The sequence below is a fragment of the Pseudomonas sp. Irchel s3f7 genome (assembly GCF_900187615.1).
Taxonomy (GTDB): domain Bacteria; phylum Pseudomonadota; class Gammaproteobacteria; order Pseudomonadales; family Pseudomonadaceae; genus Aquipseudomonas.
This window is the reverse complement of the sequence record NZ_FYDO01000003.1, coordinates 171,129-228,799: the sequence shown is the minus strand read 5'-3', so window position 1 is coordinate 228,799 and position 57,671 is coordinate 171,129. Positions and strand designations below refer to the sequence as shown.

The following is a 57,671-nucleotide window of genomic DNA, read 5'->3' as shown; positions in this document are numbered from 1 at the left end:
TGACCCCACAATTCGTCCAGGACAATCATTCTCGCTCGCAAAAAGGCGTATTGCGCGGCCTGCACTACCAGCTGGAAAACACTCAAGGCAAATTGGTTCGTGTCACCGTCGGTGAAGTTCTCGACGTTGCCGTTGATATCCGTCGCAGCTCGCCGCATTTCGGCAAATGGGTCGCTGTGCGCCTGTCTGCCGAGAACCATCGTCAGCTATGGGTGCCGGAAGGTTTCGCCCACGGTTTCGTAGTGCTGAGTGATTTTGCCGAATTCCTCTACAAGACCACCGACTACTACACCCCATCCGCCGAACGCAGCATCCGTTGGGATGACCCGGACCTGGCCATCGACTGGCAACTGAGCGAAGCACCGCAACTGTCGGCAAAAGACCTGGCAGCGGCGTACTTCAAAGAGGCAGAGGTTTTTTCCTGACCCCCGACGCCTAAAGCGTTCGAGTGAACCTTGAACAACCGGCATAGAATGGGGTGATAGCGATGGAACTGCGGTGAAACCCCATCACTCAAAACGATATGCACGATCGGTGGGCGAACCCTCGCCCACCTGCCTTCAAGGAGAGTCCTATGCCCTGGTATGCCTGGTTAATTCTGGTCGTTGCCATTGGCTCGATCGTGGGTGGCTTGTTGCTGCTGCGCGACACGGCCAACAAAGTCGAACTGACCGAAGAGCAACGTAAACGCGTCGCCGAACGCAATGCGGAAATGGACGCCAAGGAAGCGCAGGACCGCTGAACGAAAAAAACCCCGTCAACATTGGCGGGGTTTGTTTTTTCACACGTGTGCATGGCCATATCCAATCCTCGGCCCCTGCTACCTTTTATCAGCCGGTTTTCGGGCGGATCGAGCCTTTTATCATCCGGTCGAAATCACCGTTCGTGTCACTCTCATGACCGGTTTGGATCAAGATCGAAGCATCTGCATGCTTTTTAGAAGTAGAAGTACAGTCACCATCCAATTTTCATTGGTTAATATGTTGCGCATTGATGTGGAGATATCAAATGCGTTACTCGCAGGACCATAAAGCCCAGACCCACAAACGCATTATCAAGGAAGCTTCCGCGCGATTTCGACGCGACGGTATCGGTGCAACCGGCCTGCAACCTTTGATGAAAGCACTGGGCTTGACCCACGGTGGTTTTTACTCGCACTTCAAGTCCAAGGACGAACTGGTAGAAAAGGCCCTGCAAGAAGCCGGCGAACAAGTCGACGGCTTGTGCGCGCAAATTTTCTCCAAGGAACATCCCCTCGAAACCTTTATCGACACGTACCTCTCCGAATGGCACCAGACTTCACCCCATGAAGGCTGCCCGCTGCTGACCATTTCTTCGGAGCTGGGGTTGCGCGGTCAACCCAGCCCGACCAGCGATGTGGTGCTCAAGGCCCGCCTTGAGCAGATCGAAAGCACCCTCAAAGGAGACAATGCCGCCGATCGCAGCGTCGTCATCATGTCGACACTGGTCGGCGCTTTACTGCTATCGCGCAGCGTTGCCGACGTCGAGTTTGCCCAACGAATCCTCGACGTCGCCCGCGACCATCTCAAACAACCACAGGATTAACCCTGCCAACGCTTGAATAAAACGCTGGCGTTCACCCCGCCGAATCCGAAGCCATTGGACAGGGCGTACTCGATGGCCATCGGCCGCGGTTTGCCATGAACAATGTCAACACCTTCAGCCGCAGGGTCGGGGTTATCGAGATTGAGCGTGGCCGGAACGATCTGATCGCGAATGGCCAACAGCGTGAAGATCGCCTCAATCCCGCCTGCTGCGCCGAGCAAATGACCAGTCGCCGATTTGGTCGACGTGACCGCAATCTTGTTGTCTGAACCAAACAACGACTTGATGGCCGCCAACTCGCCGAGATCCCCCACCGGTGTCGACGTTGCATGGGCATTGAGATGCTGCACCTGCGCCGGCGTGACTCCGGCCTGAGCCAACGCCAGCGACATCGCCCGGCGAGCACCGCTGCCGTCTTCAGGTCCGGCCGTCAGATGATAGGCGTCGGCACTGGTGCCGTACCCGACCAATTCTGCGAGCGGCAGCGCACCGCGGGCCAGCGCGTGATCCAGAGATTCAATCACCAACAAGCCGGCACCCTCGCCCATCACAAAGCCATCTCGTGCGCTGTCGAAGGGTCGAGAGGCACGCTCCGGGGTTTCGTTGTAGCCGCTCGACAGGGCACGAGCCGCCGCGAACCCGGCCAGGCTGACCCGATCAATCGCTGCTTCCGCACCGCCACACACAGCGATGTCTGCCTCACCGGCACGAATCAAGCGGGCAGCATCGCCAATCGCCTGTACCCCGGCCGCGCACGCCGTGACCGGCGCACCCAAGGGGCCTTTGAAACCGTGCTCGATCGAGACATGGCCAGCGGCCAGATTGACCAGAAATGAAGGAATCGTAAAAGGTGACAAACGTCGCGGCCCACGGCTGTCCGTTGTGCGTACGGCGTCCGCAATCGCGCCGAAACCACCGACACCGGAACCGATAATGGTCGCGGTGCGCTCCTGACCCTCGGCGTCCAGCGCCTTCCAGCCCGCCTGTTCCAGCGCCTGACGCGCCGCTTCCATGGCGAACAGAATGAATCGATCCATTTTTTTCTGCTCTTTGGGCGACGTCGCGAGGTCCGGGTCGAAACCCGCCTCGACATCCTCTGCCAGCGTCGGCACCACGCCGCCGACCTTGGCCGGCAAATCGGCAACCACGTCGTCAGGCAAGTTTCGCAGACCTGAACGTCCCGCCAACAGACGCGCCCAGACGGCTTCAACGCCACTGCCCAAGGGAGAGACCAGACCCATCCCCGTTACAACCACTCGACGATCACTCATACCGCTCACACCTCAAACCCATTGAATGGCGCCTCACTTGTAACGTGGGGCCGCTTTGCTTTTGGAAAGGTTCGGCGCCAAAACATGGCGCGCGGCCACAAAAGCGTCCCAATCGGCCGCATCCGGTAACGAAGGAATCGTGACCAACTCCCCCTGATCCAGGCCCGACAACGCCGCATCGACCATCTCCCCCGCGTCCATGACCATCTCCGCTGGAATCTGTGAAGCATCGATACCAGAGCGTTCCCAGATCTCCGTGCGCGTGACACCTGGCAAAACCGCTTGAACCCTGACACCCGTGCCATCCAGCTCCGCGTTCAACGATTGAGTCAGGCTCAGGACGTACGCCTTGCTCGCGCTGTAAATGGCGTTGAAGCGCTCGGGAAAGAGCGCCACGACTGAAGCGATATTGATAATCGTCCCTCGCCCCGCCTTGGCAAAACTCGCTGCGGCTGCAGAGGCAAGCCGCGTGACAGTTGTGACGTTCAACTGAATCAAGCGTTCCATCTGATCCATATCGGCATTGGCCAGTAACCCGTCCGCCGCGACGCCCGCGTTGTTGAGCAACAGGCTGATACTCGAATCACTGCGTAACCGCTGCTCCAGCTTCAGAACATCCTCGCTTTGCGTCAGATCGGCCCTGAGCACTTCCACCTGAACCCCATGTTCGACGCGCAACTTGCCGGCAGCGGCTTCCAGGCGATCCTGATCGCGAGCGACCAACAACAAATCAAAGCCGCGGGCAGCCAAACGCTCGGCGTAAATCGCCCCGATGCCCGATGAAGCGCCAGTGACGAGGGCGGTACCCTGGGATTGGACAGCGTTCATGACGGTACTCCTGGAATTGACTCATGAATGACCTGCGTCTAAAAAACCCGGCGCAGTGTCGATGGCGGTTTTATTATAGGCATAATCCGACATTAATATGATAGTCGTAATTTTAGTGACGCCGACGAAAGGTGCGTGTTGTTCACACCTGTACATGCCTGGGATTGTGCAAGGAGACTCCACTCGCCAGATGCGAAAAAGGCCGGTCAATGACCGGCCCCTTGGCGCTGAATTACAAGCTTAGTGCACCTCAAGCTTCTCGCGATTTTTATCCAGAATCGCTTTCCCTATCCCCTTCACTTCGAGCAGTTCATCGACAGAGGCAAACGGCCCATTACCCTCACGATAAGCAACAATCGCCTTGGCCTTCGCTTCCCCGACACCGGACAACTCCCGCTGGAGGACCACTGCATCGGCCGTATTGAGATCGATCTTGCCGGACTGCTCCTTCGCAGAAACCTCCAACCCCACCGGCGGAGTGTTCACTTCTGGTTTCACCGAAGGCGCGGCGGCCGCAGCAATTGAGACGCTGGTCAGCAGGGCAAAAAGCAGAGAATTGAAATAGCCAGTACGCATAAATGACGCTCCATGACATCGATTGAGAAAGCAGCTTTTCCAAAGCTGCCTTCCAAACTTAGGCGATGTCTGGAGCCTGTCAAAAATGTGTCCGTTACAGGATGTGAAACAATCAGGGTTCGAGACGGCGTTGCTGGTAGATCCAGTCAACGATCTCGCCATCGGGGGTATAGCCGCTAACGGTGTCGCGAAGGAGTTGGCGGACACGAGAGTAATCGTCCTCCTCTACAGCCGCCAGCAATTCGGTCAAACGCCCCTTGAGAACATCCCAAGGCAAATGATCTTCGCTGGCGCTCATGATCATTGGGTGCTGCGTTGCCGACACGTTGTCACCGATGAGCAACTCCTCATAAAGCTTCTCGCCAGGACGCAGGCCAGTGAATTCGATAGCAATATCGCCCTGCACATTCTTTTCGGAGCGAACGCTCAAGCCTGACAGGTGAATCATCTTCTCCGCCAACTCGACGATCTTTACCGGCTCACCCATGTCGAGCACGAACACGTCACCGCCCTGCCCCATGGAACCGGCCTGGATCACCAACTGTGCGGCTTCGGGGATGGTCATGAAGTAGCGGGTGATTTTGGGGTGAGTCACCGTCAACGGCCCACCGGCCTTGATCTGGCTATGGAACAGCGGAATCACCGAACCGGACGACCCCAGCACATTGCCGAAACGAACCATCGTGAATCGGGTCTTGTTGACCCGGGACACATTGGCCTTGTCGCCGAACAGCACCGGCGCGATCTCGCGACTCAAGGCCTGAAGGGTCAATTCGGCCAAGCGCTTGGTACTGCCCATCACATTCGTGGGACGAACCGCCTTGTCGGTGGAGATGAGTACGAAGTTGGTAACACCCGATTGCAATGCTGCCTGGGCAGTGTTGAGCGTGCCAATGACGTTGTTCAGCACGCCTTCTGCAATGTTGTGCTCGACCATGGGCACGTGTTTATACGCCGCGGCGTGATAGACAGTGTCCACGCCCCAGGTCTTCATGACATCCAACAGCTTGTGCGGGTGGCGGACGGAACCAAGAATCGGCAGTAGCTGCACGGGAACTGCCTCCCGAGAACTGCGTTGCTCCAACTCCGTCAGAATGCTGTAGAGATTGAATTCACTGTGGTCGAACAGCAACAGCGTGGTGGGACCCAAGGCAAAAATCTGCCGGCAAAGCTCAGCACCGATCGAACCACCGGCACCGGTGACCATGACCACCTTGCCTTTGATGCAACGTTCCAGCAGATCCGGCTGCGCCGGTACCGAATCGCGTCCGAGCAAATCGGCGATATCCACTTCCTGGATGTCCTCGACCTTCACCCGACCGCTGGCCAGGTCAGTGAAGTTCGGAACGCTGCGAATATGCAGCGGGAAACGCTCTAGAACAGCCAGGATTTCCCGACGACGGGCGCGGGTCGATGACGGCAGCGCCAGAAGGATTTCCTGCGCCCCGGTTTCTTTGATCATCTGTTGAATATGCTTGGGCTTATAAACCTGCAACCCAGCAATTATCCGATCCGCGATGATCGAATCATCATCGATAAATGCCACTGGGCGCATGACCCGCCCCATGCGAAGCGCAGCGGCCAGCTGATTACCAGCCACACCTGCCCCGTAAATCGCAACCTTGGTCAGACCGTCATCGCGACTGGTAAAGAGAACGTGCTGAGCGCCTGTGAACCAGTCACCCATGAAATATTGGCGCATGCACAGGCGCAGACCGCCGATGATGACGAGGCTCAGCCACCAGTAGTTGAAGATGATTGAACGTGGGACCACGGCTTGATGGTTGCTGTACCAATAAACCACCACCACCAGAATCAGTGATGACAGACTGACAGCTTTGATGATCGCAATAAGCGCATCGTTACCGAAATAGCGCATGACCGCGCGGTACATGCCGAAGCGAATGAACAGAGGAATGGCCACCACCGGAGCGCTGACAAAGAGCCAGAAATGCACACGGAACGGGTTGTACATATCGTCGATGCCCAAACGCACGATGAACGCGAGCCACAGGGCTCCCCAGACCAGGACGATGTCTGTCGTAACTTGAATCAAGCGTTTACGACGCCGGGGAAGCGCTAACAAGCGTGCTCTGACCTTCTCCATAAACTCTTCAAACACCTCAGTTTTCTCCCTCAACTGCCGAATGACCTTGGTGGGGCTTTATAAACACATCTCGTCCAATTTAAAACCGAATGACAGAGTCGTGTCTCAGTTTTTCACCGGTGGACCTTCCAATTCACCTGCGCGGTACTTGATTGCCAACGCAGTCAAAGGAGCATAGGCCAGGATCAGCCCCCAGCCTGGATTCAAGCCGAATTGCACGACGCCTAATGCGATAGGCAACAGCCAAAGCAAATTGATCAACGAAACCACAAAAGTAATCTTCAAATGACTGCCAAACAGACGAGAGGCATATTGATAGGCGTGACTACGGTGCGCTTCGTAGACTTTGTCCCCCCTGAGCAAACGCCGGAACAAAGTGAACGTAGCATCGACAATAAACACGCCAAGCAGGATCAACCACCCCCACAAAAAATCGGCGGAGATCCAAGCGGCTTGAAGTGAAAGTCCACCCAGCACGATCCCGAGAAAACCGCTTCCGGCATCACCCATGAAAATTTTCGCAGGCGGGAAATTCCAGCAAAGGAACCCCGCCACGGCAGCCGCCAGTAACAAAGGAGCCCAAATCAGCGCGAGCTCTCCCGATACCCAGTAAAGAAGACAAGCCCCAAGGCACACGCAGATCGCCTCGACGCTGGCTATACCGTCAATTCCATCCATGAAGTTATACAAGTTAAGCAACCACACTAGGTAAAACGCCGCCAACACATGACCAAACCACCCAAGGTCAAATGTATGCCCAAAGAACTCGATAACGGGTAAGCCACCCATCCAGAACAGCAACCCTGCCGAAGCGGCGAAATGACCTAGCAAACGCCAACGGGCGGGAATGTGTCCGTGGTCATCCATAAATCCGATAATGGCGATCAGTGCGCCGGCCCCGGCAATAGCCAGAAACACCGAAAAAGTAATCAGTCCTGCAAACAGGAGCATGAACAGCGCCAACGTAAAGGCGAGGACAATTGCCACTCCGCCCCCTCTAGGTGTAGGGATCGAGTGAGAGCTACGGGCGTTGGGTATGTCCATCAGGCTCCGCGAAAGCGCATAACGACGCAGAGCCCAGGTCAGTAAAAAAGACACGGCGACAATGACAGGGATAAACCAGCCATAACTCATGATTTACGGGAGTCCAGAAAATGTTGCGCCGTCAGGGCCAACGCTTGATCGAGAGTGACCGGAGGTTTCCAGCCCAGTACTTGTTGGTTCTTGCTGATGTCGACCTGCAAGGACCCGAGAATACGGTCGGCCAGTGCTTGCTGGCCTATTAACGATGCTGCACCCATCATGAGTCCGGCTGGCACAGGCAACAATCTCGCACCTTTCCCCAAGGATGCCGCAAGCTTTCGCAACAATTGAGTGGTCGAAACATCTTCACCATCGCTGGCCAGGAACACTTGATTGGCAGCCGCCGGATGATCGGAGCAGGTCACGATCAAGTCCACCAGATTGTCTATGCCAATGAGGCTACGCTGGTTGTGAATCGCGCCAAAAGGCAGCGGAACGCCACGATTCAGCCAGTGCATCATGCTGAGGAAGTTCGCTTTGACACCAGGGCCATAGACCAGTACCGGCCGGATGATGACCAACTCCAAGCCTGTGGCAGCAGCGAGCGCCTGCAATCCTTGTTCGGCCTCTAGCTTGGTAATCCCGTAAGGGTCAATGGGCTCGGGCACATCATCAGCACGGAATACTGTGCCAGGCTTGGTTTTTTCCCCATTTACCTTGATTGAACTGATAAAAATGAAACGCCGCACGCCGCACGCCGCAGCCTGACGGGCGAGGTTCAATGTCGCCTCGACATTGACTTCACGAAACGCCGTCAACGGGTCGAGAGCCACTTCTTTCATGACATGAACACGGGCAGCCGCATGGATAACCACATCGACGCCAGTCAGGGCTGCCGACCAATCATTTGTGCCATCGAGGTTGCCCATTGGCACTGATCGCACACTCGCGGCGAACGGCACCGACAGAGTCCGCAGTGGTGCAACAACAGAACACCCGGGAAACATCACCAATCGATTGATGAGCGCCCGCCCCAAAAAGCCGCTGCCGCCAGTAACCAGAAATGCCTTAGCTCTCATGAGTGGCCCTTGGAATACAAAAGTACATCAATGCCTGGGCACTGTGCCGCAACCTGTCAAAGCAGAGAGCGATAAATCTCGGCATAGGACTTAGCCATCGAATCGGAGGAGAACACCGCTTCAAAACGCCGTCCGGCTGCTTCTCCCATCGATGCCGCAACCTCCGGTTGATTCCAGAGTTGCGTCATTGCCGCTGCCAGCGCGACGGAATCACGGGGAGGAACAACCAGGCCGGTCTCCCCTGCGATGTTGATGTAAGTGGTGCCAGAGCCTATTTCACAAGAAATCATCGGTTTGCCGTACATCGCCCCTTCAAGCAAGGAAATGCCGAAAGACTCGGATCGCAGGTGTGAAGGAAAAACAAACGCGTAGCACAGCGTCAAAAGAGCGGCCTTGTCCTCGTCGGGTAATCCGCCAAGGAAATGCACATTGGTCACTCCCAATTGATCGGCCTGAGCTTTGAGCTCCGCTTCCAGATGCCCGCCCCCGAGAATGACAACGGGGAGTCGAGTCGTTTTGGCGGCCTCAAGCAGGTAATCCAACCCCTTGTAGTAACGCAATGCGCCGACAAACAGAAAAAAACGTTCACCCAGACGCGATCGCCACAAGGCAAGCTTCTCCGCAGAAGGCGTCGGGTAAGTTTCGCGGTCCAAGCCGTACGGCACAACTCGGACTTTGTCTTTGAAACGCGTTAACACGGGACTGCTTTGAGCATAGTTCGGTGAAGAAGCGACGACACAGTCAACACTGGACAAGAAGCGATTCATCAACGGCTGATAAAGCTTGAGAAGCGTTTTTTGCTTGACGATATCCGAGTGATAACTGACGACGGCTGGCTTTTGGATACGACTGAGAAAATGCACCAGATCCATGTAAGGCCACGGGAAGTGGTAGTGAACTATGTCTGCCTTTTTTGCCAACTCGGCAAAATCTTTGAACGCCGATAGCGAGAAACCGGTGGACGCCACATGCAGATCGAGTTTTGAGCGGTGAGTCAGATGGTGCCCAACCTTCTCATTACGTGCCGCACCTCGTTCGCTGAGATACAGCACTTCAGATTCGAATCCGTGGCGAATCCCGCCCTCGGCAATCTGAAAGATAACTTGTTCAATACCACCCATGGTCTCCGGGTAGTACGTCTTGAAGAAGTGCAGAACCTTGATCATTATCCCCTGACCACCTTCTGGTAAACCTCAAGAGTTTCCATCGCACAACGTTCCCACGAAAACCTGGCTGCATGCAGCAAGCCTTGCTCGATGGCACTGGCACGCCACATATCATCTTCCAGGCCTCGCTGAATAAGCGAGGTCAGCGTTTCCGTATCCTTGGCATCGCACATCAAGGCGGCTTCCCCGGCGACCTCCGGTAACGAAGAACTGTTTGAGCAGACCACCGGTACACCAGAGCTCATCGCTTCAAGTACCGGCAATCCAAACCCTTCATAAAGCGATGGAAAGGTAAAAAGGCGGGCACCCGCAAACAACAACGGAAGATCTTCACTGGGTACAAAACCCAGGTAATAAGCCCAGCCTTCACGTTTAGCACTTTCCAGACGCTGATGAATGGTCTCGTTTCGCCATCCATGATAACCGGTCAACACCAACGGCCAGCGCTTGCGAACTTCGAGCGGAAGCCGGGAGTAGGCATCAAGCAACGTCTCGATGTTCTTGCGAGGCTCTATTGTCCCTACAAACAGACTGTAACCACCCACTTCCAGTCCGTGGCGCAAAAGCGTGCTTTTGAGCTCTTCTACCCTCCGAGGATAAAACTCGGCGGAACTGGCCAGCGGCACCGTATGGATACGCTCGATAGGCCAGGAAAAGTAATCAGCTAATTCTTTACGCGTGTATTCAGAATCAGTGATCAGCGCATCCGCTCTTACCAGAGTGGTTTTAAGCTCTTTCTGCAGATAACGCACAAGCTGCGGCGCATGGCAGTGAGACCAGGTAAAGGGCGACAAATCGTGGAAGGTGGCAACGCTGCGGCCGGCAAAAGGCGGCAGATAGTAATTAGGGCTGTGGTAAAGAAAATCACCATGCCCCTTTAAAGCATGCTTCCTTAGCAATGGCATAAGAAGCCGATAGGCCTCGACAGCCAGGAAGTTTTTTTGCACAGCCCGTTTCAGGCCGTAACCGCTACCCGACGCTTCGGCAGCCGTCGGCAACGCAGGTAAAAATCGTCGACCAGCAAAAAACAGCAGGTCGGCGATTTCCGGATTCTGCTGCAGTCGCAGCGCCAATTCATAGGTGTAGCGACCAATGCCGGTTAGCGGGAAGCGAACCGGCTCAACAGAGAGAATTAACTTCATTTAATCGGCCGTCAGCATCCAGCTCAGGGTTTCACCCAAGGATGGAGTTGCCCAACCAGGTACCAGCGCCCGCAATTTGCTGTTGTCTCCGCAAAGGGTTTTTACCTCATTGGCCCGTACAAAGGCAGGGTTCACCTCAACCTCGATATCGTGCCCGGTAAATCCTTTGCACATTTCGATCACTTCACGCAGGGAATGGGTGTCCCCCGAACTGACATTGATCGTCTGACCTAGCGGCTTCGCCTCGATCAATCCTCGATAGGCAGCAACCAACGCACGAACATCACTGAAGTCGCGCCAGACATCGAGGTTACCCAGCTCGATCCTCTGCGCCTTGCGACGGAAATGAGAAACAATTTTTGGTAACAGGAAGTTCTCAGCCTGGCCAACACCTGTGTAGTTGAAAGGACGAGTGATGACAATCGGCAGACGGTCATGCCAAAGGTTGACCATGTACTCCATGGCCAACTTACTGACCGCATAATCGTTGGCTGGTGCTGGTGAAGTAGTCTCCGCCAGCAGCCCACCTGAAGCATTGCCATAGACATTGGCACTGCTGGCGATCAATACGCAATCCAGCGATTTGCCGCTGGCTGCGACGGCTTCCAGCAAATTGCGCGTGCCAATCAGGTTCACCTGATAGAACGCATCCGCGGCACCATGGCCGACAAACGCCAATGCGGCGAGATGCACCACAACGTCGGGCTGAATCTTTGCCAGCAAGGCGCGTAAGCCCGGGCCATCAGCCAAGTCGACCTGATGATAATTAGGCTCATCGGAAGGCTGACTGCCCAACCCGACAACCTCGTAGCCCTGTGCCCGAAGTTCATCAGCCATGTAACGACCGGTGAAGCCTTGAATACCCGTAATCAGCGCGCGTTTGCCAGCAATGGTCATCAGAACGAGAATCCTTGTTCATTACGACGCAGGTCAGCTTCGACCATCATGCGGCACAGCTCTTCCAGGGAAGTTTTTGGCTCCCAACCAAGAACTTCCTTGGCCTTGGCAGGGTTACCGATCAGCAACTCAACTTCCGTTGGGCGGTAGAATTTCGGATTGATCGTGACCAGCACCTTACCGGTTGCTGCATCAGTGCCCTGCTCGTCTTCTGCCGTGCCCGCCCAGGAAATGGTGATCCCCACCGCCTTGAACGCCATGGAAACGAAATCGCGAACAGTTTCGGTACGATTGGTCGCCAACACGAAAGTATCCGGCTCATCGGCCTGCAGCATGCGCCACATGCCTTCAACGTATTCCTTGGCAAAACCCCAATCGCGCTTGGCGTCGAGGTTGCCCAGTTCCATCTTGTCCAGCAGACCCAGCTTGATCTTGGCGACGGAGTCGGTGATTTTGCGGGTCACAAACTCACGGCCACGCAGTGGAGACTCATGGTTGAACAAGATCCCGCTGGTAGCGAAAATCCCGTACGACTCACGATAGTTGATGGTCATCCAGTGAGCGTAGAGCTTGGCCACACCATAAGGGCTGCGCGGATAGAAAGGTGTGCTTTCGATCTGCGGAATCGCTTGAACCTTGCCGAACATCTCGGAAGTAGATGCCTGATAGAAACGAACCTTCGGGTTAACGATTCGAATCGCTTCAAGCAGGTTTACCGCGCCGAGCCCGGTGATTTCTGCGGTGGTCAGAGGCTGTTCAAACGAAACACCCACGAAGCTCTGCGCAGCAAGGTTGTAGACCTCGGTGGCTTCGGTGGTTTGCAGCAGACGGATGCTGGCCGACAGGTCGGTCAGATCGTATTCGACCAAATGCAGGTTAGGGTTGGACTGGATGCCCAACTCCTCGATACGCCAGAAATTGACAGAACTGGTACGACGGTAGGTACCGTATACGGTGTACCCCTTCTCCAGCAACAGTTCCGCCAGGTAGGCGCCGTCTTGACCAGTGATGCCAGTTACGATTGCTTTCATGCGAATCCTCTAAACTCCATTTTGAGCTTTGGTTGGTTTGCTCACAAAAATAAGATGCACGGCCACAGCCTTCAGCGACCATTCTGGTTCGTGATGATACCCAAATTGCCCGCGCTGAAGAAACTTTAAAAGGGAAAGAACCCCTTGCCTCCTGTCACCTCGAGCGACCCTAGCCTACCCATCCGAAAAAACCGGTTTCCTTATAGCTGTATAAAAATCATGAAATCAATAATAAACCTCGGCACAAAGTGGCGAGGCTTTTGGTTCAGCAAAGGTCAGGCTTAGCGATTTTCAATAGCCAAGTCGTTTTGACACTAACAAGCGAAGATCAACACCGCATCGCTCAAAAAGCAGAGCTTATTCCAACCACTCAAATCGCAGCGAAGCACACCCGATTCCCAATTTACGTGCATCAACACACCTTCACCTAGGGACAGTATGTTGTCATGTATTTCTGGCTGACTTCGGCCTCCGTCGATTTGAAAGGGGCGAATCGATCAAAAACGCCCAATATATTCACTTACTCTTGTCTCTTAGCCGCTACGAGCACCTCGCGGCGGCTATTCCGCACATTACAGGCGCACCTCTACTGCATTACTCAGTACATGTCGGCGGACCTCATATACCCAGCTCCACTTCCGTTTCACCTGCCCAAGCAATGGTAATGCCCACTGCCTTGAATAGCATGGATGCGATATCGCGGAAGGCTTCAGTAATACGGGTAGTCGCCATGACAAAAGTGTCCAACTCAGCGGCTTGCAGCATGCACCATATACCTTAAACGGACTCTCCAGCAAAACCACAATCACGCTTGGCGTCGAGGTTATCCAGCGCCATCTTTTCCCATCAGGCCCAGCTTGATCTTGACCACAGAGTCAGTGACTTACGGATTAAAAACTCACGACCACGCAACGTAGACTCGTGGTCTGAATAGGGTTCGCCCCGGTAGCGTATACCCCTACAACTCTCGATAGTTGATAGTAGTGATTGGGTGGGCCTTCTCCTCCAAGGCGGCCTGGCAGGCCGTTCGCGTAACCAACACACGTGCCCCTGCAACAATTGATGCACACACCCTGCACCTAGGATATCATCCGGCCACTTGAAGGCATGAAGCCAACCCCTCTGGCGGTGTTACTTCATAAGCCGACATCGATATGAGCTTTCAGCATAATAATGGTTTTCATAAGAGTAATTTGGTGACCGCTGGAGGCGCAGTATTGAAGTTCCCTGCTACAAGGGCTTGCCAACACCAGCCCTGCTGACAGAACCGCAGTGCTCACAACTATTACGAGAAGCGCTTTCTAAAGCACGTCCATTTTTCCGTGCCCCCGCTGCCAGTTCACGCGTTGCCTTTTCACCTACACTTAACGCCCGTCAACTTAAGATTTTCATTTGTTCATAGCTATCGAATCTTCGATTCTTGAGCAAGCTGACGGCAGCATGGCCGCTCGCACAGAATTTTCCAACCCGGTATCCAATATGGCTTCAGTAAAACTTCATAATGGGAAAGCATTCAGCTCCGAGGCAGGCACATCAATGCTCGACAGTGCCAGGACTCAAGGCATCACTCTCGAATACAGTTGCAGGACCGGGCGCTGCGGCGTTTGCAAAACCAAAGTTCTCTCCGGTGAAACTGAAGCATTCAAGGACGAGACGTCTCTGACACCCGATGAGAGCTCAGCAGGATTGATCTTGACGTGCTGCCGCCACGCCCTCACCGATGTGGAGATCGATACCGAAGATCTTGGAGCCCTCGGAAACATTGCGGTGAAGACACTCCCCTGCAGAATCGACACGATCAGCAAGCTCGCCGACAATGTTGTCGAAGTCACCCTTAGACTACCGCCCAACAGTAAATTCACTTATTTGCCAGGACAGTATCTCGACATCATCGGTGAAGCTGGCCTGCGCCGCAGCTACTCCATTGCCAACGCCCAGCGCGCTGACGGAAAACTGGAATTACAGATCCGAGAGGTCGAGCAAGGCATGATGTCGGAGTACTGGTTCGCCCGCGCAAAGACCAACGACCTCTTACGACTGGAAGGCCCACTAGGCACCTTCAGCCTGCGTGAAAAGGACGTTAGGAACATCGTTTTCCTGGCCACCGGAACTGGCATTGCTCCCATCAAGGCCATGCTTGAGCAAATGCTTGATACCCCCTCGATGACAGCCGGAAAGAAGATCTTCATCTATTGGGGAGGCCGCACGAGTAGCGACATCTATTGGGACCCACAACTTGAGGGACTGGACGCCACCTTCATACCGGTACTGTCGCGAGCGGATGCTCAGTGGACAGGGCGGACAGGCTATGTACAATCGGCGCTAATCGAGGATGCCATCGATCTCAAACAATCGGTCGTCTATGCCTGCGGCTCGGAAGACATGATCCATTCCGCACGGGATGCACTGACAACTTCGGGACTGCTCGCCAAACACTTTTACTCAGATGCATTTGTAAGCTCAAACTGATAAGGAGCATTCATGAAAGCGGTCATTTTGGCAGGCGGTTTGGGTACACGCCTGAGCGAAGAAACCAGTGTACGTCCAAAGCCCATGGTCGAAATTGGTGGAAAACCAATCCTCTGGCACATCATGAAGATGTATTCCGCGCACGGCATCAATGATTTCATTATCTGTTGTGGATACAAAGGTTATCTGATCAAAGAATACTTCGCCAATTACTTCCTGCACTCGTCGGATGTGACTTTCAACATGCGTGAAAACACCATGAAAGTACACGACAAACGCGCCGAGGACTGGAATGTCACATTGGTTGACACCGGTGATACTTCGATGACTGGCGGGCGCTTGCGCCGTGTGGCAGATTACGTTCGAAATGAAGAAGCGTTCTGCTTCACCTACGGCGATGGCGTCGGAGATATGGACATCAGCGCCACTATTGCCTTCCACAAAAAGCATGGCAAGGCAGCGACTCTCACCGCCACCTACCCCCCAGGTCGCTTTGGCGCGCTCGACATCAAGCAACACCAAGTTCTCAATTTCAAGGAAAAGCCCAAAGGCGACGGCGCCATGATCAATGGCGGCTTTTTTGTATTGTCCCCCCAAGTCCTCGAGTACTTGATCGACGACAGCACTGTCTGGGAGCAAGAGCCGTTGATGGGGCTGGCAGCGGACGGCCAGTTGATGGCACACGAGCACGAGGGCTTCTGGCAGCCAATGGATACCCTGCACGATAAAAATCTGCTGGAAAACCTTTGGCAAAATGGCAAGGCACCTTGGAAATCCTGGGAATAATATGAAAGCTACCGTCACAGCTGCCTTCTGGGAAGGAAAGAAGGTATTCCTCACAGGTCATACCGGATTCAAGGGCAGCTGGCTATCCCTGTGGCTACAAGATATGGGGGCGCACGTCAAAGGTTTCGCGCTGGCACCGCCTACAACTCCGTCGCTCTTTGAACAGGCGCGCGTTGAACAAGGCATGATGGCATCGCAGATTGGCGATATTCGCGACCTGCAAGCCATTACTGAAAGCATGACAGCTTTTGATCCAGATATTCTGATCCACATGGCCGCCCAACCCTTGGTCAGGTTGTCCTACCGAGAGCCGGTCGAGACTTATGCCACCAATGTCATGGGCACTATTCATGTGCTAGAGGCAGCACGCAAATGCCCAAGCCTTCGCGCAATAGTCAATGTCACGACTGACAAGTGCTACGATAACAAGGAATGGGAGTGGGGCTATCGTGAAAGCGAACCCATGGGCGGCCATGACCCTTACAGCAACAGCAAAGGCTGTGTAGAGCTGGTCACCTCCGCCTACCGCAATTCATTCTTTAACGCTGATGGCGCGCCAGCCCTGGCCTCGGCACGTGCCGGCAACGTGATCGGTGGCGGTGACTGGGCAGAAGACCGCCTCATTCCCGATATACTGCACGCTGTCGAAAAAGGCCAGCCAGTGATCGTTCGCAACCCGAAAGCGACGCGCCCGTGGCAACATGCGCTGGAACCGCTGAGTGGTTACCTTGTCCTTGCTCAACACCTGTGGGAGCATGGCCAGGCATTCGCGCAAGGCTGGAACTTCGGCCCCCGGGATGAAGATGCACGTCCTGTCGAATGGATACTCGATCACATGGTGGGAGCATGGGGTGCCGGTGCGAGCTGGCAACTTGACAGTGACCCCCAGCCCCATGAGGCGCGCTACTTGAAGCTGGATATATCCAAAGCCCGAACCCACTTGAAGTGGGAACCTACCTGGAGCTTGGATGCCACCCTAACCCGCATTGTCACCTGGCATCGCGCCTGGTTGCGAGGCGAGGATATGCACGACCATTGCGTCAACGAAATCAACAGTTATATGGCAGCCATGGCCTCTGGCGCCTAACCAACTATAAAGCTTTAAGCAGGAACTATTATGACCCCCGATATGCTCCGTCAGGAAATCAGCCAGCTCGTTGAGCGTTACGCCGAGATTGCCTTGGCTGCCAAACCTTTTGTTGGAGGTGAAACCGTCATCCCTCCTTCCGGGAAGGTGATTGGCGCGCGCGAACTACAACTGATGGTCGAAGCATCCCTTGATGGCTGGCTGACTACCGGTCGCTTCAATGCCGAATTCGAAAAAAAACTGGCCGAATTTCTCGGTGTAAATTACCTCATTACTGTCAACTCGGGCTCCTCGGCCAACCTGGTTGCGTTCAGCACATTGACCTCCCCCAAGCTGGGTGACCGTGCCATCAAGAAAGGTGACGAAGTCATTGGCGTGGCTGCTGGATTCCCCACCACGGTCAACCCCATCGTCCAGTTCGGCGCGATTCCGGTCTTCGTTGACGTCGACATGGCGACCCACAACATTGACCCTGAGCTGATCGAAGCGGCCATCACCCCGAAGACCAAGGCGATCATGCTCGCCCATACCCTGGGTAACCCCTTCAACCTGGGCAAAGTCAAAGCCCTGTGCGAAAAGTACAATCTGTGGCTGATCGAAGATTGCTGCGATGCACTCGGTGCGACCTATGACGGCAAGCTGGTTGGGACCTTTGGCGACATCGCCACTCTGAGTTTCTACCCGGCCCACCACATCACCATGGGCGAAGGTGGAGCGGTATTCACCAATAACGCTCAGCTCAAACTGATTGCCGAATCGTTCCGTGACTGGGGGCGAGACTGCTATTGCGCGCCGGGTTGCGATGATACCTGCGGCAACCGTTTCGGCCAGCAATTCGGCAGCCTGCCACCAGGTTACGATCACAAGTACGTGTATGCCCACCTAGGCTACAACCTGAAGATCACCGACATGCAAGCGGCCTGCGGACTGGCGCAGCTCGATCGCGCTCCCGAGTTCATCGAAACCCGCAAGCGCAACTTCAAGCTGCTCAAGGAACGTCTGGCGTCCCTGAGCGATTTCCTTGAAATCGCCGAACCTACCCCTAATAGCGACCCGTCCTGGTTCGGTTTCCCGGTCACCCTGAAAGAAAGCGCCGGGGTCAAGCGTGTCGACCTGCTCAAGTTCCTGGATCAGAACAAGATCGGTACCCGCCTGCTGTTTGCCGGCAACCTGACCCGCCAGCCGTACTTCCATAACGTCGAGTACCGCGTCGTGGGCGAACTGACCAACACTGACCGGACCATGAACCAGACCTTCTGGCTTGGCGTTCAGCCCTCTCTGGGCCAAGAACATTTCGATTACGTCGGTGAAAAACTGGAAGAGTTCTTCGGGATCGGTTTCTAACTATGAAAGCTTCAGATGCAGTGGCAAAAGTTCTGGCGGACTGTAATGTCCTCTATGGTTTTGAGCTCATTGGTGGAATGATCACTCATCTGGTGGACAGTATTAACTTGCTCGGCAAGACCAAGTTGGTATCCATGCACCATGAGCAAGGCGCGGCCTTTGCTGCATCTGCTGTCGCACGTGCGACAAATCACAAGATCATGGGGGTGGCCCTGGGCACCAGCGGCCCCGGCGCCACCAACCTGATGACCGGCATTGCCGACTGCTGGCTGGATAGTCATCCGTGCCTGTTCCTCACCGGGCAGGTCAACACGCATGAACTTAAGGGCGACCGACCCATTCGCCAGCAGGGCTTCCAGGAGCTCGACAGCGTTGCCCTGGTGAGTAGCATCACCAAGTACGCTCACCAGATCACCCATGTCGATGAGCTGATCCCCTGCCTTCTCAAAGCGATCCGCATCGCTCGGGAAGGCCGTCCTGGGCCTGTCCTGCTGGACATTCCCATGGACATCCAGCGCGCCGAGATCGACGAGGCGATGCTGGACCAATTATTGTACGCTTGGGCCAATGAAACGACGCCTGCTACCGAGCAGCGCACCTCGTTCGGCGACGTCTGGGCTGCACTGGCCAAGGCTCAAAAACCGGTATTCCTGATCGGCGGTGGCGCAGTAAACAGTCCCGCGTTCAGCCAATGGCTGAGCCTGGTGGGCAAATTGGGCATCCCCCATGTCGCCAGCCTGAAAGGCGCTGAAAAAGTCACGACAAGCGAGCACTACCTCGGCATGCTCGGTGCCTATGGCACCCGCGCAGCCAACCATGCCGTCCAGCGCTGCGACCTGTTGGTGGTGTTCGGCAGCCGCATGGACGTGCGCCAGACCGGGGCCAAACCCGAAACGTTCGCTGCGAATGCGCACATCATCCAGTTCGATCTGGATGAGGCCCAGCTGGACAACAGAGTAAAGGCCCGGGAGTCGATCAAAGCCGACCTGAACACGGTATTTGCCGACTTCTTCGCGCACGCAGCCAAGTTGCAACCCGCTCCGGCGGCCTGGCGCACTTACCTGGCGCAGGTCTTCAAGCAATCGTTCGTCGATGAGTACACGGCGTGGAACATCAGCCCGTTCGAGCTGCTGAACCACCTCAACGACCTGACCGCCGACCGTGCACTGGACTATGTTGCCGACGTTGGTAACAACCAGATGTGGGCCGCGCATACCTTGCGTCTGGGCCCCGGCCAATCCATGCACCACTCCGGCGGCCTGGGCACCATGGGCTTTGCCATTCCTGCCGCCGTGGGCGCCAGCATCGCAGGTGACAAACCGGTTATCGTCATCACCGGCGACGGCGGTGCGCAGCTCAATATCCAGGAGCTGGACATCATTGCCCGCGACCAGCTGCCAATCCTGACCATCGTAATGAACAATCACTCGCTGGGAATGGTCCGCGGCTTCCAGGAAATGTACTTCGAGGGGCGTAACTCTTCGACTTACTGGGACGGCTATACCTCACAGTTCCAGGCCCTGGGCGCTGCGTATGGCATACATTCGCTTAGCGTTGTCAATCTGGAGGCATTCAAGGCCGCTGTAGCCGAGTTTCTTGCCAACGGCAAACCCATGCTCATCGAAGTCATGGTGCCAGATGCTCGGGAATGCCGGCCGCGCCTAGAGTTTGGCCGCCCGATCGATGAGCAGTCGCCACTGCTGGATCTGGGTAAATGAAGCTTGCCATCCTTGGGGCAAGCAGTCATATCGCCAAAGACCTGGTAGCCAGCATCGCTGAAAATACTGCTTATGAATGTACCCTGTTCGTGCGTGCACCGGGCTCGCTCGATGCCGAATTGCGGGCCATTGCCGAGCGCAAGGCGTTTGCCGTGCTCGACTACACCGGCTTCGATGACAGTTGCCAGTTCGATGCGATCATCAACTTTGTTGGCGTTGGTGATCCCGCCCGGGCCGTACAGATGGGCAAGGACATCTTCACCGTCACCGAGCAGTATGACAATCTTGCCTTGGAGTACCTGCAAAACCATCCTCACTGCAGATACATCTACCTGAGCAGCGGCGCTGCATACGGCACCAACTTCGAAACACCTGTCACCGAGGCCTCGAAGGCGATATTTGCAATCAATGGGCTAAATCCTCAGGACTGGTACGGCGCGGCCAAACTCCAGGCCGAGTGCCGCCATCGAGCGCTACCTGATGCCGCCATTATCGATGTGAGGGTGTTCAGTTACTTCAGCCATCGCCAGGCGGTCGAGGCTCGCTTCTTCCTCAGTGACATTCTGCGCGCGCTGCAAGCGGGCACAGTGCTGGAGGTGGCACCCGATGACATGCTCCGGGACTACCTCACCCCCGCCGACTTCCTGCAACTGATTGACCGGATCCTGCAATCGCCCGCGTGCAACGATGTGGTCGACTGCTACAGCCAGGCCCCCATTGGCAAGTTCGAACTGCTGAAGGCCTTGAGCGAACAGTTCGGCCTGCAATTCACAGTTGTGGGTGACCGGGCAAGGGTTAATGCCACAGGTCCCAAGGCCCATTACTATTCGCAAAATCGCAAGGCCGGCCAACTGTTTGGCTATGTCCCCAGCGATTCTTCGCTAAGTGGTGTCATGCGTGAAATCAGGCAGCAACTGAATGCAAGAGACTAAAAAGGCACCATCCACGCTACGCAGGCTTTTGCAAGTAAAACTGTTCAGATTCCTGTTGGTCGGGGTAATGAATGCTGCGTTCGGCTATGGCTGTTTTGCCGGTTTTCTCTACCTCGGGCTGCACTACAGTGCGGCGTTGCTGCTCGCCACGATATTAGGCATAGCCTTCAATTTCAAAAGCACCGGCGCCCTTGTATTCGGCTCGAAGAACAACAAGCTGATTTTCAGATTTGTTGCCGGCTATGGCGTCGTCTATGGCGTCAATGTGGCGGGCATTGCGGCGCTCAAATTATTGGGTGTTGACCCTTACTTGGCTGGCATGGCCTTGATCGTGCCAATGGCCTTACTTTCATTCGTCATTAATAACAGGTTCGTTTTCAAATATGCGTAAGCTTATCAGCATAGTGACACCCTGCTACAACGAAGAAGCTAACATTGATGAGCTGTACCAGCGCATTGTCGAGGTGATGTCACGCCTTGACTATGACTACGAACATATTTTTATCGACAACTGCTCCACCGATAACAGCCACGCCAAATTGCGCGCCTTGGCTGCGCAAGACAAGCGGGTCAAGCTGATTTTCAATGCCCGCAACTTCGGCCATATTCGTTCGCCTTACCATGCCCTGCTACAAGCCAATGGCGACGCCGCCGTGCTGATCGCCTCCGACTTGCAAGACCCGCCAGAGATGATCGAAGAGTTCGTCAAGAAGTGGGAAGAAGGCTTCAAGACGGTGATGGCGGTCAAGCCGGAGAGCGAGGAATCGCGCCTGATGTTCCTGATGCGCCGCGCCTACTATCGCTTCGTCACCCGCATCTCCGAAGTACCACTGGTGCAAAACGCCACTGGTGCCGGCCTGTTTGACCGGGCTGTGCTGGATATCCTGAAGAAGATCGACGACCCCTATCCGTATTTCCGCGGCCTGCTGTGTGAAATCGGTTTCCCGATCGCCACGGTGCCGTTCAAGCAACCACGGCGTCAGCGCGGCATCACCAAGAACAACTTCTACACCCTTTATGACATTGCGATGCTGGGGATCACCAACCACTCAAAGGTGCCGCTGCGGCTAATGGTGATGGGTGGGGCACTCCTCGCAGGCCTCAGTCTGCTGGCCGCCTTTTGTTTCCTGATCGCCAAGCTGGTGTTCTGGAACTCGTTCCAGATAGGTATTGCGCCGCTGCTGATCTCGCTGTTCTTCTTCAGTTCTGTACAGATTCTGTTTCTTGGAATGCTGGGGGAATATCTCGGATCGGTTCACACCCAGATGCGCAACATGCCCCTGGTCGTCGAAGCAGAGCGCGTGAATTTTGACTAAGGCAAGTCGAGCAAAAGACAATGAATGCACATAATTTCATGCGCGAGTCACGGCCTGTTGACGCCAACGGCACTCCAACGTTGCGAAGTATTCTCGCTGCCGACTGGAAGTTGATTTTCATAGGTGCACTAGCCTCGTTCTTCCTCGCTAGCATACTGATGAGTGGAATGCGTGAAGGCTTGATTCCAGACCTGTCCACGCCCTACGGTTACGCTGGCGACGGTCTGTTTCACGCGTGGATGGCCCAACGTGTAGCCGAAGGTTGGGTGTTCGATAACACCCGTAGTGGCTATCCGTTCGGCTCGAACTTCCTGGACTTCCCTGGCTCCGACGCTGGCGCCCACTTGGTCATCAAACTTTCCGCCATGCTCGGCGGGGGCTGGGTGGCCGGAGTCAACCTGTTTTTCTTGCTTGGCTTTGCAGTCTGCTTCATCGCCACTTATGTAACGGCCAGGGCATTCGGGCTCAACCGCAGTTTCGCAATGACTGCCAGCGCACTCTATACTTTCGTGCCCTTCCACTTCCTGCGCTTGCACCACCTTTTCTACACTTGGTATTTCGTTGCACCGCTATTCTTCTACTTGGCATTGGATGTTTACCGTACTCGCGAGCCTGCAAAGGCCGGCAGCATTAAGTCCAAGCTGGGCGGTCTATTTGCGATGGCAGTGGGCATGCTGGTACTGTCTTCTTTCGGGGTTTACTACGCTTTGTTCGGGGCAATCATCATTACCCTGGCCGGAATCTTCAGCGCAATCAGGGCGGGTAATCTCCACGGCATCAAGAAAGCTGCATTGCTAAGCGCCGCCATCGTTGCGGGTGTACTCATCAATATCACACCTAACTTGGTTGGCAATTTCAGTGACGGCCGGAATGTCGATGTTGCTCAGCGTTCACCTTTCGAGTCCGAGATCTATGGCTTGAAGATGATGCAGCTAATAATGCCGCGCCCCGAGCACCGGGTATCGTACCTGGCAGAACTCACCCGCCAGTACAACCGCTACACCCCAGTGATAAACGAGAATGCAACCTCGTCGATTGGCGTGATCGGCGCAGCAGGCTTCATGCTGATACTTGTTCTTGTTGCCTTGGCACCCGCACGTAGCGAGGGCGATGACAGGCTCCGGCTGCTAGCCGCCACCACATTTGTCCTGTTCCTGTTCGCAACTATAGGCGGCCTAGGTTCGTTGTTCGCAATGCTTGTTTCGCCCTCGATTAGAGGCTGGAACAGAGCCAGTATCTTTATTGCCTGCGGCTCCATACTCTTTTTCTTCATCTCTCTGCAGATCCTTTTGCAGAGGAAAGCGCCGCGGCTCGCAAATTATCCGATCGCCATCTCGGCGATGCTGCTGCTAGTCGGCCTGTATGATCAAACCGCGCCAGCATGCCAAGCCTGCAATTCCAGCCAGAAAGTTGCATTTGAAAACGACAAGGATTTTATCCATGCCGTCGAAAAAGCGCTTCCCGCGGGTGCTGCTATCTACCAACTGCCTTACATGGGCTTCCCTGAAGTGCCACCACTGCACACATTGGCCAACTATCAGATGACGGCCGGCGTGTTGCATTCGTCGTCGCTGCACTGGAGCTTCGGCGGCATGAAGGGTCGGCCCGGTGACTTGTTCTATCGCTCGCTGGCACAAGAGCCAATGGTCCGTCAGCTCGAGGTAGTTCGCAAACTTGGCTTCGAGGGTATCCAAATCGATCGCCGCGGCTATGCGGACAACGCCGACGCACTGATCACAGAATTGTCTCAGTTGCTGCAGCACCCACCGCTGTTGCAGAGTGACAACAAAGAGCTAGTCTTCTTCAAGCTGGACGGTAGTGCACATCCGCAACTGACAAACTTGTCTGCGAAGCAGATCATGGACCAGGCAGGTTACTTTGCTGACGCTTGGGGCCCACGCATCCCCGGCGATCTGGCGACCGGTATCGACTTTACTCAGAGCCTTCTCCCCGATTTCATTAGCGGCGCCGCAGGCCTTTACGCCAACGAACCTTGGGGGCGCTGGTCTGCTGGGAAGAAAGTAGACTTCGATTTTGCCGACCCACTGCCGCAAAAATTCACACTCGTACTAAAGGCCCAAGCCTTTGCATCCAATGCAAACAAGCCGATTTGCGTCGAAGTGGGCAGCCATGAATACAGTACCCAGTTAACCAACGGGATTACCGAAGTGCGCCTGGATGTTGACCTAAAAGGTACAAGCGCCCATCGCATCTCCTTCTTCCCACCCAACCCTGTATCACCTAAGCGTGTTGCTGGCAGTGATGATGAACGCATACTGGGCATCGGTTTCGTGTCGATGCGCATCCTGCAATAGGAATGGCCAAACTAATGGATACTCTCGTGCCCGACACTACTGTCCTGGTTACTGGTGGCGCCGGTTTCATAGGCTCACACCTTACCGACGCATTACTTGCCAATGGTTATTCGGTGCGGGTTCTTGATGACTTGTCTACCGGCAAGCGCCATAACCTGCCGATGGACAACCCACGAATTGAGTTCATCGAAGGCGACGTCGCTGATGCAGCCTTGGTCGCACGAGCAGCCAAGGGCTGTCAAGCTGTCGTACACCTGGCAGCCGTCGCTTCGGTACAAGCCTCCGTAGATGACCCGGTACGCACACATCAGAGCAACTTCATCGGCACTTTGAATGTCTGCGAAGCTATGCGCCTGACAGGCATCAAGCGGGTTGTGTTCGCTTCCAGTGCAGCGATCTACGGCAACAACGGCGAGGGCGAGTCCATCGGCGAAGACACGCCAAAGGCGCCCTTGACGCCGTATGCGTCGGATAAGCTGGCCAGCGAGTTTTATCTAGACTTCTACCGCCGCCAACACGGGTTGGAGCCCGTAATCTTCCGTTTCTTCAATATCTTTGGGCCACGCCAGGACCCCTCCTCGCCATATTCCGGGGTTATCAGCATTTTTGCCGAGCGCGCGCAAAAAGGGCTGCCCATTTCGGTGTTCGGTGACGGCGAGCAGACCCGTGACTTTTTCTTTGTCAGTGATTTAGTGAAGCTGTTAATGCAGGGACTGGAGTTCCCCACCATCGAAGGAGGTGCATTCAACGTTGGTTTGAATAAAGCGACATCACTAAATAATATTTTGGCAACACTTTCCGAAGTGCTGGGGGGATTGCCGGAAGTCACTTATCAGCCTGCTCGCTCGGGGGATATTCGCCATTCTCGGGCCAATAACAAGCGTCTACTAGGTAGCTTCAAAATGTCGGAGCCTACGCCCCTCGACATTGGTCTTGCACGATTGCTTGGACGATGAACAGGTGCCGCATTGCGGCCCCTCGCGGTATGCCCGCGAAAGGGCCGCAAAGCAACTCGAGTTGCTATCACGTTTGAACAGCAGCAATCCTTGCAGGCGCGCCGGCAACAGCCGTTCCCGGCGAATCTTTGGAGTACGCCAACAGGTGTTTCAGACCCAAGGCGACTTGCCCCCCTCCCCGAACCAACAGGGAGGTCTGTGTATTGCGGGCCACCAACAGGTGGCGTTCATCCAGTACCACCTGTTTACCGAGCTTACGATAGGCCTCGATGTATTTCAGCGCCACTTCCGGGTCACCCTCCACCGGCCCAGCCACCCATAGCACATCCGCCTGCTCCGGATTGATCCAGTTGGCCGGAATGCAACACGGCTGGCTCGCCGGTTGCGGGCGGTTGGCAGGGACCGGGCACAGCTCCTCGAGCACAGTATCGAAGGTACCTTGCAACGGAGCGCCGTGGCAGGCAATCAACTGCGGAGCCTCGCTACGCGCAGCTCCCGGAGAAGCGAGCAAGGCTTCGATACGCTCAATCTGCAGGTCGAAAGCGTACGCCTGGATGCGATCACGGCCGGCCGTTCCGTGAGTCACTATCAGCTCCGGTCGGTCAATGTAATTGCGCAGACGCTCCGCCAGCTCTTCAGCATTGCCATGCTCGAACAAGAAACCGGTATTGCCGTTGTCCACCAGTTCAGAAATACCGCCAATGCGTGAGGCAACCACTGGCAGGCCACACGCCATGGCCTCGGTGATGGTCACAGGTTGGTTTTCCGGGCATACCGACGGGAGAACAAATACGTGAGCCTGGGCATAGCGCTCTGCAATACGCGCGTTGGGTAGGCGCCCCCAGAATTTGGCAGAAACGTTGGGGGCAATATCGCGCAGCTCGGCCCTGTAGCTTTCCATCATATGGCCATCACCGACCATATCCACATGTACCCGCTCGGATGGAAGCAACGCCAAGGCTTTGAGCAGCGTTGGCACGCCTTTGTGCCCACCCATGTAACCGGTGAAGAGCACATTGAGGCGTGGGCCGGGCGCGGAAGGTGTGGTATTGATGAAACGCTCAAGCTCAATGCCGTTCGCTATGACGTTCATGCGCTCGGCAGGAAGGCCGTTCGCGATATATGTGTTAGCCAGGTAGTGGCTGGGCGAAATAAAATAATCGACGGCATCCAGTTGCCAGCGCAGGTAGTCCTGGCGCATGCGTTGGGGCAACATCACTCCTTCATTGTAGATATGGGAATGGCATTTGTGACACTTGGTACTGTCATGGCACAGGACGTTTTGGGTCGTAATCCTCGTGCTGTTCATGCAGAAACCCCAATGGTCGTGAAGGGTTAGTGCGATGCGTATGCCATGTGCCCGAGCCAGTTGCAAGATACCCAGTGAGAGGCCCGCCATGTGATGCGCATGAATGACGTCGGGGCGCCACTGAGCGATCAACTTGAGGAAAATACGCTCCACGCCTGGATGCGCGACATTATTGCCAGTCGGCGCAAAATCCAGATACGTCAGGGATACGCGCGTTACGGGCAAACCATCGAAAACCTCCTTCTCGATTGGGTAGCCCGGTAGGCCGCGACTGTTGTCCCCTGCCAGCACTCGTACCTCATGGCCCCGCGCAGCCAACACGCGGGCCTGATGGTGGGCGATGATTTCTGCACCGCCGATAACATACGGTGGGAAGAAGTTGGAGATTACGAGAATCTTCATTAATTCGACCCTGTCGACACTTGTGGGTATAGATAGCCACTGTAACCTGGCAGCTCGATGGCGACGTCAGCCGACAGGCCCAGCGCCTGCGCAGTAGTGCCAGCAGTACTATATTCTAACAAAATAAGTCCTTCGCCCTGCCCTGTAACCAGCGTCGTCAGTGCCCGACGCACCTCGTCATCAGCGGCTTGCTGAGCACTAAGGATTACCAGGTCGACCGCTATATCGTTGTCGTCCAGCTCATCCAGCAACAGCGGTAAGGCAGCATTAATGGGCGCATCGATACGACTGAGAGAACCTTGGCTCGTGATCTTTCCCGACAAGTTGCCTTGGGCTACTTGCCAGGCGCGCAGTACGTGATGGGCGACCAGTGGTGGCAACCACTCGGGGTGCTCCCCCAAAAGCAGCGCACACCCCGCTGGGCGCTGAACCAGCAAACACGCTAACGCCAGCTGGGCCGGATCATCCACAAGTTCCAATTGCGGTGCGATCAACAAGTTCTTCCATTGACGCGGCAATGGCTTGCTAGTCAAGCGCGGAACATGGCTGGACAATTGCCTTAGCAGCGCGCGCGCGTAACTGCGCCATGTCAGAATCGGTCTCTCCACGGCTTCGCTGGCGAGTTGCAAATACTGCCGCGGCTGGGTTGCCAACGCGTAAATTTGCGCGGCGAGTGCATCGGGGTCTGTCATGTCCACGGTGCGGCAACCACCTTCGGCAGCCAGCTCGGCCATCACGCCGCCGTTGTGACACACGCATGGGCGGGCATGCCAAAGGGATTCGACAATGGGCATGCCATACCCCTCGACCAACGATGCGTACACGCCGATATGCGCCTTGGCGTAGTAGTCGTTGAGGGTTGTGTCGTTGACCACGCCGTGCCAGACGATGCGCGGATCGGCAGCACTCGCAGCACGTACGGCATCGACGATGTAATCGGCTCCCGCATAGCGATTGCCTATCAGGTCCAGCTGCCATTCCAGTTGAGGATAATCGCGTGCCAGACGGGCAACAGCTTCGAGAAGAACCTTGTGGTTCTTGCGCGGCTCCAGGGTCGAGACGCAAAGAATGCGCAACGGCTCACCGGAATGCGGTGCGGCAGCTGGCGTGGTGGCGCGAGGGGAAGCGGTCAGTTCGCCGGGAATCCAGCAGGTCTTGACCATTGCGTGAGGGACTATGCCTTCACGCGCCCAATAGGCCTGCAGTTGCTTGCCGGCATCTGGAGAAATCGGCAGCACACGGTCGGTTTCGGCCAGGCCGCTCATATAGGCCGCATGGTTGTCACGGATGACGGTGTCTGCAACCCACTCGGGATGGGTAACAGGAATCGCATCGTAAAAGATCGCTGCCACTTTCAGGCCAAGTTCGCGCGCAGCGGCACGCCTCTCAGGGCCATGGCGTTCGAAAACGATCTCGCTTTGCAGCAACCAGCCGCCGCGCAGTGCACGCGCACCAATGCTGGCCAGTGTCTGACGCCGGTTGGCCGGCGAGCGGGACAGCACATAGTGCTCAGGGTCCGGCTTAGGTCCGCCGTACAACGCCAGATTGTGATACTCGCCCTCAGTAGGGAGCACGTATTCGCGCAGGGTTTCATCCCATGTCACGAACAGCGGCTCTCCAAAATCCTGAAGTTTGCGCGTCAGGCTACGCACGACCCGCGCCACACCGGTATTGGCGGTATCGCGCAGACAGGCGCTGGTATCGATGACCAGCCGTGGTACCGGCAATTCCTTCACAGGGGCTAGGTTGCCGAGCAGATCAGCATATGCCTTGATCGTGCGCTGCCAGGTAAAGGTCTGTTGGAACGTGTCGAGGCGGACCTCCCATTCGGGACCAGTCAGCAATTCGCCGGCGAGCACGCGTAGGGCTTTTTCACCGATATCCTGTTCATCGCTGCACAGCTGCTGCGGGTCGGCGACTACTTCCGGATGCGCACCAATGTTAAGTACCAACACCGGCTTGCGCAGCTGCTGCATTTCTGCGAGCGGCAGGTTGAAACCTTCCCAATGCGAAACACTGATACCTAGCTGAGCGCTGGCCATCAGAGCGGACAGATCGGCATCACTAGGATGACCGAGTGGTAGGATGTAACCAACCAAGTCAGCCGGTAAATCCAGTTCGTCGGCTGTGGCCAGTACGCTAAATCGTGCCTTGGGATATACGGCAATGATCTGCCGAGCAATAGGATAGAGGCCTTCGCTATTTTTGTAATTGCCGGTTTCCCAGCGTCCCAAATTAACGATCATCGGGCCGTCAGTCGTTTCTGTCGATGCCACGACGCGTTGAGTCTGATGGCCATTCTGCCAAAGACTTTGATCGACAGCGCCCACCAAGTGGTTGGCACCCAGGTGAATCATGGCGATTTCCACATCCAGACCAGCATCGGGAAGGCTCTGGGTGCGCGAAACGAAATGACTGATCGGCGTGACAACCCGAGCTTCAGGCAAGTATTCGCGACGCTGGGCGCGTAAGCGCTCCTGTACGAGCCTCGCCGGACCTTTCATGTCTTCGTAGGGTACGCCACCGCAATCCAACGCAACTGTAGGAACACCCCACTGACGAAACACCGCGATGGAGGCGTAGAACGGCCAGCCACCAATCAGTGCGACCGTACCCGATGGATCCCGCCCGGCGGGTACGAACTGGTGCTTGTTTCTGCGCAGCCAGTCGGCAGTGACCTGATCAAGTTCGGTGTATGGCCCCAGATGCTCCGGTGGCGTGTGGATATCGTCAGTTATGCGACGCAATACATCATGATTCGCGCGTTGGGCGACAAAAGTGATGCGCCAGCCTGCTGCCTTGAGCCCTTGAGCGAGCAGCAGCAACACACGGTCGACACCAAAACGAAAAAGCAGGCGCTCGTTGCAGATAATTAAATGCATGAGATCAATTCAGTCTTTTCCAGGTACATAACCGATGGCTGCATAGTCTTGTGGGCCAAACAGCAGTTGATTGAGTGGGCCGGAGATTGCTTCTTCATTGCTTTGCAGCAACAACAAGGGGTCGCCAGGGTGTCGGCGGTCAATTTCGACACGCTCGAAACCACGAGCCTTTAGCAGGAATGCCACCAACGCCGGTGGTAACGGGTTACGGTGCGTCGGGTCAATGTAGAAGTTGCAGGCACCGGTGATCAAATTTTCCGGGTTAGGCGTTTCAAACAGCACCACGCCACCAGGACGGACGACGCGATGTGCTTCGTCGATAAGGCGTATCAACACACCCAGTGGCAGGTGTTCGATAATGTGGAATGCGGTCAAGCCAGCCAGACTGTTGTCCGCCAACTGTGCCAGATATTCCACGGCATCGTCCAGATATACTTCAAGGTTGGCATCTTCACAGCGTGCAATCATGGAGCTGTTGGAATCGACCCCAAAGGCTGGGATGTTTTCCTCCTTGAGCAGTTGCAACCATTCGCCGCGACCGCAACCCAGATCCAGAACCGGCAGCCGAGGTTGTACCGTATCATCGCGGAAGTACATGAGGTTACGCTTGAGGCGTTCGCGGATCATCTCCGGCGAGCCTCGGAAGTTGGCTTCGAACTCCAGATAAAGCTCAGCTGGCATTCCTGGTTCTGCGCCGCCATCGAAAGCCGGCCGTGGCGCTTCCAATTGAGCAATGGTCTTGACTTGTTCGCGCAACAGGCGTTCCAGCCGTCGCATGCGCTGGACCAGGTATTGCTCATTCTGCTGAATGGCCAGGGCATGCGTGTATAGGCTCTGGTTGGTCTGGTTTTGCACTTGTATTCCGACGTTACGCAAGCGCGCGTGGCCATCGGCGATATGCCACTCCAGCGCACTGAGGCGCTCGGGCATGTGGCGTGCCACAGCGAGAACATGCGAGGCACGCTGAGCACCGGGAATCCGCACAATCACGCCGCGCGCGAGCGAAGTGAAGAGGTTCTTGACTGTTGCGCCGCCAGGACGCTGACGCACACGGGTCAGGAAGTTCATGATCCGCGGATGACCAAAGTACTTCCCCACCACTGGAAGGCCACGCAGCTTCCGGTACAGGCTTGGGGGTGGAGTCTGAGCCGTAGGGGTTTCGTCGCTGCCAACGTCGATGAGCGGAACCTCCGGTTGGGACGCAACCTCATGCCTAGGCGGCAAATAGCCTTCGATATCCAGCAATTCAAATGCCCGCACGATATCGTTGGGTACGCTGCGTGACATTTTCTCGTTGTTGGCGCTGGCATCAACGCGCTCGTATTCCCGGCGATTGACTTCAGCCTGGATCGTTTTCTGCAGTTTTTTAAGATCTATAGTCATTATTTGTGTTCAGAACTGGGTAAGTGATCAGTGCATGCGGATGAGTGTATAGCCCCGGACGCGCACGCTTCGGGAACACTTGGAACAGCCATTCTACGCAAGTAGTTTTGATATCGTCGAGTAAAGGGACCGCACCGTGGCCCATGAAGCCCGCTCGGAGGGTAACCTCCCCCTGAGCGACCGACATGTAGACATCCATGAAGCCAGCACACACTCGCGCCTTGCAGGCACTCAAACATCAATCGAGCCTGAACTCTGCGTTCATGGCGCATACGCCGGCGAAATGTTTATAGCTGGAATTCCCAATCACATTGAACACTACAGCTTTGTCCCACCAATCGAAGTTGTCTTCAATATGATCGGCTCCACCGTGCAAAGCCAGAGTCAAGCTGTAACTGCCTGGCCCGACGTTGAATGCAGGAATGGTTACAGTGAGGTTCTGTTCTTTACCCGCCTCGACACCGAGATCACGCAATTCGCCACGCAACCAAGTGTTGGTTCCGAAAATGTCGTAGCCGGTGCGGTCTTTGAACATGAAGCCCAAGGCCAGGTCGTAAATGGGCTCGTTGGCTTTGATCTTGAGGTTCAAGGTCAGGGGAGCGCCTACTTCGAGCATACTGGCCGCGCGGCCATTGCTGCTGAGCGTCAGCTCCTCGATACGCGCCTTGCCATTGCCGGAACGACCAGCGTATGGAGCATTCACTGCCTGAGCTTGCAATGAGCCCTCTTCCTTGCGGGCAATCAGCGCATTGTAGTAATCCAGTACATCGTCTGGGCGACCGTCCATGAGCATTTTGTGATCGCCCAGCAAAATCGCACGATCGCACAAGCTTTTGATAGCGCCGGGATCATGCGACACAAATAGCAAGGTGGTGCCCTGCTCGCGGAAGTCACGAATGCGGGCAAACGACTTGTGCTGGAAGTAGGCATCACCCACCGCCAATGCTTCGTCGACGATCAATACCTCAGGTCGAACAGCAGTGGCGACACTGAATGCTAGGCGCACAAACATGCCCGAAGAATATGTCCGCACCGGCATGTCGAAGTAGTGACCGATTTCAGCAAAAGCTTCGATTTCCGGCATCAACGCAATGATTTCGGCGCGTTCCAGCCCTTGCATGCGCCCGGCGAGCGCGACGTTCTGCCGCCCGGTGAATTCAGGGTGAAAGCCCATGCCCAACTCAAGCAAGGCGGCAATTCGACCGGTAGTGGTGATGGAACCTTCAGTTGGCATCGCGGTGCCGGTAATCATCTTGAGCAACGTACTCTTGCCGGCACCGTTTACGCCGATGATGCCCACCGACTCACCCTGCCCCACCTTGAAGCTGACGTCGCGGATGATCCAGTTCTGATCGCGCTTACACAACCCGAGCCAAGTACCGAGTGCATGCCAGCGACCTTTGAGTTTTGGATAGGCCTTCCCTACCTGGTTAACGTGAATAGTCATATCAGATCTGATCAAGCAGGTCGTTGTAGCTGCGTTTGTACAACACCACAGCCAGGAGAAAAACGATGACACTGAAACCCAGGGGATAAGCTAACTGGGACATTCCTACCGGCTCTCCTAACAACGCCTTTTGCGCCGTAAGCACCAGTGGAAAAATCGGGTTCCACGAAAGCAGTGCCTGAACGTGTTCGGAAAGAATACTCAGTGGGTAAACGATAGGCGTAGCCCAGAAAAGCGCCTGGAAAAATACATCACTCAACTGGCCGATATCGCGAAAGAACACATTTAATGTAGCCAACAACGCTCCGACAGCGATACCCAACAGTACCGTAGTGAACAGTACGGGTATCAATACCAGAGCACTGGCCATGATCGGGAAGCCGGACGCCACCATGAACAATACTACCAGCACCAGCAGGATCAGGCTGTTGAGCGCTGCTGTTGCAAATACCGGTATGAACAGGATGAATTTGGGAAAGCTGGACTTCTTTATGAGGTTGGCATGCTCGAGAAATACCCCTTTGCCACGCTGCACCAGCTCAAGAAGCAGGTTCCAGGTAATCAGGCCCGCACACAGATAGATGCTGTAGGCATACTGGTGTTCGATACCTGGCATCCGCGCTTGCATGAGGCGAGAGAAAATCACGGTGTAGATGAACACCATAAAAATAGGTGGCACCACCAGCCAAAGAGCGCCGAAGGTCGACCCGGCATAACGGCTTTTAATCTCTCGCAGGGTGATCGCGAAGATCAGGCCACGATAGCGCAGTACGTCTTTCACTAACGAAAGCGGCGTATTCATTGTACTCGACTCACCATATTCATAAGACTTCCTGGTTGTAATGCAACATCTTCCCATGTGCGATTGAAGGCCTGGGCTATGATGGATAAAGAAGACATGTCAATGACTCCTCCTACGGGCTGACCGCCCGATAAATCTCTAACGTCTCTTGGGCACAACGTTTCCAAGAGAATGCTCGGGCACGCTGTAGACCAGCGCCAGCCAGGCGATTACGCACCTGCTCGTCACCCAGCAAATCGTCGAGCTGGGTAGCCAGTTGTTCGGTATTACCCCGCTCCACCAATAACGCGCCGCCTTCGCTGAATTCCGACATGGACGTATCTGCCGTGCAGATCACCGGCACCCCGCATTGCATAGCTTCGAGCACCGGCAGACCAAACCCCTCATACAATGACGGATACGCGAATACAGCCGCCCCCGCATACAGCGTTGGCAGGTCGTTTCCTGGCACGAAGGATAATTGACGTAACCCGTGGCTAACTTGCAGCGCCTTAATTCGATCATTCAAGGTCTGGTTATGCCAACCGGGAGCACCAGTCAAAACCAGTGGGTACTCCCTACGTAACGCTTGCGGCAAACGGCACCAAGCCTCGACCAGCATATCGACTCCCTTGCGTGGCTCCAAGGTACCTACGAACAGCACGTATTTCCCATGCCGCAAGCCATAGACATCCAGAAGCAAGCGGGTCTGCTCAGCAGTTTGTGGGCGATAGGCGTGCGATGCACCAAGATACACGGTTCGCACCTTGTCGGCACTGACACCAAAATCACCGATCAATTCGTCACGGATCACGTCCGAATCCGTGATGAGAACATCCGCACGCTTCAGTGTCTCGGGTAGTTTGGCAGTGAGCCATTCAACGCGCTTACGCGGATGAAACTGCGGGTAATGAAGGAACGACAAATCATGAATCGTCGCTACGCAGGGGCCTGAGTGTGGTTTAAGTATAAAGTTGGGCTCGTGATAGGTGTAATGACGACGCTCGCCCACGCGGTAACGACGTCTGGCATTGAGCAGCACTTCACGCGCACGGTAGGTGAAGGTCCAACGCTTGAGCAGGTCGCGCAGGTGCAACTCGAGGCCCTGTCGCACACTGCGTTTCACCATGCCTTGATCTGTGCGCACGTATTGAGCACTGGCCTCGATACAATTGGCCAAAGCTGATTCGGCGCTAAGAAAATTCGCGCCTTGGAAGCAATCGATAACCCCGATGTCTTCAGCTTGAAGCTGTTCTAGCAAATTGAAGGTATAATTGCCGACTCCGGTGAGGGGTGGAATAAGCGATTCAGTGTTGAGCAAAAGCTTCATGTAGTCGGATTTACCTGGCCACGCCCGTCGACGAGCGAATCATTGAGAAAGCCAGCGTGGAAAATGATCTCCCTGCTAGGCTATGCGACTGCAAAATATGGTTTCTCCGGTCCCGGTTAGAGCCAAAAACAGTTCAGTTTTTGATCAAATTCGATATCTCTGCGACACGATGGTCGACCAACGCACTATTACCACGGCTTTCAACGTTCAAGCGCAGCAGCGGTTCGGTGTTCGAACCACGCAGGCTGAAGCGCCAGTCAGCGAATTCGACGCTGATACCGTCCGTACGGTCGACGCTCGGGTTCTGCGGCGTATAAAAGTCGAGAACCTTCTCAATGGCGCCCTTTACATCAGTAACTTCGTAGTTGATCTCGCCACTGCACGGGAAGGCGGCAATACGCTCATCCACCAGTTGAGCGAGGCTTTTACCTGTGACAGTCATTAGCTCAGCCACCAACAACCAAGGAATATTGCCACTATCGCAGTAGGCGAAATCTCGGAAATAGTGGTGGGCGCTCATCTCGCCGCCATATACAGCATCTTCGGCACGCATACGTTCCTTGATAAACGCATGGCCGGTTTTGCTCTGGATGGCCACGCCGCCTGCTGCCTCAACTTGCTTGATGGTGTTCCAGGTCAGGCGCGGATCATGAATGATCTTGCTACCAGGGTGCTTGGCCAGCAGCATTTCCGCCAACAGGCCGACCACGTAGTAGCCCTCGATGAATCGGCCCTGTTTGTCGAAGAAGAAGCAGCGGTCGAAGTCGCCATCGAAGGCGATACCCATGTCAGCACCCGTGCCGAGCACGGCCTGGCGAGTCAGTTCGCGGTTCTCTGGCAGCAGCGGGTTGGGGATGCCGTTGGGGAAGTTGCCATCCGGCTCGCCGTTGATGATAGAGATATCCATCGGCAAGCGCGCCTTGAGCAACTCCAGGACCGGGCCGACGGCACCATTGCCGGGGTCTGCGAGGATCTTGAGCCGTTTTAGTTCACTCATATCCACGTACCCGATGAGGTGGTCGATGTAAGCAGTCTTGTCGAAAACTTCGCGAATGAGGCCGGTAACATCGGCTCTGACTGCCAAGTCACCGCTTTCGACTCGGATACGTATTGCATCCAGACCCGTGTCGCCACTAATGGGACGGGACTCGGACTTGACCAGCTTCATGCCGTTATAACCCTTGGGGTTATGGCTAGCCGTGATCATTACACCACCATCAACCTTGTAATGGCTGGTGGCAAAATAAACTTCCTCCGTGCCACATAGCCCGATGTCTATTACATCGGCGCCTGCCTCGGTTATGCCGCTGATCAAAGCAGTTGCGAGGGTTGGGCTTTCGAGCCGCATATCCCGGCCCACAACGAAGGTTTTACCCTGCAATTCGGCAACGAGCGCACGACCTATGCGGTAGGCGATTTCTTCGTTGAGCTGCGAAGGTACCTGACCACGAATGTCATAGGCCTTGAAGCATTGCGTCACGATAGGTGGATACATACTGCTCACTAGCTGGAAGGTCCATTGCCCCCCCAAAGGCGGCAACGGCAAGAATGGATCGCCAGGGATGCAACATCGCTGACGCACTGAGCCCACCATGCATAGGGCTCGCTTCTGGTTCAGTGTCGTTACTTATCGACGCGACCGTAGTTGTCTTCGAAACGCACGATGTCATCTTCCCCCAGATAATCACCGCTCTGTACTTCGATCAGCACCAGATCAATCACACCCGGGTTTTTCAGGCGGTGTTTGTGACCCGCGCGAATAAAGGTCGATTCGTTTGTATGAAGCATCAACTCTTTTTGGTCGTTGACGACGACAGCAGTACCGCTGACCACGATCCAGTGCTCACTGCGATGATGATGCATTTGCAACGACAGGGATGCGCCAGGCTTCACCACAATACGCTTGATCTTGAAGCGCTCACCGTTTTCCAGTGTTGTATAGGTGCCCCAAGGACGATGCACTGTGCGGTGGAGCAAATGGACAGTGTGGTTCGATGCCTTGAGCTGGTTGACGATATGCTTTACGTCTTGAGCATGATCTTTGTGGGCAATCATCACCGCATCGGGCGTATCGATCACCAGCAGATCTTGCACGCCAACCAATGCAGTCAGGCGCCCCTCACTGTTCACGTAGTTATTGCGCGAACCGTGGGACAATACTTCACCTTCAAAACGGTTGCCGTTTTCATCAGGCTCGGACAGCTCACTGACGGCGTTCCAGGAGCCAATATCACTCCAACCGATATCGCACGGAACAGTAGCGACCTTGGACGAGCGTTCCATCAATGCGTAATCAATCGAAATATCCGGAACTTCCGCAAATGCGTCGGCATCAAGCGCCAGACAACGGTATTTGTTGGACGAGGTCAGACGCGATACTTCAATAGTTCTACTTACTGCCTCTACGACATCCGGAGCATGTTGGCGCAACTCATCAAGAACCGTACCGACCCGGAAACAGAACATACCGGAATTCCAGAAGTAGTTACCTGCACTGACGTAGCTTTGTGCAGTGTCGAGATCCGGCTTTTCAACGAAGCGCGCGACCTTCAAGCCACCCATCAGAGGCGCATCTTTCTGCGCTTCGATGTAACCAAACCCGGTCTCCGGGTACGTTGGCTGAATACCGAAAGTAACCAGCCAGCCTTCGGCTGCAAGCTTCATCGCGCAGACAACTGCCGCGGCAAACGCTTTCTCGTCTTGTATCAGATGGTCGGCAGCCAGCACCAGCATCTGAGCGTCAGGACCATGCGTGGCCTCCAGCTGGAGTGCAGCAGCTGCGACGGCAGCAGCGGTATTGCGACCGAAAGGCTCCAGAATGAAACCTTGAGCATGCTTGGCATTATTGACCGAACCGTACTCATCTTCAGTCTTGAACAGAAGTTCACGATTGGTCACCGTAAGAACTTCCACAACACCTTCAAGGCGGGATGCGCGAAGAAAGGTTTTCTGGATCAGATTCTGACCATCTGGCAGTTCCATGAATGGCTTGGGATGAGCCTCTCGAGAAACAGGCCACAACCGGCTACCTACTCCACCAGACAAAATTACGGGAATCAGTTCCATGCTCTAAGTCCTTAATCCCCCCCATCTGGCGGATGCAACCAGTAAGCGGGGCTCAGTTATGTTTCCAGTCATTCCTGCAGTGCAACAGGGTTGACAGCTTAACGTCGATCAAACCTTACTAGCCTGGCCCGCATCGCCCCCCTGACGTTCCTGCCCATCCCTCCATTGAGTGCATGGTGCTGGGCAGCGAAGCCCTCCTCAAGAAAAAACAAGCAGATAGCGATTCAAATGCAGCGCTGGATAAGGAGTGGGTACTCTGTCGGCCATTCTACAGCTAGTACTGGGAATTAATAACTCATGCGCCGACAGGAGAACAAAAAATCATTTGAAAACAGATAAATACCCCCTATCCGAGCCATCAAATCAGCATCACCCTCTAGCATCGATCAAATTTCAGAGTGGTGCCCCTTCAGAAGTCTTTTCAAGTAATCCCCATAGGCCGTCTTTCCAAGGCGATTTGCTTGGACCAATAGCTCCTCTGCGCAAATCCATCCATTGTCAAAGGCAATCTCCTCGAGACACGCCAGCTTCAGCCCTTGGCGCTTCTCGATGGTATGCACGAAGTGACTGGCTTCAAGCAGCGAGTCGGGAGTACCGGTGTCCAGCCAGGCAAAACCACGCCCGAGAATTTCTACCTTGAGCGCCTTCTCTTTCAGATAGGCGAGGTTGACATCGGTAATTTCCAGCTCACCGCGCGCGGAAGGCTTGAGGCTTTTGGCAATTTCGATCACATGATTATCATAGAAATACAAGCCGGTAACCGCGTAGCTGGACTTTGGATTAATCGGTTTCTCTTCGATGCTCAGCGCTTGGCCATTCGTATCAAACTCTACAACGCCGAAACGCTCCGGATCAGACACGTGGTAGCCGAATACCGTTGCACCCTGCGTTTCATTACAGGCCGAACGCAGGTTATCGGAGAAGTGATGACCATAGAAAATGTTGTCGCCAAGAATAAGACAGCAAGGATCGTTACCTATGAAGGCCTCACCGATGATGAAGGCTTGCGCCAATCCGTCTGGATTGGGTTGCTCTGCGTAGCTGAGCTTGACGCCATACACGCTGCCATCACCCAGCAATTTGCGAAAGCTCGGCAAGTCATCTGGCGTGGAGATAATCAGGACTTCACGTATGCCCGCGAGCATCAATACCGACAAAGGATAAAAGATCATCGGTTTATCGTAAATCGGCAGCATCTGCTTGGATACACCGAGGGTCAACGGGTGCAAACGAGTACCCGAGCCACCAGCGAGAATGATGCCTTTACGATTTGTCGTGGTCATTTGTTCAGGACTTCCCTAAGCATTCGGGTTACGCCACTCTGCCAATCCGGCAAATGTAGAGAAAAATTGTCACGCAGTTTCTGAGTATTCAACCGTGAGTTCAACGGACGACGTGCGGGCTTTGGATAAGCGGTTGTATCTATGGGATTGACGACTTTCACAGCAAGCGCCTCCCCCTGGAGCCTGGCAAAAGCAATCACATGATTAGCATAACCATGCCAGGAAACCTCCCCAGCAGCCGCCAAGTGATAGATACCCGCAAGTACAGGACGCACAACAACTTGCTGTATGGCCAGCGCCGTAACATCGGCGATGAGCTCGGCACCAGTGGGAGCTCCAACCTGGTCAGCAATGACATTCAAACTCTCGCGATCCTTGGCCAAACACAGCATGGTCTTGGCAAAGTTGATACCGCGAGCGCTATATACCCAGCTTGTTCGAAAGATCAAATGCTTACAGCCAGTTTCAACAATCGCCTGCTCACCAGCCAGCTTGCTCGCGCCGTAGTGATTCAGCGGTGCGACCGCATCGCTTTCCTGCCAAGGCTTCGAACCCTCGCCATTGAAGACATAATCAGAAGAATAGTGAATTAGCCATGCGCCGAAGGACATAGCCTCTTCAGCCATGACTCTACAAGCCTCGCCGTTCACACGATCAGCCAGCCCGGTCTCGGACTCAGCTTTATCGACCGCTGTATAAGCTGCAGCGTTGACGATGACGTCGGGTTTGATCTGACGGATCGTCGCACGCAGTGCATTGAGGTCGGACAGATCGCCACTCAAACCGTCAACCGGGTGACGGTCCAGAGCGATCAACTCACCAAGCGGCGAGAGGGAACGTTGCAACTCCCAGCCCACCTGACCGTTTTTTCCCAGCAGGAGGATTTTCATGCTTTGTCCGAACGATCCGCGTAGTTCTGATCGATCCATTGTTGGTAGCTGCCGCTCTTCACGTGAGCTACCCACTCGGTGTTGCTCAGGTACCATTCGACGGTCTTGCGAATGCCGGTTTCAAAGGTTTCTTCCGGCGTCCAGCCCAGCTCGCGCTGGATTTTGCTGGCGTCGATTGCGTAACGCTGATCGTGGCCCGGGCGATCCTGAACATAGGTGATCAGGCTGGCGTGAGGACGATGAGCGGAATCTGGGCGCAGTTCGTCGAGCAGCGCACACAGGGTATTCACCACTTCGATGTTTTGCTTCTCGTTATGGCCGCCGATATTGTAGGTCTCGCCAATCACGCCTTCGGTCACGACTTTGTACAGTGCGCGGGCGTGGTCTTCGACATAGAGCCAGTCACGAACCTGATTACCTTTGCCGTAGACCGGCAGCGGCTTGCCTTCCAGTGCGTTGAGAATGATCAACGGGATCAACTTCTCAGGGAAGTGGCAAGGACCGTAGTTGTTTGAGCAGTTGGTGACCAGAGTCGGTAGGCCGTAGGTGCGAGCCCAGGCACGAACCAGGTGGTCGGAGCTGGCCTTGCTGGCCGAATACGGCGAGCTTGGCTGATACGGTGTGGTTTCGGTGAAAAGGTCTTCCGGACCTTCGAGGTCTCCGTAGACTTCGTCGGTGGAAATATGGTGGAAGCGGAAGTTGGCTTTGCGCGCATCGTCCAGTGCAGCCCAATAATGGCGCGCAGCTTCCAGCAAGGTGTAGGTGCCGATGATGTTGGTCTGGATGAATTCAGACGGACCCGAGATCGAGCGGTCAACGTGGGATTCTGCGGCCAGATGCATGATGGCATCCGGTTGGTGTTCACGCAGGACACGGTCCACTTGATCACGGTCGCAAATGTCGACGCGCTCAAACACATAACGCGAGTTCTGGCTGACTTCGGCCAGCGACTCAAGATTACCGGCATAAGTCAGTTTATCAACGTTAACGACAGAGTCGGCGGTATTGGAGATGATATGGCGGATGACAGCCGAGCCGATAAACCCGGCGCCGCCGGTTACTAGGATTTTCACGCGAAACCGTACTCTTAAATTGCTGACAGGACTGCCAACCTGCAAAAGCCATCAGGTCAAATAATGCTTCTGACAGAGTCAGCCTGAAATGACGCCACTATCGTTCAGGCGCCAAACTTTACAGCCTAATGGACGCCTCTCGAACAAAATACAGGAAAGTCGTGACTAAAGATGACCTCGAGATCCCCTCAAGCCAGGTAATCAGACAAGACGCTTTCGCGAAAGCTTGGACGTACGCCCTAGAAACCAGCCCAGAACCGGCCCAATCACCATACCAATAAGCAGTGCAATAACCACGACCACTGACACCGGCAACTGTGGCCCCGCCCAACCCAAGAACAGCAGAGAGACTGATTGCTGATTCTCGAGAACGAACGCCAGGATCGCCAAAATCAGCAGCAGGACGAATACCGCGAGCAATACGCGCTTGAGGTTACGCATCAGCGATTCCTTGAATGGCGACGACTGTCAAAGCCCCTCCTCCTCGTCCTCGTTCACCCGATCACGCAGTTCTTTGCCCGGCTTGAAATGCGGAACGAACTTGCCGTCGAGGCTGACGGACTGACCGGTTTTAGGATTGCGGCCTACGCGCGGCGCGCGGTAGTGCAGGGAGAAACTGCCAAAACCACGGATCTCGATGCGATCACCGGTGGCCAGACATTGGGACATTTGCTCAAGCATGGTCTTGATAGCCAGCTCCACATCCTTGGATGAGAGCAGCCCTTGATGGGTGACAATTCGTTCGATCAACTCCGACTTCGTCATATTTTTCCCTTCTTTTTCAAGCAGCTAGGAAAAGCGCTTCAAAGGTTTTAGCATGCCTGCATCATTTTGAACAGCCCGAGTTTTATCACCCTTCTACCGATACCAAAGTGCTCACCTCGAAGGTTCGGCAAGATGGAGCAAGGCCGCACACTCACCTGCAAATCACCAACATCGTGCGAGTCAGAAAACCCGTAGGGTTGAATCCAAAGGGGAAAACCTCTTCTTCCTTGACATCATCTGATCTGGCGACAACCTGATAACCCGCCCCCTTGCACTCCTTCGCCGCACGCTTTTCACACCGCTCCCACTCCGACCCCAAGCCCGAACAATCGACTTCAATACCACTGACACCACGCACCGCGTGAGTTTTGGCGTTTGTGGTACAGCCTGCCAACGCCAGTACCGCTATCGCGACAACGAGCTTGTTCATTCACTTCCTTACGTCAGGCAGCCGACCGGAAGGGGGCGGCGACATAAACTATAGACTAACTGCAAATAAGCGATTGATCCGACTAAAGAAAAAGACCATGAGCGAGCACAAGGGTTTCATATCAACCCCCACGATCGGTGGACCTATCAAATTTCAGGCACAAAAAAAGGGCGACCGAAGTCGCCCTTTTTTACAGAAAGTCAGAACTTAGTTCTGTTTTTCCGCTTGTGCAGCACGCAGCAGGTCACCCAGAGTGGTGGCTACTGGAGCGTCGCTACCAGTTGCTGGCTTGTCGCGCAGGCTCTGGATAGCTTCTTTCTCGTCTTCAACGTCTTTCGACTTGATCGAGAGCTGGATTACGCGGCTCTTGCGGTCAACGCTGATGATCTTGGCTTCTACTTCTTCGCCTTCTTTCAGAACGTTGCGCGCGTCTTCAACGCGGTCACGGCTGATTTCGGAGGCTTTCAGAGTCGCTTCGATATCGTCGGCCAGAGTGATGATGGCGCCTTTAGCGTCAACTTCCTTCACGATGCCTTTAACGATGGCGCCTTTGTCGTTCTCTTGAACGTACTCGGAGAACGGATCGCTTTCCAGTTGCTTGATACCCAGGGAGATGCGCTCGCGCTCTGGGTCAACCGACAGGATAACGGTGTCCAGCTCGTCGCCCTTCTTGAAACGGCGTACGGCTTCTTCGCCCACTTCGTTCCAGGAGATGTCGGACAGGTGAACCAGGCCGTCGATGCCGCCGTCCAGACCAATGAAGATACCGAAATCGGTGATCGACTTGATGGTGCCGGAGATTTTATCGCCCTTGTTGAACTGGCCAGAGAAATCTTCCCATGGGTTAGATTTGCACTGCTTGATGCCCAGGGAGATACGACGACGCTCTTCGTCGATGTCCAGAACCATAACTTCCACTTCGTCGCCGACTTGTACGACTTTCGAAGGGTGGATGTTCTTGTTGGTCCAGTCCATTTCGGAAACGTGTACCAGACCTTCAACGCCTTCTTCCAGCTCAGCGAAGCAGCCGTAGTCGGTCAGGTTGGTTACACGCGCGGTAACGCGAGTGCTTTCTGGGTAACGGGCTTTGATAGCAACCCATGGATCTTCGCCCAGTTGCTTCAGGCCCAGGGAAACACGATTGCGCTCGCGATCGTACTTCAGAACCTTGACATCGATCTCGTCGCCAACGTTGACGATTTCGGAAGGATGCTTGATACGCTTCCAAGCCATGTCGGTAATGTGCAGCAGGCCATCGACGCCACCCAGATCGACGAATGCGCCGTAATCGGTGAGGTTCTTGACGATACCTTTGACTTGTTGGCCTTCCTGCAGGGATTCCAGCAGAGCTTCGCGCTCGGCGGAGTTCTCGGCTTCCAGGACGCTACGACGGGAAACGACAACGTTGTTGCGCTTCTGGTCCAGCTTGATGACCTTGAATTCCAGCTCTTTGCCTTCCAGGTGCGTGGTGTCGCGCACTGGACGGACGTCAACCAGAGAACCTGGCAGGAACGCACGGATGCCGTTAACGTCGACAGTGAAGCCGCCTTTAACCTTACCGTTGATAACGCCCTTGACCACTTCTTCGGCTGCGAAGGCTGCTTCCAGAACAATCCAGCATTCAGCGCGCTTGGCTTTTTCACGGGACAGCTTGGTTTCACCAAAGCCGTCTTCAACCGAGTCCAGAGCAACGTGAACTTCGTCACCGACGTTGATGTTCAGTTCGCCAGCGTCGTTGTAGAACTGCTCAAGCGGGATGAGTGCTTCAGACTTCAGGCCAGCGTGAACGGTTACCCAGCGAGCTTGGTAATCGATATCAACGATAACACCGGTGATGATGGAGCCTGCCTGAAGGTTCAGGGTTTTTAGGCTTTCTTCAAAGAGTTCCGCAAAGCTTTCGCTCATTTTAATTCCTGTTGATGAGGGCGAAGAAAACGCCCATCTCCACACCCCAGACGGTGTGGGTTAGTTTCATTTAAAAGAAGCCACCGCAGGACTATGACTGGTCCCCTGCGGCCCTCTTGGTCACCCGGCGATATCGCGAATGGCGATCTCGCTCATGATGCGTTCCAGCACCTGTTCGATGGACAATTCCGTGGAATCCAGCTGTATGGCGTCAGCCGCCGGTTTGAGCGGGGCTACCGCTCGCTGGGTGTCACGCTCATCGCGTGCACGTATCTCATCTAGCAGACTCGACAGACTAACACCCTCGACTTTGCCCTTCAACTGCAAATATCGACGGCGTGCCCGCTCCTCGGCACTGGCGGTCAGGAAAATCTTCAGCGGTGCGTCCGGAAAAACCACCGTTCCCATGTCGCGACCATCCGCCACCAGGCCCGGCGCTTCCTGAAAAGCACGTTGGCGCTGCAGCAGCGCCTCACGTACAGCCGGCAGCGCAGCCACTTGGGAGGCACCGGAGCCGACGCTTTCGGTGCGAATGACGTCGCTGACTTCATCGCCTTCCAGAATGATTCGCTGCAACTGACCTTCGGTCGCTGCAATGAACTGAACATCCAGATGAGCGGCAAGTTTCTTCAGCAATTCTTCGTTGGTCAGATCGACGCCATGGTTATGGGCAGCGAACGCCAGCAGTCGGTACAACGCACCGGAGTCCAGCAGATTCCAGCCCAGACGTTTGGCCAGAATCCCGGCTACCGTGCCTTTGCCCGAACCGCTTGGCCCATCGATGGTGATGACCGGTGCAATGCTGATCACGACTGTGCCTCTTGCGCAACGCGGATGCCGACCTGCGCGCACAGCGCGAGGAAGTTGGGGAACGAGGTCGCGACGTTGGCGCAATCATGGATGCGGATCGGGGCTGTAGCGCGCAGCGAAGCAACGCTGAAGGCCATCGCAATCCGGTGGTCGCCGTGACCATGCACTTCGCCGCCGCCGATCGAGCCACCGTCAATGATGATGCCATCCGGGGTCGGCTCGCACTTGACGCCCAGCGCCAGCAAGCCATCGGCCATGACCTGGATACGGTCCGACTCCTTGACCCGCAGCTCTTCTGCGCCGGTCAGCACGGTACGCCCTTCGGCGCAGGCTGCCGCCACGAACAGCACCGGGAATTCGTCGATCGCCAAGGGCACCAGCGCTTCGGGAATCTCGATACCCTTGAGTTTAGCTGCCCGTACGCGCAGGTCGGCTACCGGTTCGCCACCCACTTCACGCTGGTTTTCCAGCGTGATGTCGGCGCCCATCAGACGCAGGATGTCGATGACACCAGTGCGGGTCGGGTTGATGCCGACGTGCTCCAGCACCAGCTCCGAACCTTCGGCGATCGATGCAGCCACCAGGAAGAAAGCCGACGAAGAGATGTCGCCCGGCACTTCGATATGAGTGGCCGTCAGTTTGTTGCCGGATTCGACCGACGCGGTTGCACCGTCGACGCTGACCGGGTAACCGAAGCCACGCAGCATGCGTTCGGTGTGATCGCGGGTCGGCGCAGGCTCGGTCACAGTGGTTTTGCCTTCGGCATACAGACCGGCCAATAGCAGGCAGGATTTAACCTGAGCACTGGCCATCGGCATGGTGTAGGTCAGGCCTTTGAGCTTGTGACCACCACGAATGATCATCGGTGGACGACCTTCAGCGGCGGTCTCGATCACCGCACCCATTTCACGCAGTGGATTGGCCACGCGATTCATCGGGCGCTTGGACAGCGAGGCGTCGCCGGTCAGGGTGCTGTCGAAGCTCTGCGCAGCCAGCAGGCCGGACAGCAGACGCATCGAAGTGCCGGAGTTGCCCAGATAGATCGGGCCCGGCGCAGGCTTCAGGCCATGCAGGCCGACACCGTGAATGGTCACGCGACCGTGGTGCGGACCTTCGATCACGACGCCCATGTCACGAAACGCCTGCAAGGTCGCCAGGGCGTCTTCGCCCTCAAGGAAACCTTCGACTTCGGTGACGCCTTCAGCCAGGGAGCCAAGCATGATCGAACGGTGGGAAATCGATTTGTCACCTGGTACGCGAATCCGACCGGACAGGCGGCCACCAGGTTGAGCCAGGAAAATCAGATCGTTGGAATTCATAGCGTCCACATAGGCCCTGCGGGCCAGGATTTTACTGAAATGCTCGCGGGCAACCCGGGCGCGAGTGAAAACGCCCAATAATTGGTGCCCATCCCCTGCATCGACCGCGTCGCGCAAGGCGTCGAGGTCGCTGCGAAATGTATCGAGTGTGCGCAGGACAGCTTCGCGGTTGGCGAGGAAGATGTCGTGCCACATGACCGGGTCGCTTCCGGCGATTCTTGTGAAATCGCGGAAACCGCCCGCAGCGTAACGGAAGATCTCAAGATTTTCATTGCGCTTGGCCAGTGAATCGACCAAACCGAACGCCAGCAAGTGCGGCAGATGACTGGTCGCCGCGAGGACTTCGTCGTGACGTTCGACCTGCATGTGTTCGACATCGGCACCCAGCTCGCGCCACAAGCGGTCGACCACCGCCAACGCTGCCGGATCGGTTTGATCCAGTGGCGTCAGAATGACTTTATGGCGACGGAACAACTCGGCATTGGAGGCTTCCACCCCGCTCTGCTCGGAACCGGCAATCGGATGCCCGGGCACGAAGTTCGCCGGCATGCCGCCAAATGCCTCAGTCGCTGCGCGCACAACATTACCCTTGGCGCTGCCGACGTCGGTCAAAACCGCCTTACCCAGATCCATGCCAGCCAACCGGCCAAGCATTTTTTCCATGGCCAGAATCGGCACCGCCAACTGAATGACATCGGCGCCCTGACAAGCAACAGCCAGATCTTCTTCGCAGCGATCCACCACACCCAGCTCAACAGCCAACAGGCGCGACTGCGGATCGAGATCGACCCCCACCACTTCGCGGCACAGGCCACTTTCACGCAGCCCCTTGGCAAACGAACCGCCGATCAACCCCAGACCGACCACCACCAGGCGCCCGATCATAGGTTCAGCAGATTGCGGTGCTGTGACATCAACCACGAGCCAGAACCTTGGTCAGCGCGTCAAGGAAGCGGCTGTTTTCCGCCGGCAAACCAATGGTGACGCGCAAATGGTTCGGCATGCCGTAGTTGGCCACCGGACGCACGATCACGCCTTCGCGCAGCAAGCCCTGGAAGACCGGAGCCGCCTCACGCGCCAGATCCACGCAAATGAAATTGCCCTTGGACGGAATCCAGCCCAGCCCCAGCTCGCGAAAACCTGCTTCCAGTTGCTGCATGCCGGATTCGTTGAGGCGACGGCTTTCCGCCAGGTACTGATCGTCCTTCAACGCCGCACAAGCAGCGGCCTGGGCCAAGCTGTTGACGTTGAATGGCTGACGCACGCGATTCAATACATCGGCGACCACAGCGGTGGACAAGCCGTAACCCACACGCAGCGCAGCCAGGCCGTATGCCTTGGAGAACGTGCGCGAAACCAGCAGGTTTGGATAGGCCGCCAGGAAGTCGAGACCGTCCGGCAGGTCGCTGCCTTCGGCGTACTCGATGTAGGCCTCATCCAGCACCACCAGCACATGTTCCGGCACGTCCTGCAGGAATTCGTCCAGCGCCTCGGCGCCAAACCAGGTCCCGGTCGGGTTGTTCGGGTTGGCAATGAAGACTACGCGGGTTTCGGCATCGATCGCCGCCAACATGGCAGGCAAATCATGCCCCCACTCCTTGGCCGGAATCACTTTGGCTTGAGCGCCTACAGCCTGAGTCGCGATCGGATAAACCGCGAATGCGTGTTCACTGAACACGGCATTCAGGCCCGGCGCCAGGTAGGCGCGCGCGACCAGCTCGAGAATGTCGTTGGAACCGTTACCCAGGGTCACCTGGTTCAGCTCGACGCGGCACTGTTCAGCCAACAAGGTCTTGAGCGCAAAACCATTGCCGTCCGGATAGCGGGTCAGCTCGGCCAGCTCTTCGCGAATGGCTGCCAATGCCTTGGGGCTGGCACCCAACGGGTTTTCGTTGCTCGCCAGTTTGACGATGCTGGCCGGATCGAGATCCAGCTCACGCGCCAGTTCGTCCACGGGTTTGCCCGGAACGTAAGGCGAAAGTTGTTGCACGCCCGGCTGTGCCAGAGCGAGGAAATTGCCACTCATTGCTACCGCCCCTTAGAGAACTGCTTTCGGGTAGGAACCCAGCACTTTGAGTGCCACTGCTTCCTGACTGATCTTTTCCAGCACACCTTTGACCAGCGGGTCGCGGTGGTGGCCGACGAAGTCGATGAAGAACACGTAGGTCCATTTACCGCTGCGCGAAGGACGAGTCTCGATCCGCGTCAGATCGATACCGTTATCGTGGAATGGCACCAGCAACTCGTGCAACGCGCCCGGCTTGTTGCTCATCGAAACGATGATGGACGTTTTGTCGTCGCCGGTCGGTGGCACTTCCTGATTACCGATCATCAGGAAGCGTGTGGAGTTGTCCGGGCGATCCTCGATCTTCTCGGCCAATCGGGTCAGACCGTACAGGCCCGCCGCCATATCGCCGGCAATCGCCGCCGAGTTCCACTCACCTTTGACCCGCTTGGCCGCTTCGGCGTTGCTGGACACCGCCACGCGCTCGACATTCGGGTAATGGGCGTCCAGCCATTTGCGGCACTGGGCCAGGGACTGGGCGTGGGAATAGATGCGGCTGATGCTGTCGGTCTTGGTGTTTTCGCCCACCAACAGGTGATGGTGGATGCGCAACTCGACTTCGCCGCAGATCACCATGTCATGCTCGAGGAAGCTGTCGAGGGTGTGGTTGACCGCGCCTTCGGTGGAGTTTTCCACCGGGACCACACCAAAATTCACCGCACCGGCCGCCACTTCGCGGAACACTTCGTCGATCGCCGCCATCGGCTTGCTGATCACGGCGTGACCGAAATGCTTCATGGCCGCCGCTTGGGTAAAGGTGCCTTCAGGACCGAGGTACGCCACTTTCAGCGGCTGCTCGAGCGCCAGGCACGAAGACATGATTTCGCGGAACAGCCGCGCCATCTCTTCGTTGCCCAACGGCCCCTGATTGCGCTCCATAACTCGTTTGAGCACCTGAGCTTCACGCTCAGGACGATAGAACACCGGCACTTCGCCTTCGGCCAGCGAGGCCATCTTTACCCGCGCAACTTCCTGGGCGCAGCGTGCGCGCTCACTGATCAGCTCCAGGACTTTGGTGTCCAGAGCATCAATGCGAACGCGCAGTGCCTTGAGTTCTTGCTCAGACATTAGCCATGTTCCTTCTCGAACTCTGCCATGTACGAAACCAGTGCGTTGACCGCAACGATGTCGACGGCGTTATAGATGGAGGCGCGCATGCCACCCACGGAGCGGTGACCCTTGAGGTTCAGCAGTCCGCGCTCGTCGGCACCGGCCAGGAACGGCTTGTCCAGACGGTCGTCCGCGAGGCGGAACGGCACGTTCATCCACGAACGGTCCGGCTCATTGATCGGGTTGCTGTAGAGGCCGCTGGCGTCAATGAAGTCGTAAAGCGTGCGCTTTTTCACTTCATTGAGCTTGCCGATGGCTTCGACACCACCCTGCTCCTTCAGCCATTCGAACACCAGGCCGGACAGGTACCAGGCCAGGGTCGGCGGCGTGTTGTACATCGAGCCGTTATCGGCCGCGACCTTGTAGTTGAGCATGGTCGGGCAGATGGAACGCGCGTGACCCAGCAGGTCTTCGCGAACGATGTTGACCACGATGCCGCTCGGGCCGATGTTTTTCTGGGCGCCGGCGTAGATCATGCCGAAACGCGAAACATCCACCGGGCGCGACAGGATGTCCGAAGACATGTCGGCTACCAGCGGAACGTCGCCGGTTTCCGGGATCCACTGGAATTCCAGGCCGCCGATGGTTTCGTTCGGCGCGTAATGAACGTAGGCCGCGTCTTTCGACAGCTTCCATTCGTTCTGGCCGGGAATGGCGAAATAGTCGTAAGGCTTGGCGGTGGCAGCCACATTGACATTGCCGAAGCGCGAAGCTTCTTCGATCGCTTTCTGCGACCAGATACCGGTGTCGATATAGTCGGCAGAGCCGTTTTCCGGCAGCAGGTTCAGAGGGATCTGAGCGAACTGCTGGCTGGCGCCACCTTGCAGGAACAGCACTTTATAGTTCGAGGGGATATTCAGCAGATCACGCAGATCCTGCTCGGCCTTGGTGGCGATGGACACGAACTCATCACTGCGATGGCTCATTTCCATGACCGACAGGCCCTTGCCGTGCCAGTCAAGGAGTTCACCCTGGGCGCGCTTCAGGACAGCTTCGGGAAGCGCCGCAGGACCGGCACAGAAGTTATAGGCTCTCTTGCTCACATCCAATCTCGCTCTGATTTGGTGGTATCACGCAATAAATCTGTAAACACTGAAACCCTGTAGGAGCTGTCGAGTGAAACGAGGCTGCGATCTTTCCCGATCCCCATGAAGCAAGATCAAAAGATCGCAGCCTCGTTTCACTCGACAGCTCCTACAGGTCCTACATTCAAACGGGAGAAACAAGAAGGGGGCGAATTTTCATCCGCCCCCTGTTTACCCGCTTACTCTTGTGGTTCTTCGTCAGCGGCGGCGTCGAGCTGTTGGTCTTCGACAGCGTCGTCGATCACAACTTCACCCTCGAACACGGCACCCTCTTCGCCTTCCAGCTCTTCGCCTTCGACTTCCGACGGTTCCTGAACCCGTTCCAGCCCGACCAGCGTTTCGTCGCTGGCCAGTTTGATCAGGGTCACGCCCTGGGTGTTACGACCCAGGCTGGACACTTCGTCGACACGGGTACGTACCAGCGTGCCCTGGTCGGAAATCAGCATGATTTCTTCGCCATCAAGCACCTGGACCGCGCCGACCAGACGGCCGTTACGGTCGTTGCTGACCATGGCGATAACGCCTTGACCGCCACGTTTGTACTCAGGGAACTCGGTGATCGCGGTGCGCTTGCCGAAGCCACGCGCCGAAGCGGTGAGGATCTGGCTGCCTTCTTCCGGGATCAGCATGGAAATCAGCTTCTGGCCTTCTGGCAGACGCATGCCGCGGACACCGCGAGCGGTACGGCCCATGGCGCGAACGTCAGTTTCCTTGAAACGGGTAACCTTGCCGCCATCGGAGAACAGCATGACTTCGCGCTCGCCATCGGTAATGGCGGCAGAGATCAGTACGTCGCCTTCGTCCAGTTCCAGCGCGATCAGACCGACGCTGCGTTGACGGCTGAAGGATTCCAGCGGGGTCTTCTTCACAGTGCCTTTGGCAGTGGCCATGAAGATGAAGTGACCTTCGGTGTATTCCTCGACCGGCAGCATGGTGGTGATGTATTCATCACTGTCCAGCGGCAGCAGGTTGACCAGCGGACGACCACGGGCAGCGCGGGACGCTTCCGGAATTTCGTAGGTTTTCAGCCAGTACACTTTGCCTTTGCTGGAGAACAGCAGCAGCGTGGTGTGGCTGTTGGCGACCAGCAGGTGAGCAATGTAGTCCTCATCCTTCACACCGGTAGCCGATTTGCCTTTACCGCCACGACGCTGAGCCTGGTACGCAGCCAATGGCTGGGTCTTGGCGTAGCCACCGTGGGAAATGGTCACGACGCGCTCTTCTTCCGGGATCATGTCACCCAGGGTCAGGTCCAGACGCGCATCGAGAATCTCGGTGCGACGCACGTCGCCGTACTCGGCGCGGATCACTTCCAGCTCTTCGCGGATCACTTCCATCAGGCGCGTGGCGCTGCTGAGGATGCGGATCAGTTCGCCGATCTGGTTGAGGATCTCTTGATACTCGGCCAGCAGCTTTTCGTGTTCCAGACCGGTCAGACGGTGCAGACGCAGTTCCAGAATGGCTTGTGCCTGTTCCGGGGATAGGAAGTACTTGCCCTCGCGCAGACCGTATTGCGGGTCCAGGGTCTCCGGACGGCAAGAATCGGCACCGGCACGCTCGACCATCGCCACTACGGCGGAGGATTCCCAGGCCGTGCTGATCAGCGCTTCCTTGGCTTCCGACGGGGTTGGCGAGGCCTTGATCAGGGCGATGACCGGGTCGATGTTCGACAGGGCAACCGCTTGACCTTCAAGAATGTGGCCACGTTCGCGGGCTTTACGCAGCTCGAACACGGTACGGCGGGTAACGACTTCGCGACGGTGGCGAACGAACGCTTCCAGCAGGTCCTTGAGGTTCAGGATCCGCGGACGGCCATCGATCAGCGCAACGATGTTGATACCGAATACTGCTTGCAGCTGGGTCTGGGCGTAGAGATTGTTGAGGATGACCTCAGGCACTTCGCCGCGACGCAGCTCGATCACGACGCGCATACCGTCCTTGTCGGACTCGTCGCGCAGTTCGGTGATGCCTTCCAGCTTCTTCTCTTTAACCAGCTCGGCGATCTTCTCGATCAGACGCGCCTTGTTCAGCTGGTATGGGAGTTCGGTGATGACGATCTGCTGGCGGCCACCGACCTTGTCGATGTCTTCGATCATCGAGCGGGCGCGCATGTAAATGCGGCCACGACCGGTGCGGTAGGCTTCGATGATGCCGGCACGACCGTTGATGATCGCCGCGGTCGGGAAGTCCGGACCCGGGATGTATTGCATCAGCTCGTCGACAGTCAGCTCGGGATTGTCGATGAGCGCCAGGCAACCGTCGATGACTTCACCGAGGTTGTGCGGCGGAATGTTGGTCGCCATGCCCACGGCGATACCGCTGGAGCCGTTGACGAGCAAGTTGGGAATACGGGTTGGCATGACCGCCGGGATCATTTCGGTGCCGTCGTAGTTCGGCACCCAGTCCACGGTTTCTTTATGCAGGTCAGCCAGCAGTTCGTGCGCCAACTTGGTCATGCGCACTTCGGTGTATCGCATGGCCGCGGCGTTGTCGCCGTCCACGGAACCGAAGTTGCCCTGACCGTCTACCAGCAGGTAGCGCAAAGAGAATGGCTGCGCCATCCGAACGATGGTGTCGTACACCGCGGTATCACCGTGCGGGTGATACTTACCGATCACGTCACCGACAACACGGGCAGATTTCTTGTACGGCTTGTTGAAGTCGTTGCCCAGCTCGCTCATCGCGAACAGCACACGCCGGTGCACGGGCTTCAAGCCATCGCGCGCATCCGGCAGTGCCCGCCCGACAATTACGCTCATCGCGTAGTCGAGGTAGGACTGCTTCAGCTCGTCTTCGATATTGACCGGGAGGATTTCTTTGGCCAGTTCGCCCATGAGAAGCCTGATTCCTTTTTCTGGTGAAACTTCGTCATATCCATATGGGACCAACGAAGCTCGTCGCTACAGGCTGAGTGCCATGCACCGACTTACGACAAATCAACGAGTTATGCCATGGATCTGCGCAGTACAGGTTGCCACTTCGGGCAACCCTGGAAACCGCCGGATGTTATCACAAGAGCCGCCACGCACCTATCCCCCTGACGCGCATGGAGAGTAGTTAGTTGACCGGTGACAGGCTTGAAGGGGACGAGAGAAGCTTAGAGCTTCTTTGAATGCAGATATGAGGCTTGGCTTGCGGATGTTTATTGACTTTTAAGGCCCCATCGCTGGCAAGCCAGCTCCTACAGGATTAGTGGCGGGCGCAAAACCTGTGGGAGCTGGCTTGCCAGCGATGGGGACCTTTCAGACACAACATCCCTTTAATGCAGACGCTTACGGCACATCAACTGCGCCATTTTCGCAGTGTCCGGGCGCTCGACGATGCCTTTTTCGGTGACGATCGCATCAATCAGGTCCGCCGGGGTCACGTCAAACACGGGATTGAACGCATCGACATCCGCCCCGACTCGCTTGCCGCCAACGTCCAGCAGTTCGCGACCATCACGCTCTTCAATCGGGATGTCGTCGCCACTGGCCAGGTGCATGTCGATGGTCGAGCTCGGCGCGACAACCATGAAGCGCACGCCGTGGTGCATGGCGTTGACTGCCAATTGATAGGTGCCGATTTTGTTCGCCACGTCGCCATTGGCGGTGATCCGGTCAGCGCCGACGATCACCCAGGTAATGCCCTTGGTCTTCATGATGTGGGCGGCAGCGGAGTCGGCATTGAGGGTCACGGGAATGCCCTCGTTGGCCAGTTCCCACGCGGTCAACCGCGAACCCTGCAGCCATGGACGGGTCTCGTCGGCGTACACGCGCTCGATCATGCCCTCGATGAACGCACCGCGGATCACCCCCAGCGCCGTACCGAAGCCGCCGGTGGCCAGTGCGCCGGTATTGCAGTGGGTCAGAATGGTCTGGGCATTGCCCTGGTGTTTGCGGATCAGGTCGACACCCAACTGCGCCATGGTCAGGTTGGCTTCGCGATCACTTTCGTGAATGGCGATAGCCTCGGCCTCCAGCGCCGTCAGCGGATCGGCATTTTCTTTCAGGCGATCAAGTCGGTCGTGCATGCGGCCTAGCGCCCAGAACAGGTTGACTGCTGTCGGACGGGAATCGGCCAGCAGCGCGAAATCCTCTTCCAGCGCCGCGTACCAGTCGCCACCCTCGGCAATTCGCTCACGGGCTGCCAGCACAATGCCGTAAGCCGCACTGATACCAATGGCCGGGGCGCCACGCACCACCATCGAGCGAATGGCCTCTGCCACGCCGGCTGCGCTGGTGTAGGCAATCCAGGTTTCCTCGAACGGCAAAATACGCTGATCCAGCAGATACAGGGCACCATCACGCCAATCGATGGCCTTAACCTTTTCCGCAGCCAACAGTCGATCGCGCATCCCACACCCCGTACTCAGTAACAAAGCCGCCGATTATAGCGAGCCCCCCGCGAAGACGCTCGGGTATACTTCGCCATCCTTTACAAAAGCACTGGAACCAACCTTCGATGCCGAACACTGCCGCTGCGCTCGACCTGTTATTACTGCCGACCTGGCTGGTACCCGTCGAACCCGCTGGTGTTGTCCTCAAAGAACATGGCGTGGGCATCCGTGATGGACGCATCGTGTTTATCGGCCCACGTTCCGCTGCCCTGAAGCTTAACGCAACCGAAATTCGCGAATTGCCTGACGTGCTGCTCAGCCCCGGCCTGATCAACGCCCATGGTCACGCGGCGATGAGCCTGTTCCGCGGGCTGGCCGATGACCTGCCGCTGATGACCTGGCTGGAAAACCATATCTGGCCCGCTGAAGCCAAATGGGTCGACGAGGATTTCGTGCGCGATGGCACGGACCTGGCCATCGCCGAGCAGCTCAAGGGCGGTATCACCTGCTTTTCCGACATGTATTTTTTCCCGAAGATCGCCAGCGAACGCGTGCACAACGCCGGCATCCGTGCGCAGATCGCCATTCCGATCCTCGACTTCCCGATCCCGGGCGCCAGCAGCGCGGACGAAGCCATTCGTCAGGGCGTCGAGTTGTTCGGCGATCTCAAGCATCACGAACGCATCAAGATCACCTTCGGCCCCCACGCGCCTTACACCGTGGGCGATGAGAACCTGGAAAAAATCCGTGTGATCGCCGAAGAGCTAGACGCGTCGATCCATATGCACGTGCACGAAACCGCATTCGAAGTGCAGCAGTCGGTCGAACAACGCGGCGAACGTCCGTTGGCCCGTCTTGCGCGCCTTGGCCTGCTGGGGCCGCGCTTCCAGGCGGTTCATATGACCCAGGTCAGCGAAGAAGACCTGGCGCTGCTGGTAGAAAGCAACACCCATGTGATTCATTGCCCGGAGTCGAACCTGAAGCTCGCCAGCGGTTTCTGTCCGGTCGAGCGTATGTGGCAGGCCGGGGTCAATGTCGCGGTTGGCACTGATGGTGCGGCCAGCAACAATGACCTCGACCTGCTGGGGGAAACCCGCACCGCTGCCCTGCTGGCCAAGGCCGTCGCCGGTTCCGCCACGGCACTGGACGCCCACCGCGCCCTGCGCATGGCCACCCTCAACGGCGCCCGGGCGCTGGGGATCGAGGCCGACGTCGGCTCGCTGGAAATCGGCAAGGCTGCGGACATCGTGGCGTTCGATCTTTCCGGCCTGGCCCAGCAACCGGTGTACGACCCGGTATCGCAGCTTATATACGCCACCGGCCGGGATTGCGTGAAACACCTTTGGGTCGCCGGCAAACAATTGCTCGATGACCGTCGCCTGACGCGCATGGATGAACAGCAACTCAGCGCCACCGCCAAGGCCTGGGGCCAGCGCATCAGCGGCCGTACCGAATCGTAAGCCCCCCGGACCAACCCCGGGGCAACAGGATTTTTCAAGTTTTTCGAGGACTTAAACCATGAGCAACGTCGACTACGCCGAAATCGCCAAATTCGAGGCCCTGGCCCATCGCTGGTGGGACCGTGAGAGCGAATTCAAACCGCTGCACGACATCAACCCGCTGCGGGTCAACTGGATTGACGAACGGGTCAACCTGGCCGGCAAGAAAGTCCTCGACGTCGGTTGTGGCGGCGGTATCCTCAGCGAAGCCATGGCTCAGCGCGGCGCGACCGTAATGGGCATCGACATGGGCGAAGCGCCGCTGGCGGTCGCGCGTTTGCATCAGCTGGAATCCGGCGTGAGCGTCGAATACCGACAGATCACCGCTGAAGCCCTGGCCGAGGAAATGCCCGAGCAGTTCGACGTGGTCACCTGCCTGGAAATGCTCGAACACGTGCCGGACCCATCTTCGGTGATCCGCGCCTGCTTCCGCATGGTCAAGCCCGGCGGCCAGGTGTTCTTCTCGACCATCAACCGCAACCCGAAGGCGTACCTGTTCGCCATCGTCGGCGCCGAATACATCATGAAGCTGTTGCCGCGCGGCACCCACGACTTCAAGAAATTCATCCGCCCTTCCGAGCTCGGCGCCTGGAGCCGCATGGCCGGCCTGACCGTCAAGGACATCATCGGCCTGACGTACAACCCACTGACCAAGCATTACAAACTGGCGGCCGACGTGGACGTCAACTACATGATCCAGACCCTGCGCGAGGAGTAAGTCGATGCCTATCAGAGCAGTTCTTTTCGACATGGACGGCACCCTGCTCGACACCGCGCCGGACTTCATCGCGATTTGCCAGGCGATGCTTGCCGACCGCGGCTTGCCGCCGATCAACGATAAACACATCCGCGACGAGATCTCCGGCGGCGCCAAGGCGATGGTTGCAGCGACCTTCGCCATGGACCCGGA

At 56.3% G+C, this 57,671-nt stretch carries 48 protein-coding genes and 1 pseudogene (2 of these 49 cut by a window edge); 16 read left to right on the top strand and 33 right to left on the bottom strand.

The annotated features are described in order from the left end of the window. From rfbC to CKW19_RS04030, 3 genes are all read left to right on the top strand, one after another. Window positions 1–425, top strand: partial view of a dTDP-4-dehydrorhamnose 3,5-epimerase gene (gene rfbC, locus CKW19_RS04040; protein WP_095056704.1) — the 3' portion only. Its footprint begins 121 nt before the window's first position; the window shows 425 of its 546 coding nt (coding positions 122–546); its start codon lies off the left edge, out of view; its stop codon occupies window positions 423–425. Window positions 426–574: 149 nt separating this feature from the next. Beyond that, a complete protein-coding gene (locus CKW19_RS04035; protein ID WP_095056703.1) occupies window positions 575–742 on the top strand; it encodes a DUF2897 family protein in 168 nt (55 codons plus the stop codon). A 266-nt stretch (window positions 743–1,008) separates the two neighbouring features. After that, window positions 1,009–1,566, top strand: a complete 558-nt coding sequence (locus CKW19_RS04030) for a TetR/AcrR family transcriptional regulator (protein ID WP_095056702.1) — start codon at window positions 1,009–1,011, stop codon at window positions 1,564–1,566. On the opposite strand, the gene fabF is transcribed toward CKW19_RS04030, so the two are convergent. From fabF to CKW19_RS28980, 11 genes and pseudogenes are all read right to left on the bottom strand, one after another. After that, entirely contained in the window at window positions 1,563–2,837 is a 1,275-nt protein-coding gene (gene fabF, locus CKW19_RS04025) for a beta-ketoacyl-ACP synthase II (protein WP_095056701.1), read from the bottom strand. The two genes, CKW19_RS04030 and fabF, sit on opposite strands and share 4 nt — an antisense overlap. A gap of 33 nt (window positions 2,838–2,870) precedes the next feature. Then, window positions 2,871–3,665, bottom strand: coding sequence for an SDR family oxidoreductase (locus tag CKW19_RS04020; RefSeq protein WP_095056700.1), 795 nt, complete (start codon window positions 3,663–3,665; stop codon window positions 2,871–2,873). Between the two features lie 240 nt (window positions 3,666–3,905). Further along, window positions 3,906–4,241 (bottom strand): helix-hairpin-helix domain-containing protein, encoded by a 336-nt coding sequence (locus tag CKW19_RS04015; protein WP_095056699.1) that lies wholly within the window; start codon window positions 4,239–4,241, stop codon window positions 3,906–3,908. Between the two features lie 112 nt (window positions 4,242–4,353). Continuing rightward, window positions 4,354–6,348: a nucleoside-diphosphate sugar epimerase/dehydratase gene (locus tag CKW19_RS04010; protein ID WP_095056728.1), complete on the bottom strand. Its 1,995-nt coding sequence runs from the start codon at window positions 6,346–6,348 to the stop codon at window positions 4,354–4,356. Between the two features lie 105 nt (window positions 6,349–6,453). After that, entirely contained in the window at window positions 6,454–7,482 is a 1,029-nt protein-coding gene (locus CKW19_RS04005) for a glycosyltransferase family 4 protein (protein ID WP_095056698.1), read from the bottom strand. Next, window positions 7,479–8,450 carry an SDR family oxidoreductase gene (locus tag CKW19_RS04000; protein WP_095056697.1) on the bottom strand — a complete coding sequence of 324 codons (972 nt, stop codon included), beginning with the start codon at window positions 8,448–8,450 and terminating at the stop codon, window positions 7,479–7,481. Before CKW19_RS04000 ends, CKW19_RS04005 begins: the two co-directional genes overlap by 4 nt. A 56-nt stretch (window positions 8,451–8,506) precedes the next feature. After that, window positions 8,507–9,616 carry a glycosyltransferase family 4 protein gene (locus tag CKW19_RS03995; RefSeq protein ID WP_095056696.1) on the bottom strand — a complete coding sequence of 370 codons (1,110 nt, stop codon included), beginning with the start codon at window positions 9,614–9,616 and terminating at the stop codon, window positions 8,507–8,509. Next, entirely contained in the window at window positions 9,616–10,758 is a 1,143-nt protein-coding gene (locus CKW19_RS03990; RefSeq protein WP_095056695.1) for a glycosyltransferase family 1 protein, read from the bottom strand. The genes CKW19_RS03995 and CKW19_RS03990 overlap by 1 nt, the downstream gene beginning before the upstream one ends. After that, window positions 10,759–11,655 carry a GDP-mannose 4,6-dehydratase gene (locus tag CKW19_RS03985; protein ID WP_095056694.1) on the bottom strand — a complete coding sequence of 299 codons (897 nt, stop codon included), beginning with the start codon at window positions 11,653–11,655 and terminating at the stop codon, window positions 10,759–10,761. Beyond that, window positions 11,655–12,686 (bottom strand): GDP-mannose 4,6-dehydratase, encoded by a 1,032-nt coding sequence (gmd, locus tag CKW19_RS03980; protein WP_095056693.1) that lies wholly within the window; start codon window positions 12,684–12,686, stop codon window positions 11,655–11,657. The genes CKW19_RS03985 and gmd overlap by 1 nt, the downstream gene beginning before the upstream one ends. 624 nt (window positions 12,687–13,310) lie before the next feature. Beyond that, window positions 13,311–13,613: pseudogene (locus CKW19_RS28980) on the bottom strand (GDP-mannose 4,6-dehydratase); the annotation flags it as partial. A 465-nt stretch (window positions 13,614–14,078) separates the two neighbouring features. Between CKW19_RS28980 and CKW19_RS03975 the strand changes: the two are divergent. Genes CKW19_RS03975 through CKW19_RS03930 form a run of 10 tightly spaced genes read left to right on the top strand, consistent with a single transcriptional unit; the run spans window position 14,079 to window position 25,609 of the window. Next, window positions 14,079–15,155: an FAD-binding oxidoreductase gene (locus CKW19_RS03975; RefSeq protein WP_256580293.1), complete on the top strand. Its 1,077-nt coding sequence runs from the start codon at window positions 14,079–14,081 to the stop codon at window positions 15,153–15,155. 12 nt (window positions 15,156–15,167) lie between these two features. Then, complete coding sequence (rfbF, locus tag CKW19_RS03970; RefSeq protein ID WP_095056692.1) at window positions 15,168–15,941, top strand: glucose-1-phosphate cytidylyltransferase; 774 nt, start codon at window positions 15,168–15,170, stop codon at window positions 15,939–15,941. 1 nt (window position 15,942) lies between these two features. After that, window positions 15,943–17,028: a CDP-glucose 4,6-dehydratase gene (gene rfbG, locus CKW19_RS03965; RefSeq protein WP_095056691.1), complete on the top strand. Its 1,086-nt coding sequence runs from the start codon at window positions 15,943–15,945 to the stop codon at window positions 17,026–17,028. Between the two features lie 30 nt (window positions 17,029–17,058). Further along, a complete protein-coding gene (gene rfbH, locus CKW19_RS03960) occupies window positions 17,059–18,372 on the top strand; it encodes a lipopolysaccharide biosynthesis protein RfbH (RefSeq protein WP_095056690.1) in 1,314 nt (437 codons plus the stop codon). Window positions 18,373–18,374: 2 nt separating this feature from the next. Continuing rightward, window positions 18,375–20,090 carry a thiamine pyrophosphate-binding protein gene (locus CKW19_RS03955; protein WP_095056689.1) on the top strand — a complete coding sequence of 572 codons (1,716 nt, stop codon included), beginning with the start codon at window positions 18,375–18,377 and terminating at the stop codon, window positions 20,088–20,090. Beyond that, complete coding sequence (locus CKW19_RS03950) at window positions 20,087–21,022, top strand: NAD(P)-dependent oxidoreductase (RefSeq protein ID WP_095056688.1); 936 nt, start codon at window positions 20,087–20,089, stop codon at window positions 21,020–21,022. Before CKW19_RS03955 ends, CKW19_RS03950 begins: the two co-directional genes overlap by 4 nt. Next, on the top strand, window positions 21,009–21,413 hold the full coding sequence (locus CKW19_RS03945) for a GtrA family protein (protein ID WP_095056687.1): 405 nt from the start codon (window positions 21,009–21,011) through the stop codon (window positions 21,411–21,413). The genes CKW19_RS03950 and CKW19_RS03945 overlap by 14 nt, the downstream gene beginning before the upstream one ends. Beyond that, the gene (locus tag CKW19_RS03940; protein ID WP_095056686.1) at window positions 21,406–22,338 is read left to right on the top strand and encodes a glycosyltransferase family 2 protein; all 933 of its coding nucleotides are present in this window, start codon (window positions 21,406–21,408) and stop codon (window positions 22,336–22,338) included. The genes CKW19_RS03945 and CKW19_RS03940 overlap by 8 nt, the downstream gene beginning before the upstream one ends. 20 nt (window positions 22,339–22,358) lie before the next feature. Then, window positions 22,359–24,653 carry a sugar translocase gene (locus CKW19_RS03935; RefSeq protein WP_256580292.1) on the top strand — a complete coding sequence of 765 codons (2,295 nt, stop codon included), beginning with the start codon at window positions 22,359–22,361 and terminating at the stop codon, window positions 24,651–24,653. Window positions 24,654–24,667: 14 nt separating this feature from the next. After that, window positions 24,668–25,609 (top strand): NAD-dependent epimerase/dehydratase family protein, encoded by a 942-nt coding sequence (locus tag CKW19_RS03930; protein ID WP_371856339.1) that lies wholly within the window; start codon window positions 24,668–24,670, stop codon window positions 25,607–25,609. A 67-nt stretch (window positions 25,610–25,676) separates the two neighbouring features. Here CKW19_RS03930 and CKW19_RS03925 read toward each other — a convergent pair whose 3' ends face one another. The 22 genes from CKW19_RS03925 to mtnA all read right to left on the bottom strand — a co-directional run bounded on the left by CKW19_RS03925 (window position 25,677) and on the right by mtnA (window position 55,280). Further along, window positions 25,677–27,320 (bottom strand): glycosyltransferase family 4 protein, encoded by a 1,644-nt coding sequence (locus tag CKW19_RS03925; RefSeq protein ID WP_095056685.1) that lies wholly within the window; start codon window positions 27,318–27,320, stop codon window positions 25,677–25,679. Then, window positions 27,320–30,202: a glycosyltransferase gene (locus CKW19_RS03920; RefSeq protein WP_095056684.1), complete on the bottom strand. Its 2,883-nt coding sequence runs from the start codon at window positions 30,200–30,202 to the stop codon at window positions 27,320–27,322. Before CKW19_RS03920 ends, CKW19_RS03925 begins: the two co-directional genes overlap by 1 nt. A gap of 9 nt (window positions 30,203–30,211) precedes the next feature. After that, on the bottom strand, window positions 30,212–31,585 hold the full coding sequence (locus CKW19_RS03915) for a bifunctional 2-polyprenyl-6-hydroxyphenol methylase/3-demethylubiquinol 3-O-methyltransferase UbiG (RefSeq protein ID WP_095056683.1): 1,374 nt from the start codon (window positions 31,583–31,585) through the stop codon (window positions 30,212–30,214). Between the two features lie 238 nt (window positions 31,586–31,823). Further along, window positions 31,824–33,032: an ABC transporter ATP-binding protein gene (locus tag CKW19_RS03910; RefSeq protein ID WP_095056682.1), complete on the bottom strand. Its 1,209-nt coding sequence runs from the start codon at window positions 33,030–33,032 to the stop codon at window positions 31,824–31,826. Window position 33,033: 1 nt separating this feature from the next. Next, a complete protein-coding gene (locus CKW19_RS03905; protein WP_095056681.1) occupies window positions 33,034–33,834 on the bottom strand; it encodes an ABC transporter permease in 801 nt (266 codons plus the stop codon). 112 nt (window positions 33,835–33,946) lie between these two features. Continuing rightward, a complete protein-coding gene (locus CKW19_RS03900; RefSeq protein ID WP_095056680.1) occupies window positions 33,947–35,143 on the bottom strand; it encodes a glycosyltransferase family 1 protein in 1,197 nt (398 codons plus the stop codon). A gap of 133 nt (window positions 35,144–35,276) precedes the next feature. Further along, entirely contained in the window at window positions 35,277–36,638 is a 1,362-nt protein-coding gene (locus tag CKW19_RS03895; RefSeq protein WP_095056679.1) for a phosphomannomutase, read from the bottom strand. A gap of 128 nt (window positions 36,639–36,766) precedes the next feature. Next, window positions 36,767–38,209 carry a mannose-1-phosphate guanylyltransferase/mannose-6-phosphate isomerase gene (locus CKW19_RS03890; protein WP_095056678.1) on the bottom strand — a complete coding sequence of 481 codons (1,443 nt, stop codon included), beginning with the start codon at window positions 38,207–38,209 and terminating at the stop codon, window positions 36,767–36,769. Between the two features lie 386 nt (window positions 38,210–38,595). After that, window positions 38,596–39,492: a glucose-1-phosphate thymidylyltransferase RfbA gene (gene rfbA, locus CKW19_RS03885; RefSeq protein WP_095056677.1), complete on the bottom strand. Its 897-nt coding sequence runs from the start codon at window positions 39,490–39,492 to the stop codon at window positions 38,596–38,598. Next, on the bottom strand, window positions 39,489–40,382 hold the full coding sequence (gene rfbD, locus CKW19_RS03880) for a dTDP-4-dehydrorhamnose reductase (RefSeq protein ID WP_095056676.1): 894 nt from the start codon (window positions 40,380–40,382) through the stop codon (window positions 39,489–39,491). Before rfbD ends, rfbA begins: the two co-directional genes overlap by 4 nt. Continuing rightward, entirely contained in the window at window positions 40,379–41,455 is a 1,077-nt protein-coding gene (gene rfbB / locus CKW19_RS03875) for a dTDP-glucose 4,6-dehydratase (protein WP_095056675.1), read from the bottom strand. The genes rfbD and rfbB overlap by 4 nt, the downstream gene beginning before the upstream one ends. A 201-nt stretch (window positions 41,456–41,656) precedes the next feature. Next, window positions 41,657–41,896: a LapA family protein gene (locus CKW19_RS03870; protein WP_095056674.1), complete on the bottom strand. Its 240-nt coding sequence runs from the start codon at window positions 41,894–41,896 to the stop codon at window positions 41,657–41,659. Window positions 41,897–41,923: 27 nt separating this feature from the next. After that, window positions 41,924–42,220, bottom strand: a complete 297-nt coding sequence (gene ihfB, locus CKW19_RS03865; protein ID WP_003369729.1) for an integration host factor subunit beta — start codon at window positions 42,218–42,220, stop codon at window positions 41,924–41,926. Between the two features lie 151 nt (window positions 42,221–42,371). Next, the gene (locus CKW19_RS03860) at window positions 42,372–42,650 is read right to left on the bottom strand and encodes a hypothetical protein (protein ID WP_095056673.1); all 279 of its coding nucleotides are present in this window, start codon (window positions 42,648–42,650) and stop codon (window positions 42,372–42,374) included. 207 nt (window positions 42,651–42,857) lie between these two features. Then, on the bottom strand, window positions 42,858–44,555 hold the full coding sequence (rpsA, locus tag CKW19_RS03855; RefSeq protein WP_095056672.1) for a 30S ribosomal protein S1: 1,698 nt from the start codon (window positions 44,553–44,555) through the stop codon (window positions 42,858–42,860). Window positions 44,556–44,675: 120 nt separating this feature from the next. Next, window positions 44,676–45,365, bottom strand: a complete 690-nt coding sequence (gene cmk, locus CKW19_RS03850; RefSeq protein WP_095056671.1) for a (d)CMP kinase — start codon at window positions 45,363–45,365, stop codon at window positions 44,676–44,678. Beyond that, on the bottom strand, window positions 45,362–47,569 hold the full coding sequence (locus tag CKW19_RS03845; protein ID WP_256580294.1) for a bifunctional prephenate dehydrogenase/3-phosphoshikimate 1-carboxyvinyltransferase: 2,208 nt from the start codon (window positions 47,567–47,569) through the stop codon (window positions 45,362–45,364). The genes cmk and CKW19_RS03845 overlap by 4 nt, the downstream gene beginning before the upstream one ends. A gap of 28 nt (window positions 47,570–47,597) precedes the next feature. Beyond that, a complete protein-coding gene (gene hisC, locus CKW19_RS03840; protein WP_095056669.1) occupies window positions 47,598–48,710 on the bottom strand; it encodes a histidinol-phosphate transaminase in 1,113 nt (370 codons plus the stop codon). 12 nt (window positions 48,711–48,722) lie between these two features. Then, window positions 48,723–49,817: a prephenate dehydratase gene (gene pheA / locus CKW19_RS03835; protein WP_027620100.1), complete on the bottom strand. Its 1,095-nt coding sequence runs from the start codon at window positions 49,815–49,817 to the stop codon at window positions 48,723–48,725. Further along, window positions 49,817–50,902, bottom strand: a complete 1,086-nt coding sequence (gene serC / locus CKW19_RS03830) for a 3-phosphoserine/phosphohydroxythreonine transaminase (protein ID WP_095056668.1) — start codon at window positions 50,900–50,902, stop codon at window positions 49,817–49,819. Before serC ends, pheA begins: the two co-directional genes overlap by 1 nt. A gap of 221 nt (window positions 50,903–51,123) precedes the next feature. Beyond that, a complete protein-coding gene (gene gyrA / locus CKW19_RS03825) occupies window positions 51,124–53,778 on the bottom strand; it encodes a DNA gyrase subunit A (RefSeq protein ID WP_095056667.1) in 2,655 nt (884 codons plus the stop codon). Between the two features lie 425 nt (window positions 53,779–54,203). Beyond that, a complete protein-coding gene (mtnA, locus tag CKW19_RS03820) occupies window positions 54,204–55,280 on the bottom strand; it encodes an S-methyl-5-thioribose-1-phosphate isomerase (RefSeq protein ID WP_095056666.1) in 1,077 nt (358 codons plus the stop codon). Between the two features lie 107 nt (window positions 55,281–55,387). Between mtnA and CKW19_RS03815 the strand changes: the two genes are divergently transcribed. The 3 genes in view from CKW19_RS03815 to mupP are tightly spaced (at most 58 nt apart) and all read left to right on the top strand, a layout consistent with a single transcriptional unit that may run on beyond the window. Next, entirely contained in the window at window positions 55,388–56,722 is a 1,335-nt protein-coding gene (locus CKW19_RS03815; protein ID WP_095056665.1) for a TRZ/ATZ family hydrolase, read from the top strand. 58 nt (window positions 56,723–56,780) lie between these two features. After that, window positions 56,781–57,479, top strand: a complete 699-nt coding sequence (gene ubiG / locus CKW19_RS03810; protein ID WP_095056664.1) for a bifunctional 2-polyprenyl-6-hydroxyphenol methylase/3-demethylubiquinol 3-O-methyltransferase UbiG — start codon at window positions 56,781–56,783, stop codon at window positions 57,477–57,479. Window positions 57,480–57,483: 4 nt separating this feature from the next. Beyond that, window positions 57,484–57,671: the 5' portion of an N-acetylmuramic acid 6-phosphate phosphatase MupP gene (mupP, locus tag CKW19_RS03805; RefSeq protein ID WP_095056663.1), read on the top strand. Its footprint extends 484 nt past the window's final position; the window shows 188 of its 672 coding nt (coding positions 1–188); it begins with the start codon at window positions 57,484–57,486; the stop codon falls past the right edge of the window.

What these genes read in the sequence shown, in the direction of transcription:
- fabF (WP_095056701.1), bottom strand. Translation starts at nt 2,837, where the DNA reads ATGAGTGATCGTCGAGTGGTTGTAACGGGGATGGGTCTGGTCTCTCCC.
- CKW19_RS04030 (WP_095056702.1), top strand. Translation starts at nt 1,009, where the DNA reads ATGCGTTACTCGCAGGACCATAAAGCCCAGACCCACAAACGCATTATC.
- CKW19_RS03920 (WP_095056684.1), bottom strand. Translation starts at nt 30,202, where the DNA reads ATGCATTTAATTATCTGCAACGAGCGCCTGCTTTTTCGTTTTGGTGTC.
- CKW19_RS04005 (WP_095056698.1), bottom strand. Translation starts at nt 7,482, where the DNA reads ATGAGTTATGGCTGGTTTATCCCTGTCATTGTCGCCGTGTCTTTTTTA.
- CKW19_RS03900 (WP_095056680.1), bottom strand. Translation starts at nt 35,143, where the DNA reads ATGAAGCTTTTGCTCAACACTGAATCGCTTATTCCACCCCTCACCGGA.
- gyrA (WP_095056667.1), bottom strand. Translation starts at nt 53,778, where the DNA reads ATGGGCGAACTGGCCAAAGAAATCCTCCCGGTCAATATCGAAGACGAG.
- rfbD (WP_095056676.1), bottom strand. Translation starts at nt 40,382, where the DNA reads ATGAAAATCCTCCTGCTGGGAAAAAACGGTCAGGTGGGCTGGGAGTTG.
- rfbG (WP_095056691.1), top strand. Translation starts at nt 15,943, where the DNA reads ATGAAAGCTACCGTCACAGCTGCCTTCTGGGAAGGAAAGAAGGTATTC.
- rpsA (WP_095056672.1), bottom strand. Translation starts at nt 44,555, where the DNA reads ATGAGCGAAAGCTTTGCGGAACTCTTTGAAGAAAGCCTAAAAACCCTG.
- CKW19_RS03985 (WP_095056694.1), bottom strand. Translation starts at nt 11,655, where the DNA reads ATGACCATTGCTGGCAAACGCGCGCTGATTACGGGTATTCAAGGCTTC.
- CKW19_RS03995 (WP_095056696.1), bottom strand. Translation starts at nt 9,616, where the DNA reads ATGATCAAGGTTCTGCACTTCTTCAAGACGTACTACCCGGAGACCATG.
- CKW19_RS03895 (WP_095056679.1), bottom strand. Translation starts at nt 36,638, where the DNA reads ATGTATCCACCTATCGTGACGCAATGCTTCAAGGCCTATGACATTCGT.
- rfbH (WP_095056690.1), top strand. Translation starts at nt 17,059, where the DNA reads ATGACCCCCGATATGCTCCGTCAGGAAATCAGCCAGCTCGTTGAGCGT.
- CKW19_RS03845 (WP_256580294.1), bottom strand. Translation starts at nt 47,569, where the DNA reads ATGATCGGGCGCCTGGTGGTGGTCGGTCTGGGGTTGATCGGCGGTTCG.
- hisC (WP_095056669.1), bottom strand. Translation starts at nt 48,710, where the DNA reads ATGAGTGGCAATTTCCTCGCTCTGGCACAGCCGGGCGTGCAACAACTT.
- rfbA (WP_095056677.1), bottom strand. Translation starts at nt 39,492, where the DNA reads ATGACCACGACAAATCGTAAAGGCATCATTCTCGCTGGTGGCTCGGGT.
- CKW19_RS04015 (WP_095056699.1), bottom strand. Translation starts at nt 4,241, where the DNA reads ATGCGTACTGGCTATTTCAATTCTCTGCTTTTTGCCCTGCTGACCAGC.
- CKW19_RS03925 (WP_095056685.1), bottom strand. Translation starts at nt 27,320, where the DNA reads ATGAAGATTCTCGTAATCTCCAACTTCTTCCCACCGTATGTTATCGGC.
- pheA (WP_027620100.1), bottom strand. Translation starts at nt 49,817, where the DNA reads ATGTCTGAGCAAGAACTCAAGGCACTGCGCGTTCGCATTGATGCTCTG.
- CKW19_RS04020 (WP_095056700.1), bottom strand. Translation starts at nt 3,665, where the DNA reads ATGAACGCTGTCCAATCCCAGGGTACCGCCCTCGTCACTGGCGCTTCA.
- CKW19_RS03950 (WP_095056688.1), top strand. Translation starts at nt 20,087, where the DNA reads ATGAAGCTTGCCATCCTTGGGGCAAGCAGTCATATCGCCAAAGACCTG.
- CKW19_RS03945 (WP_095056687.1), top strand. Translation starts at nt 21,009, where the DNA reads ATGCAAGAGACTAAAAAGGCACCATCCACGCTACGCAGGCTTTTGCAA.
- CKW19_RS03815 (WP_095056665.1), top strand. Translation starts at nt 55,388, where the DNA reads ATGCCGAACACTGCCGCTGCGCTCGACCTGTTATTACTGCCGACCTGG.
- CKW19_RS03860 (WP_095056673.1), bottom strand. Translation starts at nt 42,650, where the DNA reads ATGAACAAGCTCGTTGTCGCGATAGCGGTACTGGCGTTGGCAGGCTGT.
- gmd (WP_095056693.1), bottom strand. Translation starts at nt 12,686, where the DNA reads ATGAAAGCAATCGTAACTGGCATCACTGGTCAAGACGGCGCCTACCTG.
- CKW19_RS03910 (WP_095056682.1), bottom strand. Translation starts at nt 33,032, where the DNA reads ATGACTATTCACGTTAACCAGGTAGGGAAGGCCTATCCAAAACTCAAA.
- mtnA (WP_095056666.1), bottom strand. Translation starts at nt 55,280, where the DNA reads ATGCGCGATCGACTGTTGGCTGCGGAAAAGGTTAAGGCCATCGATTGG.
- CKW19_RS03935 (WP_256580292.1), top strand. Translation starts at nt 22,359, where the DNA reads ATGAATGCACATAATTTCATGCGCGAGTCACGGCCTGTTGACGCCAAC.
- CKW19_RS03940 (WP_095056686.1), top strand. Translation starts at nt 21,406, where the DNA reads ATGCGTAAGCTTATCAGCATAGTGACACCCTGCTACAACGAAGAAGCT.
- CKW19_RS04000 (WP_095056697.1), bottom strand. Translation starts at nt 8,450, where the DNA reads ATGAGAGCTAAGGCATTTCTGGTTACTGGCGGCAGCGGCTTTTTGGGG.
- CKW19_RS03955 (WP_095056689.1), top strand. Translation starts at nt 18,375, where the DNA reads ATGAAAGCTTCAGATGCAGTGGCAAAAGTTCTGGCGGACTGTAATGTC.
- CKW19_RS03905 (WP_095056681.1), bottom strand. Translation starts at nt 33,834, where the DNA reads ATGAATACGCCGCTTTCGTTAGTGAAAGACGTACTGCGCTATCGTGGC.
- CKW19_RS04035 (WP_095056703.1), top strand. Translation starts at nt 575, where the DNA reads ATGCCCTGGTATGCCTGGTTAATTCTGGTCGTTGCCATTGGCTCGATC.
- CKW19_RS03930 (WP_371856339.1), top strand. Translation starts at nt 24,668, where the DNA reads ATGGATACTCTCGTGCCCGACACTACTGTCCTGGTTACTGGTGGCGCC.
- ubiG (WP_095056664.1), top strand. Translation starts at nt 56,781, where the DNA reads ATGAGCAACGTCGACTACGCCGAAATCGCCAAATTCGAGGCCCTGGCC.
- rfbF (WP_095056692.1), top strand. Translation starts at nt 15,168, where the DNA reads ATGAAAGCGGTCATTTTGGCAGGCGGTTTGGGTACACGCCTGAGCGAA.
- CKW19_RS03870 (WP_095056674.1), bottom strand. Translation starts at nt 41,896, where the DNA reads ATGCGTAACCTCAAGCGCGTATTGCTCGCGGTATTCGTCCTGCTGCTG.
- CKW19_RS03890 (WP_095056678.1), bottom strand. Translation starts at nt 38,209, where the DNA reads ATGGAACTGATTCCCGTAATTTTGTCTGGTGGAGTAGGTAGCCGGTTG.
- CKW19_RS03990 (WP_095056695.1), bottom strand. Translation starts at nt 10,758, where the DNA reads ATGAAGTTAATTCTCTCTGTTGAGCCGGTTCGCTTCCCGCTAACCGGC.
- CKW19_RS04010 (WP_095056728.1), bottom strand. Translation starts at nt 6,348, where the DNA reads ATGGAGAAGGTCAGAGCACGCTTGTTAGCGCTTCCCCGGCGTCGTAAA.
- CKW19_RS03915 (WP_095056683.1), bottom strand. Translation starts at nt 31,585, where the DNA reads ATGACTATAGATCTTAAAAAACTGCAGAAAACGATCCAGGCTGAAGTC.
- ihfB (WP_003369729.1), bottom strand. Translation starts at nt 42,220, where the DNA reads ATGACGAAGTCGGAGTTGATCGAACGAATTGTCACCCATCAAGGGCTG.